Origin of the sequence: Actinomadura alba, from assembly GCF_014323705.1 — a bacterium.
Lineage (GTDB): Bacteria > Actinomycetota > Actinomycetes > Streptosporangiales > Streptosporangiaceae > Actinomadura_C > Actinomadura_C alba.
Genome location: NZ_JABVEC010000012.1, coordinates 1 through 56,530, shown reverse-complemented (window position 1 = coordinate 56,530; position 56,530 = coordinate 1). Strand labels below are relative to the sequence as shown.

The following is a 56,530-nucleotide window of genomic DNA, read 5'->3' as shown; positions in this document are numbered from 1 at the left end:
CCGAGCGATCATCAGCCACGCGAGGTTCGCTCCAAGGCCACAGAGTTCCCCCGAAGAGACCAAGGGGCAGATCGAGCAAGCCGCAGTGGCAGGTATGCCGCCCAAGCCAGTTATCGAGACGATCATTCCGGTGACGGTGGTGGGCTGATCACAGACCGGCCGGTGGGCCGCTCCGAGCGGCTGGCCGACCGCTGTGATCAACTGTTCTCGGACCTGGATCGGGGCCAGCGGCAGCATCAGACTCCCACGGCCCCGTTTCCTATGCAGTCAGGTTTCTTCTCTATGGCGGAACAGCTCACCCGGTTCATCGCCTCGCGCACCGTCAGCATTTTCGGCGATCGAATAGCCGACCTTGCGCTTCCGCTGGCGATCATTTCGGTTACCGGATCGGCATCCAAGGCAGGGGTGGTGGCCGCCACCCTGCAAGCGCCACGGGTTCTTGCGGCTTTGCATGCGGGAGCGCTGGTGGATCGGGTGCCGCGTCGCAAACTTATGATCGGCGCCGATCTCATACAGGGACTGGCGTACATAGTGATCGGCTTGGAAATCAGCGTAGGAGGCGCCCGCTGGATTCCTCTGGTGATGGTGGCGCTGATCGCTGGCATGGCGGAGACGGTCTTCAGCCTCGCGGCCGCGAGTTATCTGCCACAAATCGTCGCCAAGGAACGTCTAGTTCGAGCGAACGGCTGGCTGGAGGCCGCGGACGCAGGAGCGACTCTGACCGGTCCCGCGGTGGGAGGGATGCTCCTGCAGCGGCTCGGGACTATGCCAGCGCTGGCGTTCAATTCCTGCTCCTTCCTGGTGTCTGCCATTTTGCTGAGGAGGCTGCCCGACACTCGACCGCGCGGCCCGCGGCACGAGGCCGGGCTGCTGCTGGGAGCCCGTCTGCTTCTGAGCAGGACAGATCAGCTAGCGCTGTTGGTCGGCTCCGTCTACATGCAGTTGTTGGCCTCCTGTGCCTTGCTGGTCTTCTTCGTCCGAGCCAAGGATGACCTGGACCTTGCCTCCGGGGTGATCGGCCTCGTCGCCTCCGCCGCGGGAGTCGGTGGCCTGGCCAGCAGCTTGATCATCGCCCGGTTGGTCGAACGACGACCATGGTGGATGGTGCTCGCCATCGCTTTGACGGTCAATGCGGTAGGGGTGGGCCTACTGGGAGTCTTCACTCACATCGTGTTGCTGGCTGCGGCAGTGGCCGTCCTCGACGGCGCCTCCGCCCTGTGCTTCATCATCGCCTCGGCGACCAGACAGCGCATCACGCCAGGCGAGGCCATCGGCCGGCTCACCGCCGCATCAGGTGCGATCACTTCCACTGTGCGTGTGCTGGCTGTGGCCGGTATTGGCGTCCTTGTCGACGCCTTCAGCGCATCCACCACTCTGTTCGGCTTGGCCCTCATTGGTGCACCGTTCATCCTCGCAGTCACCGCTTACGGATCCATCGTGTCGCGACAGCGGACACACGCCACTGCCACCGCGGCGAAGGAGAGTCAATGACCAGGTTCATGCCTGATGAAGCACTGCTGGCCTCTCCCCGCGGCCGCGCTTTCCCCTTCTACGCCGACCAGGACACCGCTATGCGCCGCGATGCGGTTCCCCCTACCGTAGACCTGGTGATCGTGGGAGGAGGTCTTGCGGGTCTGGCCGTCTACTCGGCGTGCTGGCATGCGGGCCTGCGCAATGTTGTCCTGCTGGAACGAACCGGGGTGATTGGCGGGCAGTTCTTCCAGCGTGTTGACCGGCTGAAGCAACGCGTCTTGCGCTCACCATACGATCATCATCCAGGAGCCGAGGGCCACCGCGACTGTGAGTTGCTCGATTTCGCCCGGTTGCACTGGGCCCACCTTACCGATATCGAGCGCCGTGAGGTTCGCATGGCCCAGGCTGGGCACCGCTCTGTGGTGCCACTGGATGTCTTCGAAGGCTTCTGCCGTCATGTGGCAGCCATTCATCAAGTCTACGCACGCTCCTGGCAAGCGCATGTGTCCCAACTCGAATCGTCGGAGGACTCGGTGTGCGTCAAGACCAGCAACGGAGAAATTCGCGCAAGATCGGTCGTCATGTGTACTGGCGAACGACGCGTTCAGGCACCGGACTCGTGGCGGGAGAACGGAAAAGACTGGAAAAGAGTCTTCTACTGGGACGAGCCCGTCCCCGAACACGCTTCGGCCGCAGTGGTGGTCGGTGCCGGTCTCAGCGCCGCACACGTCATCGCCAATTTCTTGGACAAAGGTTCACAGGTCGATTGGATCCTGCGGAAGACCGAGCGCTACCAGTGCGCCGACGTCAATGCCTCGTTTTTCCGAGCAGAGGGCCGAGCCCGGTTCTTGGATACAGACCGGCACCAGCGATTGGAACTAATGAGGCGCGAGCGCCGTGCGTCGATCATGTTCGAGTTCGAGCCTCGAATCCGCCGGGCCGAGTTCGCCGGCCAACTGCGCGTCCACCGGAACTCGCACGTCGCTTGCATTGGCGACACTGGGGAGGGTGTCCGGCTGGCCATAGAGGGCGGGCGAAGCATTGAAGCCGACATCGCCGTCCTCGCCCTGGGCACACAAGCCAACGTCGGCGCCGGTCTGCTACCCGATGAGATCATCGCGCCACGCGATGGCTGGCCCGACATTGAACAAGCCACCCTCGCCTACACACACGCTCCGAGGATCCATGTGGTCGGTGCGGCGGCGGCCATGGCCCTTGGGCCGGCGGCCAGGAACATCGACGGGCACCGCGTGGCCACCGCCAGAGTACTCAAAGCCATCACACGCACCTGCCTGCCCGCTAAGGACGGAAGGGACCGCCCCTCCTCTAGGAGCGTGGGGACCAATGCTTGATGTTCACGACGGCTCATTCAGTATGCCCCATCTCGATATTTCGCCGGATACGGAGGTAGGCGTTGTCCTGCTCGGGCTTGACGCACGGACACTACTGACCGGGCTGGGCATCAGCGAGATCATCGACGACCCCTCTCTCATGGTCCTTGCTGTCGATCACCTTAACCACCAAGGCGAACTAAGGATCAAAGCCGAAATTGCTTATGAAATCGGCGCGCAACGCTGGACCATCCTTCGCAATCGATTGGCTGACGCACCCGCCCATGCTCTCCGATCCGGTGGACCCCGGGAGGCGTGGACTCGGTCGCTGGCCACCGTCAATGAAACATTCGGCCACTCATTGGGAACGGCTGCGCGGCACTTCGCTGCCGCCTGCTGGTTCAGGCGGGAAGAGATCGATGGGAGCATCGCATGAACGTCAGCACGCAGGGCGCCGCCGAGGACTCGGTGACGACATTCAATGAATGGGGACTGCCTCACGATTTTATGCGGAAATACTGGAGAAAGGGAGCGGTCTCGCACACATCATCACACAAGCGGAATGTGAAATCTTTCTTGGTGCTCGCGTGCCCGACATCCTCAACACGAACCTGCGGGCTGACCAGGTCAGTATCTCCACTGCGGGCAGGCTGCACCACGCAAACGAGTACACCACCAGCAGGGTGCACGGTAACCAGGCCGTCAACGACATCGTCGACCCCGCGCGAGCGCTGGAGCTGGTCGACGCTGGAGCGACCCTGATCCTCGCCAATGTGGAATCCTGGCTCCCGTCCGTGATCAAGCTCGGCGACGCCCTGCGACAAGAACTGGGCAGCGACGTCCAGGCGCACGTATTCCTTACCGGTTCCGACCGGCGGGGTATACCACCGCACGCAGATGGTGAAGACAACTTCCTTATCCAGCTCGAGGGTGTGAAAGAATGGCGCATATGGGAGTCAACGAACACCTCAGTCCGCTACGTGACTGAGGCCGAGTTGGGGGAACCAACCTGCACCGTACGGCTGGAGCCCGGCGACATCCTGTACTTTCCCGTTGGATGGATCCATTCCGCCACCGCTGGCTCACCAGGCTCCACACACGTCACATTCCAGGTTGTCCCGACTCCGCTTGCCGAGGCAATCGCAGACCAGCTCTACGACGCTCTTAGCACTCGTCTAGGGGATCGCTTCGCCCCTGTTCCGGTGACAGAACCGCTTTCAAGAGAAATGCTGGACGACCTCGTCCAGCGCTTGATCGAGCACACCGATCGCCGAGATCAATGAGCGCATTTATCCTGGTCTTGCTGATCACAGGCCGGTTGCGACACCCGCGGCATGATCGAGAACTGGGGAGCTCCTGGTAAGTCGAGGTTTGTGACCATTGAGCTGATTCCATCCTCTGGCGTGATGGTGGAGGGTGAGGATGGCTTGAACAACGACGGTCAGACGGCCGGAACTCTGACCGGCCAGCGTCAGGGACGAGGGGCCTTGCGTGGAGTCGGGAGCAGTTGCGGTGGTGTCCAGCGGAGCTCGTCCTGTTCGATATGACGCAGCATCCATGCGCGCCCTTCCGGGCCGGTGGTGTTCCAGGTTCAGCTCATCGGCCGTTTCGCCATCGCCTTCTGAAGGCTGCTGCCCGAGGCTCCCTTGCGGGACGGCCGCCAGGGGCGTGGCCGGGCGATCCCCGGCATGTTGTGGCACAGATCGGCCAGAAACCTGATGCGGTCCAGATCCTGGTCAGGGGAACTGTCCTCCGACATCCGCCGGACATCCCCGGCCAGGTAACGGATCTCGGCGAACGCCCTGGCCGCCAAGAGCGCGGCCACGTCCCGATCGAGCCTGGCATCGCGGCGCCTCATGCTGCCCCGCTCGCACGACCGTGGCCGGCGCGTTCGAGGACCCGGTAGACCGTCGCTCTGCCGACGGAGAACATCTCCATCAGGTCGGCGATGGAGTCCTCGCCGCTGGCGCGCATCCGGACCAGCTCGGCCTGCTGGCGGGTGGTCAGCTTGGGCTTCTTGCCCTTGGAGCGGGCGACAGCCATCCCCTCGTGGGTCCGCATCCTGAGCAGGTCGCCCTCGAACTCGGCGAAGGTGGCCAGGATGTTGAAGAACATCTTGCCCATCGGGTCGGCTGGATCGTAGAGCGTCCCGTCCAGCGACAGCTTCACGCCGCGCTCGACCAGGGAGTCCCCGATCTGCCGGGCATCGGGCATCGACCGAGCAAGCCGGTCGAGCTTGGGAACGACCAGGGTGTCGCCGACGCGGACGGCCGCCAGCGCCTGATCCAGGCCCGGGCGGGCCCGGTTGGTACCGGTGAGCCCTTTGTTGAGATAGATCCGGTCGCCTGCCACGCCGAGCGCGGTGAGCGCTTCGCGCTGGGAGGTGAGGTCTTGCAGGACGGTCGAGCATCTGGCGTAGCCGATCAGCTCACCCACCCGAGCAGCGTACCGTTTAGCCCCCCATCACCGGACAGATATGCGGACCGGTCTATTGAGACGACGTTTCCGCATGTCGTGATCTCGCGTCTCTGTCGCTTTCAGAAGTCCTCTGCACAGATGTCAGAAGACCTCTTCACGTTGGCGGTTGACCGTCAACCCGTGAGGCCCGTGGCGGGTGTAGCGGTCCTACGTGGCGCCGAACAGATCCATGAGCTTGGGGTAGCCGCAATTGCGGGAGTAAAAGTCGGGGCGTTGCTTGGTGATGATGTTGCCGACGTCCGCCGGGCGGGCCCAACCGTCGTCGTCGGAGGCGGCCTCCACGGCCCGGAGTCCTGAAGCTACGGCGAGCCGCAGAACGCGCAGCCGCGCTCATGCACGCCTCCCTGACGGGCTTGCGGTCGGTCGGGAACGCGGGCGGACCTTCGAGGAACTGGACGAGGCGACCGCCTCGGAGATCCTCACCGACCTGGAGACCCTTGCGAACGACGCAAATCGGGATGCGTGGTCGTTTGTCGGGGTGTGTCACTACGGTGAGAGCCCATGACCGATCATCGAACCGCGGCGGACGAGGACGTCCTGCTGCTCCCGTCCAGCCTGCGCCGCCAGCTCCATCCCCGCCGCGGCGGCCACCCCGGCACCCGCATCCAGACGCTGCCTGCCGCCCCGACATGGATCCCGGAAAAGATCGCCAAGGAGCTGGGGAAGGACCCCGGCCTGGTGAACCGCCTGGCGGACCCGGACTGGTGCGACCGCGTCCGGCGGCACCTGGAGGGCGAGCCCGACCCGATGGGGGCCGCGGCGCTCAGGCTGTTGCTGGAGGTCGCGCCGAGCGAGCGGCGCGGCAAGGATCTGAGGAACTGGCGGCCGGTGGTCTGGAACATCGACGTGGACGGCTGGGTGCACGCGCACGGGGTGGCGTTCGCCGCGTGCGCGCTGGTCGAGACGGGCACCCTCGACTTCGAGGTAGAGGCTGCCGGGCGGGACTGGAAGCTGAGGCTCGACCGCGACGGCGCGATCCACTGGGACCTGGAGGTGGCCCAGCGCATGCGGATCCTGCTCGCCGCCGCGTCCGACGAGGAGTTCCAGGACGCGGTCGACCGGCTGGCGGAGCACCGCACGAACCCGGCCAGGAAGGTGCTCGTCTCCTACCTCGTGCCGACCCGCCTCGACTGGCTGGAGGAGTGCGGCGCCGACGACACCTGGGGGATCGCCTGGACGCTGCTGTGCCATACGTTCAGCACGCCGGGGCAACTGGCCCAGGAAGACGTGTTCAACAGGGAGAGCTGCTCGACGGGCCTGTTCGTCACGCTCGCGGACGCCGCCGGTGAGGACGCCCTGCCGCTCTTCCTCGACGCCCTCGACCGTGACCGCGTCTACGGCAAGGAGAAGCAGCTGGTCGAAGTGATCGGCCTGATGCCGTACGACGTGGCCTTCCAGGCGCTGCTCGATCGCAGGAGCCGCCCCGAGGTCCCGACGGTCCTGGCGAAGGCGATGACGCGGTTCCCGGCGCGGGCGCTGCGGCTGCTGGCCGCCGGGCGGAGCGACCTGCTCGCCGAGCACGTCCGGGCGCATCCGGAGGTGACCGCCGCGCTGCTGCCGGACCTTCCCGACGCGGAACGCGCCGCGGTCGAGGAGGTCATCGCCGCCGACCCGCGTGTTCCGGACGCGGCGCCGGACGAGCTTCCGCCGCTGCTGGCCGACCCGCCCTGGACACGGAAGCGCAAGAAGGCCAAGCCCGTCGTCATCACCGGCCTGACGCCGCCGGAGGGGCGGGAGCTGGCCTGGCTCGACGGCGAACGCGATGCCTGGGCGGCTTCCAACCCCGTCCGCAACCAGTTCTGGCGGATCCCGGCGGACACCGACTGGGGCCTCAAGGTGAAGGAGTGCCGGACCAGTGGCCGGCACTGGGACGACCTCTTCCCGCAGGGCCCCGAGGAGGTCGTCCGTCCTCTGCTCGCCGACTGGAAAGAACCGGAATACCACTACTGGTCCGAGGCGGACGTGCCGTGGGTGCGGTCCGTGCTGGGCCGGTACGGCACGGACGCGATCCCGTTGGCGCTGTCCGCCGCCCGGGTGGCCCCCGCGGCGTGCGGCAAGCTCCTCGGCCCCTGCCTCAGCGCCGACGTCGCGGCGTTGGCGGCCGCCCTGCTGGCGAAGAAGGCGGGCCGCCGCCCTGCCGTCGCCTGGCTCGGCCGGCACGGCGTGGCGGCCGCCCGCTACCTGTTCGCGCCCGCGCTGGGCAAGGCCGGGAAGGACCGCCGGAACGCCGAGGCAGCGCTGCACGTCATCGCGTCCGACACCGGCATCGGGCCGGTCGTCGCGGAGGCCCGGGCAGCCGGTGACGAGGTGGGCGACGCGATCGAGGCGCTGCTGAACGCCGACCCGCTGGAAAAGCTCCCGTCCAAGATCCCCGTCCCGGGGGAATGGGCCGCGGTGGGCGCGCTGCCGCAGATCCTCTTGCGCGGCAGGGAGCGGGCCCTCCCGGCGGAGGCGGCCGGTCACGTGGTGACGATGCTGGCGATATCGAAGCAGGGCGAGGTGTACGCGGGTGTCGAAGCGGTCCGGGAGATGTGCGATCCGCGCTCGCTGGAGGACTTCGCCTGGGAGCTCTTCGAACGTTGGGAGCTGCACGGTTCACCGGTCCCGGACGGCTGGGCGCTGGCGCAGCTCGGCTGGCTCGGCGGAGACGAGACGGTACGGCGGCTCACCCCGCTGATCAGGACCTGGCCCACCGCGGGCGGCATCCACAAGGCCACCGTCGGGCTGGACGCGCTCGGCACGATCGGCACCGAGATCGCCCTGATGCACCTGCACGGCATCTCGCGGAACGCCCCGTCCAAGAGCCTCAAGCGGCGCGCCCAGGACAAGATCCAGGAGATCGCGGACGGGCTGGGCCTGGACGCCGAGCGTCTCGCCGATCGGCTGGTCCCGGACTTCGGCCTGGACGCCGACGGCACGATGGTGCTCGACTACGGGCCGCGCTCGTTCACCGTCGGGTTCGACCACACCCTCACCCCCTTCGTTCTCGACGGGGACGGCAAGCGCCTCAAGTCGCTCCCGAAACCGTCCGCAAAGGACGACCAGGAGCTCGCCCCGGCCGCCCACCAGCGCTTCACCGCGGTCAAGAAGGAGGCGCGGAGCGCGGCGACCGAGCAGATCCGGCGGCTGGAGAGGGCCATGGCCACCCGGCGCCGCTGGACCGCCGCCGAATTCCAGGACCACTTCGTCTCCCACCCCCTGATCTGGAACGTGGCGCGCCGCCTGGTCTGGCTGGCAGACGGCCGCGGGTTCCGGATCGCCGAGGACCGCTCGTTCGCCAACGTGAACGACGACGCGCTCACACTCGCGGACAGCGCGGAGATCGGCATCGCGCACCCGCTTGACCTCGGTGACGAGGTCAAGCTCTGGCGGGAAGTGTTCGAGGACTACGAGCTGTCCCAGCCGTTCCCCCAGATCGACCGGCCCACCTATGCGCTCACCGACGAGGAGCGGCAGGCCGGCCGCCTCATCCGCTTCGAGGGCACCACGGTCCGGTCGGTGTGGCTCTTCGGGCTGTCCTGGCGCGGATGGCTGCGCGAAAGCCCGCGCCTGCTCTCGCGCCCGCTGCCCGGCACCGGCCGCGCACTGGTCGAGCTGCATCCCGGCCTGGCGCCGCACGATCCGGAGGAGGTGCCCGAGCAGCGGCTCGCCGCCATCCGGCTGAACGGGACCGGGGACCTGGACCCGGTCGCCGTGTCCGAGATCATCGGCGATCTCGCGAGGATGCAATGACCGGTCGCACGGACGAGGAGACCCTCGTCCTTGCCGCCGAGCTGCGCCGCCACCTGCCGCAGCTCAGGACCATATCCGGCGAAAATTTCTCGATCACTACCGGAACCCCTTGAGATGCGCGGCCAGCTGGACGTACATCGCCAGCGCGGCCGGACGTAGCCCTGCCACCGCCACGAACGGCACGACCCGGCGGACGCCACCTCGATCCCGTCCTCGGCGCCCTCGGCTGTGTCGTCGACGACGTCCTGGTCCTCGTCCTGGCTCTCGATGTGGTCGGCATGTTCCACCTGCCGTCTCCTTCGCCCTGCAGGCCGGGCCGGGTGCCCAGCGGGCAGCCGGAACGCCCTATCCGAGTAGACGCAGCTCGGGGGCGAGGCCAGTTCGAGCCGACATGGAGAGTGCCCGGTTTGGAGCGGAGCTACGGCCAGGTCACCGTTGCTCGGGTGGTACGGACCCACGCTGCGAGCTTCGCAGTCGGGTGCGCCAGCGAGTAGCACCTTGACCGCGACCGGGCAGTCCAACCGTTGGTCACGAGCCGCCCACACCTCGCCCATCCCGCCCCCGCCAAGACGCCGGACGAGTCGGTACCGACCCGCCAGTTCCTGCCCCGGCCTCATCCGGTGGCCTCGGCGGCCGTGAGGTAGCGGTGCAGGGAGGTTTTGGGGATGCCGGTCTTGGTGGCGATCACGCCGAGTGAGTCGCCCTGGGCTTTGAGGAGCCGGGCGTATTCGATCTTGTCTTCGGGGTGGGCCACGGGGCGACCGATCCGGCGGCCGGAAGCCTCGGCGACGGTGCGGGCGTGGGCGGCGCGCTCGGCGGTGAAGGTGCGTTCCATCTCGGCGAACAGGGCCAGCAGCAGAAAGGCGATGCGGGCCATGCCCTCGTCGGCGGTGTTGATGGGCAGCGGGTCGGCCAGCGACCGCACGCCGATGCCCTTCTCGGCCAGGTCGTGGACGAGGTTGAGGACCTCGCGCAGGTTACGGCCGATCCGGTCCAGGGTGTGCACGACGATGGTGTCGCCGGGGCGGGCGTAGGCCAGCAGCCGGCTCAGGCCGTCGCGGTCGATGGTGGTGCCGGTCTTCTTGTCGACGTAGATCCGCTCGTCGCCGATCCCGGTGGCGGCCAGGGCGTCGAGTTGGCGGTCGAGGGACTGTTTGGTGGTGGATACGCGGGCGTACCCGAGTTCGAGCCCGCCTTGGGGATGATCGCTTCCGGCGCTCATGATCCGATCGTACCGATATCCGGTTCCGTACGGTCTTTCTGGAACAGGTCTTGTGGAACGAGTTCCGGAACGAACGCCATCCCGGAGTGTCCGTTTCGCGGTACCCAATGACGGAGTCGGTGAGTCGTTCCGGTTCCAAGGAAGTGGAACGGGCCTCATGCCAGGTCGTCCAGGCCGAGGGCGGAGGCGGCCGGGAGGAATCCGGCGGGGACGCCGAGGCCGAACAGGAAGGCGCGTTCCTCCTCGTAGCGACGCTGCGTCCGGTGCCCCAGGGTGAAGATGGCCAGGAGCTGGCGGGCGGCGGCGGGGTCCTCCCGGGCCTGGTTGAGCGCCCGCTCCATCTCCTCCATCAGTTCCCGCCAGACGTCGTTGCGTGGGGCTGGGGGCGGGACCGGAGGGTCGCCGTCGTAGACGGGCCGATGGACGGGAGTGGCCAGGAGCGGCCCGAGCGTGCCACGGGGGGTGATCGTTCCGGTCTGGGCCAGGCGGAGCGCGGTGGCGGCGGCGGCGGGCATCGCGTCTTGCTGGTAATCGCGCAGTTGTTCGTACGGGCGCCATAGCGTGATGCCGCCGCGCGGCGGGCAGCCGCTGGCCTCCCAGATTTGGTCCAGGATGCGCGCGGAGGCGGCGCGGAGGCGGCGCGGAGGCGGGAGGTGGAGATGCTCACCTCGTCGATGAGGGTGCGCAGGAGTCGCAGCCAGACCCCGAGGTGAACGGGCCGGGCGGGCAGGGTAACCGTGCCGGTGGTCAGGCCCTCCCAGGTGAGCCGGTCGACGGCGGCCACGGGCTCGGGGGCTGGCCTGGCGGGCGTCGGCTCGCCCAGGACCAGCCCGATGCGGACGGAGCCCTCGGGTTCCAGCAGGCACCCGTGGTCGGGGCAGCTGAGCATGAGCAGCAGCCCGGCCGTCAGCGCGACGCCGCGGGCAGGATCGGTCGCGCACACCGGGCACACGCGGGGAGGCGCTCGGCGGGGTTCTCGATCCACCGGCAGCCAGGGCAGCCACCGCCCGACGGTGTTGGTGCCGGCCTCCCCGCGGCGCAACAGGACCGAGTCCTGGCGGGTGTAGATGTGGAAGGCATCGGGGGCTTGGTCGGGGTCGAGCGTGTCGGCCAGCCAGGGCACCCACCCGGCGACGGTCATCAGCCGCAGTTCGGCCGTCTCGGTGCCCGTCCGCTCGGCCAAGGCCTCCAGGATCTCCGGTGGCGGGTCCCAGTCCACAGCGTCCTGCTCCACCGTCGCGGCTGGCGTCGAGGCGGGGCCGAGATTGTGGTCCAGCAGTTCCCGGACCGATAGGTCGTAGGGCGCGGCGAGCCGGGCGAGCCAGGATGACAGGGCCTCCCCCGGAGCGGGCGGCGGGTGCAGCGGCCACCGCCGGGACCTGCCGGATCTCATGCCAGTTCGCGTTCGAACAGGCGTCGTCGTTCGGTCGGCCCGGCGTAGTCCGCCATGAGCAGGGTGCGCTGGTTGATCGCCTCTTCGCCGGACTCGATCGCCGCGACGGCGGCGTCGGTGAGCAGCGCGGCCAGTTCCCCGATGGTGCCCTCGCTGCGGGCCAGCAAGTACTCGGCCGTCTCCGGGGTGGCCAGGTGGGAGCGGCGACGCAGCGGGAACGCCGCGGCGAAACTGGCCAGCAGCGCGCCGGCCTCGGTGCCGGGCTCCCAGCGCGGCAGCACGAAGGGAGCAAACCGGTTCTCCAGCTGGTCGTCGGAGCGGACGGCCAGGTAGGCCTCCCGGGTGCCGACGCCCACCAGCGGGATGCGCAGCTCGTTGCCCAGGAACCGCAGCAAGTTGAGGAACTCGCGGCGGGCCTCACCGCGTCCGGCCAGCGCATTGTGCAGCTCATCGATCACCAGCGCCCGCACGCCCGTCTCGCGCAACAGCCGCAGCGTCAGCTGCTCCAGCACCGGCAGTGCTTGCCGCGGCCGCAGCGGCGCCCCGAGCGCGGTCAGCAGCGCGGTGTAGAAGCGCGCCACCCTCGGATCCGACGGCATCTGGACGACCAGGACCGGGATCTCCTCCCGATCAGGGTGCGAGATCGGCGGGTGAGTGCGGCGGAACTTCTCCACGATCATCGACTTGCCGTTGTTGGTCGGGCCGATCAGCAGCAGGTTCGGCATCCGCTGCTTTTCCGGCCAGGCCAGCAGCTCCTCCAGCCGGGTGATGGCGCGAGTGGCGCGGGTGTAACCGATCCACCGGTCCGCCCGCACGTAGGCCAGCCGCTCGGCCGCGGGCAGCCGCGCCACGTTCCGGACCCCCTCGTGCAGGTGCGACAGATCCTCCGGGTCGCCGACCTCCAGCTCTCCGGTCACCACTGCTCGATCACCTCGAACGGCTGTGCCGCTGCTCCGGCCGCCCGGTCCTCCTGGCAGGGCGGCGGTGGTGGTGGTGTCGGCGCTGATGCCGCGCGGTCCCGGGTCGTCGATCGGCGCTGGACCTGACGCCGCGCCTTGCGGGTGGTGGCGGCCGCGGTGTCGGTGATCTGCCGCATCTGCTCCACCATCGCGAACAGCGCGTGCTCATCGACCTGGTCGCGGCCCTGCTCACGCAACCGGGCGACCGCGGCGCGCTGCTCCCACACACTGATCGGCGGCCGCGACAGTGTTCGGTACGGCACCTGCACGTAGGCGTCCCCATCCGGATCCAGAGCCCAGATCCGGGAGATGTCGCGCGGGTCGCGGCGCAGCACAAACTTCTCCAGCCGGTCGCGGCGGGCGATCCACGGTTTGAGCGCGTCGCTGAAGTACTGGACATGGTCGATCGTGAACCCGGTCCGGGTCAGGGTGCGGCGAATCACCGGCAGGAAGTCGACCAGGAACGCCGTCTCGCCGGCCACCGTGGCCGGACGGCCGGACTCGGCGACGCCCTGCTCCCACCGCCCGGCCGGGGTCTGCTTCAACGTGCCGTGCACCTGCCCGTGGTAGGACGCCACCGCCAAGGCCAGCCACTTGTTCAACTCGGCGACGGTCAGCACCGCGGACGCCTGGCTGTCGTAATCGCCGCGCTCGGCCGGGTTGGAGAAGGTAGTGCCGGGCAGCTCATGTACCATCTCCATCATCGTGCCGATCAACCGCTCGATGATCCCGCCGAAGTGCGGCAGCCCCAAGGGCCGGTACTCCAGCGCGATCCCGTGCTGGTCACAGCCCCGCCGCAACGCCTCGCTCTTGAACTCCGCCGCGTTGTCCACGTGGATCATGCGCGGCTTGCCGCTCATCGGCCAGACCGCCTGCACCCCGAGGCGTTCCAACCAGGCCCGCTTGTCGGTCGCCGTGTGCACCAGGCACAGCCCCACCGACAACGCCGAGGGCGGCTCCAGCGTGACGACCAGCCCGACCACGCACCGCGACGCGACGTCGATCGCTGCGGTGACATAGGGCCGTCCGATCGGCCGGCGGAACCGATCGTCCACCACCTCCAGATCGACCACCGTGTGATCCATCTGCACCTGTTCCAGCAGGCCCTCGATCACCGGCGGCTGCCCGCCCGCCGACCGCAGTGCACGAACCCGGTCCGCGCCCTCCCGCGCCGAGACGACCGCCGCCGGGTCCAGCCCTTCAATCCGCCGTACAAGCGTGTTCCGGGCCGGGACAGCCAGCCCCCGCATGCGGCACTGCCGCACCACCTCGCGGTAGACCGCCGCCACCGACCGGCGCTGCCTGCTCAGATAGCGCAACCCGACGACCTCGGCCAGCAGTGCCTCCACCTCATCCGGCAACCGGCTCCAGCCGCGCCCGCCGCTGGAGGTCCCGGGCAGCAGGTCCGTAACCACGCCCTCGCCCTGTCGCCACCGGCGCAGCAGCGCATACACCTGCCGCCGAGAAATACCCAGCTGAGCGGCGGCGGCATCCGCCGCGTCCACACCGACCCGCGCCCGCAGCGCCAACGGTCCGATCACCTCGGCCCGCCGCACCGCGACCGCCCATGCCTCTCCCGATGCTGTCAGCACACCCCGCTCAACGACCTCCGTCAGCCCCTCGTCCAACCACGACCTCACCGTTGCGCACACGAGTACGGACGAAGAGTGACCGTAGTGCACACGACTACGGACAGCAGGAGGATCCGAAGTTCTCTGCAAACCAACCCCATAAACCCAGGACAAACGCGCAGAGGAGTTCGGACATCGACAGTCTCGCCGGATCGCGCTTGTCCGCTTGAGGATCCTCAAACGGACACTGGCCGTCACGGTTCCTGCCCCTAGTTCTGCTGCCCGGTCGGCAGGCCGTCGAGGCAAAGCCACGAAGGCCCGTAATAAGTTCCAATTCATCAAACGATCACGCCTACTGGGGAAATTAGACCAACTGTATTTGGTAAATGAGCTTTCCCTGGGTTCACGGATACTCCGTTTGACGTGGCCATGTGGTCGTCACAATGAGATGCCCGCCCCGTCCGTCCCGCGCTCCCTGCGCTGGCTGGCGGGACCCCTGATCCCGTAGATCCGCATGCCATTTTGCAGAGTGGGCCAAGTAAGTGGTTGCTGATTGAACTTCGGTTTCTGGATCGTAGTCACTGTGGGTGTGGATCAGGCCGTTGACCTGCGTTGATTGTGATGAAGGCCTGGCCTGAAGACATGGTTGACGGTCAGGTGACGGTCAAACGATCAAGGTGATGGTGACCATGGGTTACGTACGAACACGGTTGCGTAAGGACGGGAGTCCGAGGTACACCGCGTATTTCTGGGACGTGCGCGGCCGGGAGCGCTCGGCGGGCACGTTCGCGACGAGGAAAGAGGCCGTCCGGGCGTGGCGGCGTGCGGAAGCCGGTGCGGGGGAGGGGCGGTTTGCTGATCTTCGCAGTGGTCGGCAGCCCTTCGCTCGCTACGTCTCACTAGTGTGGCTGGCCAATCATCGGATGGAGGCCAACACACGTCAGGGCTACATCTCGGTGATTGAGAAGTACCTGTTGCCGGAGTTCGGGGCGATCCGGATGATCGAGATCCTGCCCTCGCACGTGCGGGACTTCCTGCGCCGGCTCACCGATGCCGGTAAGTCAGCGATGATGGTGCAGCGGTGCAAGACGGTGCTGAGTTCGATTTTCACTACCGCGCTCAACGATCAAGTGATCGCCCTGCATCCCTGCCGTGGGGTGGCGGTACCTCCGGTGGTGGCCAAACCGCTGACCATCGTGAGCCCGGCGGAGTTCGAGGCAATCGTTGAGGCGTTGCCGGATGAGCAGTCACGGCTGCTGGCCGAGACCGCCCTCGAAGGCGGGCTGCGCTGGGGCGAGCTGACCGAGCTCCGCCTGGGTGATCTCGATCCGGTGACGCGGATGCTCACCGTGGCGCGCACGGTCGTGGAGCTGCGGCCGGGCTACCACCCGTCCGGGGCGCGGTTCCTGGTCAAGGGCTATCCGAAGAGCCGGGAGTTCCGCCGGATCAAACTCAGCAGCACTCTTGTCGCCCGCATCAGAGCCTATGCCGCGGAACGTGGGCTCGGTAGCGATGATCTGCTGTTCACAGCGCCCCAATCCCGGCGGCCGACGGAGCGGCGGTTGCTGGAGCTGCCCGATCCTGCCGGAGCCACGGCTCCCAATGCGGCAGGGCGCCGGTACCGCCATGGAACCCTGTCCGGGTATTCGATGGGCCGCTGCCGCTGCTCGTGGTGCCGGGCCGCGTACGCCCGCTATCGGGCCGTGCGCCGCGCAGCCGGCAAGGACCAGCCGCGGGCCGGGCGGAGGTTGGACACCGACGGGCACATCCCCCGCGACTGGTTCCGCCAGCGCATCTGGGACCCCGCAGTCCAGGCCGCTGGGATCGGACGGCGTGTGCGGGTACGGGATCTGCGGCACGCGCACGCCTCCTGGCTGCTGGCCGGGGGAGCGGACCTGCAGACCGTAAGAGAACGCCTCGGCCACGCCGGGCTGCGGGCCACCGAACGCTACCTGCACACCCTGCCCGACGCCGACGACACCGCCCTGACCGCCTTCCACCGCACCCGAGCCGGCATCCGGATACTCCGTGATGTCGGGACATCGGCCACGGTCAAATAACGGTCAAACGATCAAAACCCGGCCGCCCTTCATGGCGGGCCGGGTTCTGACCTGGGGAAACGTGTGGGCGATACTGGGATTGAACCAGTGGCCTCTACCGTGTCAAGGTAGCGCTCTCCCACTGAGCTAATCGCCCGAGACTGACAGCGGTCGAGGTGGAGACGGGATTTGAACCCGTGTACACGGCTTTGCAGGCCGTTGCCTCGCCTCTCGGCCACTCCACCAGCGCGAGGCCGCACTGCTCGGCCTCTCCGAGCGGACGACGGGATTCGAACCCGCGACCCTCACCTTGGCAAGGTGATGCTCTACCAGCTGAGCCACGTCCGCCTGCGCCCCACCCGGCGAGCGGGGGCGACGGAGAAAACCATAGCCAATCCGGGCCGTTTCCCCAAACCGATTAGCCCAGCCGGCCACGCGGGTGTCAGGTCAGCCTGCCCATCTGGCGGGCGTACCAGGTCACCCCGGAGACGTGGTCGGCGATCTCGCGCAGCGTCCAGCTGGGCGTACGTGGGATGTCCCATTCCGCTGGGCAGGCCGCGTACCGCAGCTCGTGCCACTGGCCCAGCCGTGTCTGCCGTTGTCTCGTCTCGGCCAGGTCGGTCTCGGTGAAGCGGGCCCAGTCGCTGTCGAAGGTCACCGTCCGCCCGTGCCATTCGTCAGGGATCGTGGGTGCCCCGGCGAGAAGCGCCTCGACCTCCGCCAGGTGGTCGATCAGATGGTCGGTGATCCGGCGCAGGGCCTTGTGCGGGGTCCACAGGCTCCCACCCTCGCCGATCCGTGGCCGACCGTCCCAGGCCAGCCAGCTCGAGGCGATCTCCAGGCACTCGCGGACGGAGTCGGACACGGCTGCTCCGGGGTTCTCGTTCGATGTCATGCTTCGATGCTGGGACAACAATGGTTCGTCTACCGTCGAAGCATGTCCGCATACGACTCCGACATCGCACCGGTCGCCGCCCTGCTCGCGGACCGGACTCGCGCGGCCATGCTGACCGCGATGCTCGGCGGGCTTCCGCTGGCGGCCGGGGAACTCGCCAAGGTCGCCGGCGTCACCGCCCAGACGGCGAGCGCGCACCTCGCCAGGCTGCTCGACGGGGGGCTCGTCACCGTGATCAAGCAGGGTCGCCACCGCTACTACGAGCTGACGAGCGCCGACGTGGCCCAGGTCATCGAGGCACTCAGCCAGATCAGCCCGCCGATCGAGCCGCGAAGCCTGCGCCAGAGCAGGCAGGCCGAGGCGCTGCGGCAGGCGCGTACGTGTTACGACCACCTCGCCGGCCGGGCCGGGGTGGAGCTGTTCGCCGGTCTGTGCGACAACATGCTCTTCGATCCGGACGCCTGCGATCTCACGGCTGAGGGGGAGGAGCGGCTGAGCCGGTTCGGTCTCGAGACCGCCGGCCTGCGCAGAGCCCGCCGCAGGTTCGCCGGCCCCTGCCTGGACTGGACCGAGCGGCGCCCGCATCTCAGCGGCGCGCTGGGAGCGGCGATCACCACGCGGCTGATCGAACTGCGCTGGCTGGAGCGAGGCCGGGTGCCGCGGGCGCTCGTCGTGACCGCTGAGGGCGGCCGGGGCCTGCGCGAGACGTTCGGTTGCGTGCTGGACGAGCCGGTGGCAAGAGCGTCCTGAGCACGCGCGACACTGGGTGACATGCACGACGCTTTCGCCCATGTCGGCGGAGTCCTGGCCACCGGCCTGGCCGAGGTCACCTGCGATCTGGCCGTGCTCGATTCGGGCGGCTGGTGGGCCGTGGTGATCACCTATGAGGGCAAGGTCACCTGTGCGCGCTTCGAGACCGTACGGCCGGCTCCGCTGCCATGGGCGCCATGGACCGGCCCGACGGACTGGACCACGTCGATGGACGAGGCCGCCTACGTCGACGGCGTCCGTGCGATCCGCGACGCCATCGCGGACGGCATCGTCTACCAGGCCAATCTCTGCCGCGTCCTGACCGCGCCATTGCCGGCCGGCGCCGAGATCGCCGGCCTCGGCGCCCGGCTGGCGCGGGGCAATCCCGCGCCGTACGCCGCCGTCATAGACGTGCCCGGGGCGCGGGTCGCCAGTGCGTCGCCGGAGCTTTACCTGTCCAGGGACGGAGACGTCGTCGAATCACGGCCGATCAAGGGCACCGGGCGGACGGAGCAGGATCTGCTGCCCAAGGACCAAGCGGAGAACGTCATGATCGTCGATCTGGTCCGCAACGACCTGGGCCGGGTGGCTGAGATCGGCTCGGTGACGGTGCCCGAGCTCTGCGCGGTCGAGGAGCACCCCGGGCTGGTGCACCTGGTTTCGACGGTACGGGCCAGGCTCGCCCCCGGGCGGGGATGGCCGGAACTGATCGAGGCGACCTTTCCCCCCGGATCGGTGACCGGCGCGCCGAAGTCGAGCGCAGTCACCCTGCTCGATGAACTCGAACCCATGCCGCGTGGGCCGTACTGTGGGGCTATCGGCTGGGTGGACGCGGATTCCCGGCGCGGTGCCCTCGCGGTGGGCATCCGTACGTTCTGGGCGGAGGAGGGCCTGCTCAAGTTCGGCACCGGGGCGGGAATCACCTGGGGTTCCGATCCGCATCGCGAATGGCGTGAGACCGAGCTCAAGGCGGCTCGGCTATTGGAGGTTGCAGCACAGTGAAGGTCTGGCTCAACGGGGAACTGCACGCGCCCGAAGACGCGCAGGTGTCGGTCTTCGATCACGGCATGCTCGTCGGCGACGGAGTGTTTGAAACGATCAAGGTGGTGAACGGCGAGCCCTTTGCTCTGACCCGGCACCTTGAGCGGTTGGGCCGCTCGGCGGCCGGCCTCGGGCTGCCCGAGCCGGACAAGGAGGCGCTGCGGCAGGGCACGCTGGACGTCCTCACAGCCGCGCCCCAGTGGCCGCTCGGCCGGGTGCGCATCACCTACACCAGCGGTCCCGGCCCGCTCGGCTCCGACCGGGGCGCCGAGGGCGCGACGGCGGTCATCATCGCCGCCGAGCAGAAGCCGTTCCCGGCCACCGCCAACGTCACCGTCGTGCCCTGGCCGCGCAACGAGAGGGGCGCGCTGACCGGTCTGAAGACGACGTCGTACGCCGACAACGCCCTTGCCCTCGCCTACGCCAAGGAGCGCAACGGGGGAGAGGCGATCTTCGGCAACCTCGCCGGTGACCTGTGCGAGGGCACCGGGAGCAATGTCTTCTTGGTGAGGGACGGGCGGCTCGTCACGCCGCCGCTCTCGTCCGGTTGCCTGGCCGGCGTCACCCGGGCCCTCGTTCTGGAGTGGTGCGGCGGCGAGGAGGAGAACCTGCCTCTCGACGACTTCTACCGCGCCGACGAGGCGTTCCTGGTGTCGACGACGCGGGACGTGCAGCCCATCGGGGCCATCGACGACGTCGTGCTGTCGAACGCGCCCGGACCGGTCACCCGCAAGGCCATGGAGACGTTCGCGGCCCGTTCGGCCGAGGTGACCGATCCCTGATCCATCCCTTGATCGTCCACCTCATGCCATGATCAAGCGCTCGGCCGCCGGCGAACGAGTGCAAGATCATGGCATGGTGGGCGTCAGCCTTCGGTCGCGCGCAGCCCGACGACGCCGATGAGGATCAGGGTCAGGCAGGCGAGCCGTACCGTCGAGGCGCTCTCGCCCAGAGCGACGATCCCGGCGAGCGCGACACCGAGCGCGCCGAGGCCCACCCAGATCGCGTAGGCGGTGCCCACGGGCAGGGAGCGCAAGGCCAGCGACAGCAGGACGAAGCTCAGTATCGCCGTCGTGACGCCGAGGATGCTCGGCCAGGGCTTGGTGAAGCCGTCGGAGACCTTCAGCGCGAGCGCCCACACGATCTCGAGCAGGGCGGCGATGAGTACGAGGATCCACGCCATGATCGTCAGGCCGCGAATCCGCCGTCGACGGCGATCGAGGCGCCGGTGATGAATCCGGCGCCGGCACCCGCCAGATGGGCGACGGTGCCGGCGATCTCGTCGGCTCTGCCGTAGCGGCCCACCGCGCTGAAGGCGATCTCGGCCTCGGCATCGGGGGAGTCGGCCGGGTTCATCTCGGTGTCGGTCGAGCCGGGCTGGACGACGTTGACGGTGATGCCACGTGGCCCGAGATCGCGCGCGAGTCCCTTGGTCAGCCCGGTCAGTGCGGATTTGCTCATCGCGTAGAGACTCACCCCCGGATAGGGGACCCGCTCGGCGAGGCTGCTGCCGATGTTGATGATGCGTCCCCCCGGTTCCATGCGCCGCGACGCCGCCTGGGCGGCGACGAAGGCGCCACGGACATGGACCGCGAGCGTACGGTCCACCTGGTCGACCGTCATGGCCTCGAACGGGCCGTGCTCGTAGATGCCGGCGTTGTTGACCAGGATGTCCAGCCGCCCGAGTTCGGCGGCGGTTCGCTCGACGGCTCCGATGACGGCCTCGGGGTCCGCTGCGTCGGCCTCGATCGCGAGCCCGCGCCGGCCGCCGGCACGGATCTCGGCGACCACGTCCTCGGCCCTGGCCTTCGCCCGCACATAGGTGAGCGCCACGTCGGCACCGTCACGTGCCAGGCGCAGGGCGATCGCTGCGCCGATGCCCCTGCTCCCGCCGGTGACCAGCGCCACCCTGCCCTCGAGTCCTGTCATGTCATGCCCTCCACACGAATAAGCGGAACTTTCTCCGGTTATAACATAACCGGAGTCGGTTCCGCATATGTCCGTCTGCTGGAAGGAAGGTTCCGATAGCCTTGGCGCGAGGGAGAGGGAGCCTCGTGATCAAACAGGGAGCCCGACGCGAGCTGCCCGTCGTCGGCCGACCCCCGGCAGAACGAGCGGATGCCGCGCAGAACCGCCGCAAGATCCTTGAGGCGGCGTCGCGCATCGTCGCCGCCCGCGGTGTCGAGAGCCTGTCGATGGACGAGGTCGCCCGCGAGGCCGGCGTCGGCGTGGGCACGGTCTACCGCCGGTTCGGCGACCGGGCCGGCCTGCTCTACGCCCTGATCGACGATCGCGAACGAGAGTTCCAGGAGACCTTCCTCCACGGTGATCCGCCGCTCGGCCCGGGAGCCGAGCCGCTGCGGCGCATCCGGGCCTTCATCGACGCCCTCGTCGACCGCACCGAGGCGCAGTCGACGCTGTTGGTGATGGCCGAGATGGACTCGCCCGACGCGCGGTTCGCCGATGGGGCGTACGCCGTTTATCACACCCATCTGGCCACGCTGATCTCTCAGGCGAGACCCGGCACGGACGCCCACTACCTCGCGGACGCGCTGCTGGCCCCGCTCGCCGCGAACCTGTTCAGGTACCAGCGCCGCGCCCGCGGGATGGACGTAGACCGCATCAAGACCGGCCTGGATGACCTGATCACCGGCCTGGACACCGATCACTCCGCGCGCTGATCATCACGCTTCGGCCACCGTACGGCCGGTTCGCGGTGGGGCCTTTGTTACATGAAGGGCCTTCAAGACACGCCCCCCGGCGGCCACACTGAGGGGCGTGAAAGACTTCGATCTCATCGTGCTCGGATCCGGTCCCGGCGGTCAGAAGGCGGCCATCGCGGCGGCCAAGCTGGGGCGCCGGGTCGCGGTCGTCGATCGGCGGGACATGATCGGCGGGGTGTGCATCAACACCGGCACGATCCCCTCCAAGACGCTCCGCGAGGCCGTGCTCTACCTCACCGGTCTCAACCAGCGTGACCTGTACGGCCAGAGCTACCGCGTCAAAGACGACATCACGGTCGCCGACCTCGGCATGCGCACGCAGCACGTCATCGGGCGCGAGGTCGACGTGATCCGCAGCCAGCTCGCGCGCAACCACGTGAGCGTTGTCGCCGGTACTGGCCGGTTCCTCGACCCGCACACGATCGGCGTGGTCGACCCCGCCGGCCGCGAGCAGAAGATCACCGCAGACAAGATCGTCATCGCCACGGGAACCTGCCCGGCCCGGCCCGACAGCGTCGAGTTCGACGAGAACACGATCATCGACTCCGACGGCATCCTGCGGATCGAGCGGGTACCCGAGTCCATGGTCGTCGTGGGTGCCGGGGTGATCGGCATCGAGTACGCGTCGATGTTCGCCGCTCTCGGCACCAAGGTCACCGTTGTCGAGCGGCGGGAGCGGATGCTGGAGTTCTGCGACCTCGAGGTGGTCGAGGCGCTGAAGTACCACCTGCGCGACCTCGCGGTGACCTTCCGGTTCGGCGAGACCGTGGCGGCGGTCGAGCGGCGCCCGCGCGGCGCCATCACCATCCTCGAGAGCGGTAAGAAGATCCCTGCGGACATGGTCATGTACTCCGCCGGACGGCACGGGATGACCGCCGGGCTGGGTCTGGAGGCGGCCGGACTGACCGCCGACAGTCGCGGCCGAATCTCCGTCGACGAGTACTTCCGTACGGAGGTGCCCCACGTCTACGCGGTCGGGGACGTCATCGGCTTCCCGTCGCTCGCGGCGACGTCCATGGAGCAGGGCCGGCTGGCGGCGCAGCACGCGTGCGGAGAGGCCGCCAACGCCATGCACGAGCTTCAGCCGATCGGGATCTACACGATTCCGGAGATCAGCTTTGTCGGCCGTACCGAGGACGAACTGACCAAGACGAGCATTCCGTTCGAGGTCGGCGTCTCGCGCTACCGGGAACTCGCCCGCGGCCAGATCATCGGAGACTCCTACGGAATGCTCAAGCTGCTCGTCTCACCCGAGGATCACCGCCTGCTCGGCGTGCATGTGTTCGGCACCGGCGCCACGGAGTTGGTTCACATCGGCCAGGCCGTGATGGGCTGCGGCGGCACTGTGGACTATCTCGTCGACGCCGTGTTCAACTACCCGACGCTCGCGGAGTCGTACAAGGTCGCCGCCCTGGACGCCATGAACAAGATGCGGCACATCGCCCGCCTCAGCGAGTGACGCGCCTCCCGAACGCGGGAGGCTCGGGCTCCTCACGCCACCGGAGACGCCGTCGGTGACGCCGCATCGGCCCGTACGACCATCGCACGAGGTCGCGAGGTCGCGAGGCGGCGTGGCGGTGATCAAGAGGGCCAGAGCAGATCGTCCAGTTCGGTCTCCATATCGATGAACTCCGTCTCACGGCCGGCGGCCACGATCTCGTACGTGCGGTGCAGGAAGTCGGCGAGCGGCAGGAGCGGAACCTCGAAGAGAGCGTTGCCGAAAGGTGAGGACAGCGCGATGTTCAGGGCATGCTCGTTCTGCTGGCTCATGGGCCACACCTGAACGTCGCCTTCGCCGACCTGGCGGACGATTCCGACGGTCAGCAGCTCACGAGCGAAGATCCATTCGACCGGGTCGTCGTTGCCGACGTAGAACGACATGCGGATCGCGTAGGGGTCGTCGGCGGCGTACTCCAGGCAGGCGAGCAGGGGGACGGCCGCACTGTCAGGAACGACGAGCCGAAGGCCAAACTCGGCCGAGACTGTGGTGCTGCTGCTGTTCATGGCCATTTCCTTCAGACGTCGGTCCCGCATGGCGGGGCGCTCCGATGAGTACTCGCTCCCTCCACGGGTCTCCCCGCGATCTATGAGGCGTAACTGAGAACAGTTGGGGGAACATTCCGTCTCCGGCGCCGGATGTGACGTATCTCACGTAAGCTCAAGTGGGTCTTGACCTGGGCAAAGACGGACAATCCAACTCCGGAGATGGTCTTGAACTCCGCCACGGGGCCGGATCTGTAGCCTTTGAGATGAGTAACGTGCGAAGCTGATCCGTTGGTTGCGCAATGGCCCCTTGAAGTTCTGAAGAGCCCGCTTCGTTGACATAGGGTAAAGATCGTGGCGATTAACCATGACAGAAACGTCGATGTCGAATCCGAGTCCCAGGACCCGGAGGGCGACGGTCCACCGCGCGGCTTCAAGCGGTTCCGCGAGTTCGTCCGCCGATACCGCCTCCTGAACACCACCTGGCAGATCGGTGTCTTCACGGTCGGAGCGACCGTGCTGGTGGCCGGTCTGGTCATGATGGTGACCCCCGGGCCGGGCTGGGTTGCGATCTTCGTCGGCCTGGCGATCCTGGCGACCGAGTTCGCCTGGGCCCAGACCGCGCTGCACAAGGCCAAGCAGGCGGCCGCGAAGGCCAAGGAGAAGGCTCTCGACCCCCGGGTTCGAAAGCGCAACCAGATTATCGCCGTGGTCTTCGGCCTGCTCGTCGGCGCCGCGGTGACCGCCTACTTGATCATTTACGGATTCAACCTTCCGTGGAACACCGACCTCATGGCAGTGTGGGAATGATCATCTCCCCTGGTGTTGGAGCCGATCGCACCAGGTGACCGACCCGAGCTCAGAGGCCTGGGGCGGGCACCATCCGCGGCGGCCGGCGGTCACTGCGGCGCGAGAACACCTGCGGATGCGCTAATCTTTGGCGAGCGACGGAACACCGCAGGGTGCACCGTCCGGGGCGATTAGCTCAGTGGGAGAGCGCTTCGTTCACACCGAAGAGGTCACTGGTTCGAACCCAGTATCGCCCACCCTCGTTTCCCCAGCTAAGACCCCTCCTCGGAGGGGTCTTCGTCGTTACTGGGACCCTGATCAGGGGCGGAAGTCAGCGAAAAGTCAGCAAGTACTCCGCGTACGCGGGTGTGCCGGTCGCGTGAGGCGTGGGTGTAGCGGTCGAGGGTGGTCGAGGTCTGCTCGGCAGGCAGGTACCAGCCCGTCCGCCGGAAAGGCTACGAGGCTCCGCCCCCGCGCAAGTCCCGAACCGTCCAGCTCCACCCTGCCGCCCGATCGTTGGGCAAGCAGCTGCGGGCGGTCACGGGAACGGCGGTCCCGCCGCCGACCCGCTACCCATCGGGCTCGCGAGGTTAGGGGCTGTCGCGCCAAGATGTGCGAGTGACTGAGCGCGAATCGGAGTTGCTGGCGTTGCTGTGTGAGCTCGATGATCCGGAGTGGCTGGAGTGGCCGCGAGATTACGATCACAGCGAGACCCGCGTGCTGTTCAGCGGCCTGGTGGCACGGCTTGAGGGCGACTTCGCAGCTCGATGCGCCACCGAACAAGACACCCAGGACTCCAGCGAGTACGGGCGTGTCACCGTACCTGCGGAAGCAACCGTGTGCGGGACCCGGATCGTGGTCTGCGTGAGCAAGTTCGGACCCCTTGCCCTTGTCTCTGCTGACAACCCTGGAGCCTTCTTGGGTACGGATGACGCCCAAGCGGAGGGCGAGTTGGATGCCGCCGATCTCACCAAAATCAATCAAGCGTTGGTCGATCTCGGATATGCGGTAGTTCCTGAAGAACTGCTGGAGCGCGACTACGAAGGGCCGAGCCAACTACCCTGGCACGTCCAGCAGGCCAGTTGGTGGCATCGCTTCTTCGGCACGTTCTGACGATCCACGTGCCCGGACAGTCGGCCTGTGCGGTGCCAGAACTCGTTCAGGGTGGTTGACCTGGGGTTTATCCTCGCCCGTCGTGTGCTTCCGTCTGCTGTATCTGATCTTTGTCCGGGCGCTGGGATGGCTGGTGTTGCTGACCCGCAGTGGTTCTTCCAAGGACGTGGAAATTCTCGTGTTGCGGCATGAGATGGCGATCTTGCGCCGCCACGTTGCTCATCCCAAGCCGGACTGGGCTGATCGGGCGATCCTGGCCGCGCTCACGCGCCACCTTCCGAGACGGCTTCGGGCGTATCGGATCGTGACACCGCGCACGCTGCTGGCCTGGCACCGCAGGCTGGTCAAGCGGCACTGGAGGTATCCGAACCGGTCCGGTCGCCCGCCCATCCCCAAGGAGGTACGTGACCTCGTCGTACGCATGGCGGCGGATATCCGGGACCGCGATGGCAAGTTCTCTGGAGTCTTTGATGAGGTGTTCACCGGTACCGGCATCCGGATCATCAAGACCCCATCCCGGGCGCCTCGGGCGAACTGCTATGCGGAGCGATTCGTCGGGACGCTACGGCGCGAGTGCCTGGACCATCTGCTGATCTACGGCGCACAGCATTTGCGTAAGGTGCTCGCCGATTACGAGCGGCACTATAACGATCATCGTCCGCATCAGTCCCGGGACCAAAGGCCACCGCTGCACGAACCCGGCCGAGTGATCGACACGACCGCCCGGATCCAGCGCCATAAGGTCGCCGGAGGCCTGATCAACCAGTACCGGAGAGCAGCCTAGTATCATCCAAAACCCCAGCTCAGAGCCGATGCGCGGATATTGGCACGGCACAGGGTTTCGAGAAGATTCCGGCTATCGGATGGGTGAGGGTTGGGGTCAGCTGTGTTCGGCGTGCATCCGTGGCCGGGGACCTGGGTGTCGAACCAGGCGAGTCGCGGCCTCAGGTGCGTCGAAGGTCAGCCGAACTCCTTGCCGAAGTCGAACGTGCGCCACCGTTGTGGCCGGATGTGGATGGTGATCCACGATGACAACGCGTCCTTGATCGATGCGAAGAACCGCTCGCCGTTCAGGGGTCCCAGGTATCGGATCGCCCATCGCCGGTATTCTTCCGGGTCAGTCGGCTCGTAGGCGGTCACCGGTCCGTCGATGGAGACGAACTTGTACGGCATCTCTTCCTGTTGCACGGCAAAGCCCACGTAGCCGGCCTCCTGGATCAGGCCCAGCTTGCGGCTGCCGGACGGGGTGCTGATCCGGATCTCACCACCCTCGGTGTAGGCGTACCAGATCGGGATAAGGAGCGAGGCGTGCCTGTCGGGGACACTGAGCATTCCGATGTGCGTGCCGGCCAGGAACGTCTCGCGTTCGGCGATGGTCATGAGCGTGGACATAGTCTCTCCTTCACACCAGGCGGACCAGCATCTTGCCGGTGTTGGCACCGCGCAGCACGCCGAGGAAGGCGCCCGGCGCCTGGTCGAGGCCCTCCACCACGGTCTCCTCAGTGCGCAGGTTGCCGTCGGTGAGCCAGGACGCGGCCTTGGCGAGGTACTCGGGCAAGACGTCGGGGTGGTCGGTCACCAGCACGCCCCGCAGGGTCAGCCGTTTGGTGACCACGTCGTATAGGTTGCTCGGGCCGGGAACCGGCTCCGTGGCGTTGTACTGGCTGATCATCCCGACCAGGGCGGCCTTGCCGTGGACCTTCAGCGCGCTGATGGCGGCCTGCAGGTGGTCGCCGCCGACGTTGTCGACGTACACGTCGATGCCCTCGGGGGCGAGCTCGGTGAGCCGCTCGGCCAGCGAGCCGACGCGGTAGTCGATGGCGGCGTCGAATCCGAAGTCCTCGACGATCTTCTTGGTCTTCTCGGGTCCTCCGGCCGAGCCGATCACCTTGGCCGCGCCCAGCTTGCGGGCGAGCTGGCCGGCGACGCTGCCGACCGCCCCGGCGGCGCCGGAGACGAAGACCACGTCGCCGGGCTCGACCGGCGCGATCCGGGTGACGGCGAGGTAGGCGGTCATGCCGGTCGGGCCGAGCGCGCCCAGGTAGTCCTGGGGGCGGGCGAGCCCCGTGTCGACGACGGTCGCGGCGGCGGCGTCCAGGACGGCGTACTCCCGCCATCCCAGGAAGTGCGAGACCGTCGCCCCGACCGGGACCTGCGCGGCCCGGGAGGCGATCACCTCGCCGATCGCGCTGCCCTCCAGCGCGGCGCCGACCTCGAACGGCGCTATATAAGACTCGCGGTCGTCCATCCGGCCCCGCATGTACGGGTCGACCGACATCCAGGTGTTGCGGACCAGGATCTGGCCCGCGCCGGGCTCCGGCACCGCCACCTCGGCCAGCTCGAAGTTCTCCGGTCCCGGCTCGCCGAAGGGGCGAGAGGCAAGGCGGATCTCACGATGGATACTCATCGTCGGTCCTTTCATCGAAGTGATGTGCTTCAGCCTGGCCCGCGGCGCTTTGGGTTTTCTGCGGGGTCGCTTTAGGCCCGTCCGAAGTCGTCTAACCTGACGGTTGTGCGTTTCGGGGTGCTCGGCCCGCTGGCCGTCTGGACGGCCGACGGCACGCAGGTACGCATCGGCGAGGCGAAGGTGCGCGCGCTGCTGGCCGATCTGCTCGCATCCGAGGGCGATCCCGTCTCGGCCGACCGGTTGATCGACGACCTGTGGGCCGGGCGGCTGCCGCGCAACCCGACCGGCACCTTGCAGACCCGGGTGTCCCAGCTACGCCGCGCCTTGGAGGACGCCGAGCCGGGCGGACGCGGCCTCGTGGTGTCGCAGCCGCCGGGGTACCTGCTGCGGGCAGATCCCGGGCAGGTGGACGCGGACCGGTTCGCATCTCTGGTCGCGCGAGCCCGCAGGACGAGTGACGTACGGGAGCGGGCGGGCCTGCTGGCCGGCGCGCTGGCGTTGTGGCGGGGACCCGCGTACGCCGACTTCGCCGACGAGGACTTCGCTAGGCCGGTCGCGGCGCGGCTGGAGGAGGAGCGCCTAGCCGCGCTGGAGGATCACGCGCAGGCGCGGCTGGAGCTCGGCGAGCATGCCGGGCTGGCGGGCGAGCTGGGCGAGCTGGTGGGCCGTCACCCGCTGCGTGAACGGCTGCGCGTCCTGCACATGCGTGTTCTCTACCGGGCTGGGCGGCAGGGCGAGGCACTGGAGGGCTACGCCGGGCTGCGCACGCGGCTGGCCGACGAACTCGGCCTTGACCCCGGCCCTGAACTCGTGGCCCTGCACCAGGCCATCCTGCGGCACGATCCAGCGCTGGACGGGCCGGCGCCGGACGAGGTCGCCGTCCCGGCACGTCCCCGCACCAATCTGCCTGCGGCCCTGACTGAGCTCATCGGCCGAGGGGAGGCGGTCGCCCAGGTGTGTACGCTGCTGCGGTCGGGCTGGCTGGTCACGCTCACGGGAGCGGGCGGGGTGGGCAAGACCCGACTCGCGCTCACGGTCGCCCGCGAGTCGGCGGACGGTTTCGCCGACGGCGCCTGGCTGGTGGAGCTGGCCGGCCTGGACCGCGCCTCCGGCGATTCCCCGACGTCGGTGGCCGGACTCGCCGCTACCGCCCTCGGGATCCGCGACGACGAGGCAACCCACAGCGATCCGCCGGCGCGGCTGGCCGACGCGCTGCGCGGCAGGAGCCTGCTGCTCGTGCTGGACAACTGCGAGCACGTCGTCGAGTCCGTCGCCGTGCTGGCCGAGACGCTGCTGCAGGCAGCGCCCGGCCTGCGCATCCTCATCACCAGCCAGGAACCCCTTGCCATCCCCGGCGAGGTGCTCTGGACCGTACCTCCCCTGGAGCTTCCCGGACCCGCCGCCGAACCCGCCGGCCTGCGCCGCTTCGCCGCCATCGACCTCTTCGTGACCCGGGCCGCCGCCGCGGCGCCCGGCTTCGCGCTCGACCCCGGCAACATGGCGGCGGTGGCAGCGATCTGCCGGCGCCTGGACGGGATCCCGCTCGCGCTGGAGCTGGCCGCCGCCCGCGTGCGCGCGCTCGGAGTGCACGAGCTTGCCGCCCGCCTCGACGACCGATTCGACGTGCTCGTCGCGGGCCGCCGCGGCGCCCCCGCCCGGCAGCGCACGCTCCGGGGAATGATCGACTGGAGCTGGGAGCTGCTGTCCGAGCCCGAACGCGTGGCCCTGCGCAGGCTCAGCGTCCACCCCGACGGCTGCACGCTGGCCGCGGCCGAGGACGTCGCAGCACTGGACGGGATAGACGTGCTGGCCCGTCTGGTGGACCGCTCGCTGGTGGTCATGACCGACAATCCGGACGGCCCCCGCTACCACCTGCTGGAGTCCGTACGCGAATACTGCCTCCAGCGTCTGCGGGAAGCCGGTGAGCATGACGAGATCGCTGGCCGCCACCTGCGCTATTACACCGAGTTGGCCGAACGCGCCGCGCCGCACCTGTACGGCCGCGACCAGCGGCCGTGGCTGGAACGCCTCGACCGCGAATGGGCCAGCCTGCGCGCCGCCCTCGACACGGCGGTCCGCCTCGCCGACGGCGCGGCCGTCCGACTCGTCAACGCGCTCACCTGGTACTGGCTCCTGCGAGGCCGCATGGCCGAGGCCCGCCGCGCGCTCGACCTGGCACTGGGCGTGCGCGACGACGCCCGAGCCGCCGCCTGGCGGGCCGGTGTGGCGCTCCTGATGAGCGGCGGCGCCGACCCGGACGCCCGCTCGGCGGACGCCGCGTACGAGACGATCGCCGACCCCGGCGAGCGGGCGCGGGCCCGATGGTTCCTGAGCTACGCCCACCGCGGCTTCACCGACCTGACCGCCACCTCCACCTTGCTCGAACAAGCCCTCGACGGCTTTCGCGAACTGGACGACCGCTGGGGCCTGGCCGCCGCGCTGAGCCTGCGGGCCACGATCGCCCGAGCCCGGGGCGACCTCGCCGCCGCCCACCACGACGCCGCAGAGAGCAACGCCCTGTTCCGGGCGCTCGGCGATCGCTGGGGCCAGGTGAAAGCCACCAACACGCTCGCCGAACTGGCCGAGATCGCCGGCGACTATCCCGGGGCGGCCCGGCTGCATCGCGAGGGCCTGCGTATGGCCGAGGAACTGTCCCTGTGGAGCGAGGCGTCGTTCCGGCGCTCCGGGCTCGGCCGGATCGCCCTTCTGACCGGCGACTTCGCCGCCGCCGACGCCCACCACGAGCAGGCGATGCGCCTGGCCGCGGAGCAATCGAACAAGGTCGCCGAGCACTTCGCCGAGATGGGACTGGCGCTGAGCGCGCGCCGCCGGGGCGAACCGGAACTGGCCGAGACGCACCTGACCAAGTGGGTCGATTGGCTGCGCGGAGTGGAAGGAGAGCCCGGCCTGGCCCTGGTCCTGGCCGAGCTGGGCTTCGCCGCCGAACAGCGCGGCGATCCCGAAACCGCTCTGAAGCTACACCTGGACAGCCTGGCCTCGGCCCGCGCGATCGGCGACCCCAGGGCGGTGGCCCTCGCCTTCGAAGGACTGGCGGGGGCACTCACCACCTCAGACGCGCCACACGCGGCCCGCCTGCTGGGCGCCGCCGCGACACTGCGCACCTCGGTCAACGCGCCCCTGCCACCCGCCGAACAAGGCGATGTTAACCGCATCACCGCGACCTTGCGCGACGCGCTGGAAGATACGGCGTTCACCGCCGAGTTCGAGCAGGGCACGCGCCTGAGCACGGACCAGGTGGTCCAGACCTTCGCATAACAACTCGCTCCCGTCCGCGAGAAGGTCAGCATGGCCGAGGAAGACCTGGGGTGAGGAACCGGCGGACAGCCGCTATTGATGAGAACGATCTTGGCTCGGGAGGTCAACAGGGAGCGTTAGACACTATGTCTCCAGTCCGTCACGGATGGTGACGGACTGGTAGACATAGTGACGACTTCCTTAAAGACAGGCCGAGGCGTCAGGCGATCTTGGGGGCGGCGCGCATGCCGATGTAGACCGCGGGGACGCCGCCGGTGAGGGTGGCGAAGATGGCCGATGCGCTCAGGCACACCAGCCGGAAGTCCATCCGCAGCAGGAGGACGCCGACCAAGGGTCCGATCAAGATCCCGGTCTGGTAGAAGATGTTGAACACGGCAAAGGCCTCCACTCGCCGGTCGGCTTCCTCGTGGGCGAGGTAGGCCCGGGCTGCCGGGTTGAACAATGCGCCGGCGAGCCCGAAAGCTCTTGACACATTGAGCGAATGTCGCATCCGTTGGCGTAGGCTGCGAGGGCAAGGCAAATTTCTTCCATTGAAGCTATCTCGGTGACCTTGCCCAGAAGACCGGCGCGGACGAGGGCGGGCCGCCAGACGCGAGCACGGAACAGCGTGCGGCGGACCGGTCCGCCGGTGGTGTTGTGAACACCTCGCCCAGCGGGCCGGGCGGGTAGACGGCGGCGTCCGCCGGCAAGGCTATGAGGCCCCGCCCTCACGCAAGTCCGGAACCGTCCAGCTCCACCCTGCCGCAGGCCCTGGGGCATGACAGGGAGCCCCCGACCGTAGGGGCCTGGCCCCGGTAGCGCTGCACGACTGCTCAGTTGACTCTCTGGCCGCTCAACCCCACCGTCGTGCGACCGGCGTCCAGAGCACTTTCTAGCTTGTTCCTGACCAGCCCTGCTGGCGTGCCCTCTCTGCGAGCGCGGGCGGCCACTGGCTGATGAAGCTTGCCATCTCTGGATCCCATGGCCCGACCTGGTAGACGAAGGACGTCACGATCACCTCTCTAGACCGCTTGTCCCCGACCGTCAGCACGTGTTCGAAGAAAGTCAGGCAGCGCTGCACCAACTCCGACCGCCCCTGTTGATGCGCCTCCATGACGAACGGGGTCAGGTCGACGCCGAACAGCACATGCGTAAGCGGCTCGCCATCGTCGCCCACTTCGTCAAGGTAGATGCTCCAGAACTCGGGCACGGCCTCAAGAAGCGTGGGTATGAGCTGCGCATGGGCAAGTTCACCGACCATCTCGACAGGATGGCGGACGAGCTACAGGCGATCAAAAGGGTTTCTAAGAAATGATCATGTGGCCGAAGTGTTCACTTCTAATCCGACCCACCCTCAGGCCGTGCCCGTTGCGTGCCCGATCCCAGGGGGAACCGCGGGGACTCGCGGTCACTCACGGGCAGACGACCGCTGAACCTGCAGGTCAGCGGATCGCCAGATCAGCGGCCAAGATCAAGCCCGCCCTTCAAGGCGGTAGCACGGGTTCGAATCCGGTTGGGGGCATATCAGACGAAGGCCCAGGCCAGAGACATGATCTCCGCCTGGGCCTTCACGCGTTCCAGGTCGGCGAGGGTCGACACCTGTGAACTGTGACGACGCACCCCACGATCCCCGAGTCGACGCAGGACGTTGTGGCCGCGTGGACTCGGGGATCAACCGGTTCTCACCAGGCGAATGCCTCCGGCGACGGCCCGGGACCCGGGAAGATCTCCTCTAGGCCCGTGAGGAACTCCTCGGACAGCTCCGACTCGACGGCGCGCAGGGCCGAGTCGAGCTGCGCCTGCGTACGCGGTCCGACGATCGGGCCGGTCACCCCAGGCCGGGTGAGCAGCCAGGCCAGGCCCACGTCGCCCGGCTCCATGCCGTGCTTGTCGCAGAGATCCTCGTACGCCTGAATGCGCCCTCGCTGAGCCGCATCGGCCAGGATCTGCGCGCTGCGCTGCCCGCTCGTCGAACGCACGACTCCGCCTTCGCGCTCCTTACGCAACACTCCGCCGAGCAGCCCACCATGCAGCGGCGACCACGGGATCACCCCGAGGCCGTACACCTGTGCGGCCGGGATGACCTCCATCTCGGCGCGCCGCTCGAACAGGTTGTACAGGCACTGCTCGCTGACCAGCCCGAGCGAGCCGCGCCGGGCGGCCGTCTCGTTGGCGCGGGCGATGTCCCAGCCGGGGAAGTTGGAGGACCCGACATAAAGGATCTTGCCCTGCCGGACCAGGACGTCCATCGCCTGCCAGATCTCCTCCCACGGTGTCGCCCGGTCGATGTGGTGGAACTGGTAGACGTCGATGTAATCCGTGTCGAGCCGCCGCAGGGAGGCGTCAACGGCGCGGCGGATGTTGAGCGCGGACAGCTTGTCGTGGTTCGGCCAGACATCGCCGTCCGGACCCATGTTCGCCCACACCTTGGTGGCCAGGACCGTCTTGTCCCGGCGGCCGCCGCCCTTGGCGAACCAGGTGCCGATGATCTCCTCGGTACGACCCTTGCTCTCCCTCCCGCCATAGACATTGGCGGTGTCGAAGAAATTGATCCCCGCGTCGAGCGCCGCGTCCATGATCTCGTGACCAAGCGGCTCGTCGGTATGCTCGCCGAAGTTCATGGTGCCGAGCACCAACCGGCTCACCTTGAGCCCAGTACGACCTAGTTGTACGTATTCCATGAGCAGCAGCCAAGCACCTGGAGCGCACTCAAGGTCAAGTTGAATCAGACGAGGCACTCGCCTCGCCCCCGTCGATGGTGCGGCCTGGGGGATCGCCAAGAAATGGAATGGTGTATGTGGGGTCTGCGACGAAGGCGAACACCATTCACCGTAGAATCCATCGAGCGTTCAGCGATGACAGGCACGCCGTGAAGAGCTCCGGGTACAAGATTTCTCATGTTCGAGAGCTTGACTGGATTGAGGTGCCGGGCGGTAGTGAGAAGCTGATATACCAGCTCGAGCAAGGTCTGATCGATTACTACGGCGGAATTGGTGGGGGGGCGCTGTTGAATCGAATAAACGCCCCAGCTCCGTAGGGGCTGTCGAGGCGGCGGCCGGTTCCGCTCAGACGTTGACGTGATTGGCTAAGGCCGCCGAGGCTGCCCTTGCCGGCTGGTTCGGAGTAATGGGTAGGTGCAGGGTGCCGTCCGTGACGTCACTCGGGTGATGTCACGGACGGCACCCGCAGGCTGGCGGGGTGCGGGCTGCGGGCCCTCTGAGATCACAGGTCGCGGAACCGCACGGTAGGATTTCGTCATGGCTGAAAGACCTTCTCAGTACTGGCGTAGCGAAATAGCGAAAGAGGCCCGTGCGGTCGCTGACGGCACGATGAGTCCTGGTTGTGCATCCTTCCTGGGTGTTTACTCCGAAAGCTTTCTAGAGGCTGTTGATGCCGCCCTGGCGTCCTTCGAAGTCGAAGTGCGGGAACTGGGGGCAGCGTCGGACACGCAGATCCTCGCTGTTGTTGAACGGGTTGTTCTGGCTCTGAACAGAGTGAATCAGGAGGCGAGGGGCGGCAGTATCGACACCGACGAGCGAGAGCAAATCTGCCTGTTCATCGATGAAGTGCTGACTGAGGGCGGGGTTGATGTTGGTGAGCTAGCAGCCCGCCATGGCGTGAGTCGCTATGCGATCACCGATAGATGGCGTCAGTGGTGAACAGGGCAGCCGCTCAACTTTCGTTCTGCGAATCTGAGGCCTCCTCGGCTTGTGCCGAGGAGGCCTCAATGGCGGTGTGCCCAGCATGGGCGATTGCTTGGGGGTGAAAGTCCTCTGGAGGAAGAGGTGATGCTAACGCTCGGCCGGTGGCCGGCGAGGGCTTCGTGGGGCCGGATGTGGTTGAAGATCTGCCGGTAGGCCTCGGCCTCGTGGGCCAGGGTCGGCAGGTCGTCGATCTCGATCCAGTACAAGTGCTCGTACTTCAGGGAGCCGAACGCGCGTTCACGGACGCCGTTTTGTCCGGGTGAGCGCCGTCGGGTGCGGATGTGGACGAACTCGGTCCGGCCGGTGATGAAGCGGGCGAACGCTGCTCCTCTGAACGCGCTGCCGTTGTCTGTGACCAGTTTGATTTTGCGGACCTCACCCGTCTGCGGGTCGGTCAGGGCCTCCTCGAGCGAGCATCCGGCCAGGGCTTCGGCCTGGTCGATCGCGATGCGCACGGCGTTGATGGCGTCGGCTCCAGTGCAGGTCGGCGTGATGCGCGAGCCGTGCTCGTACTTGGTGAAGTGGTCGGTGACCCCCGCCAGCCGCCACACACCGCCGGTGGTGGTCTCGTACTCGGAGAAGTCCAGTTGCCACACCTGATTCGGCCTGGTGGGCGGATCGGCGAACGCGGCCTTGCGCGCCTTGGCCAGCTCACGGCGTTCGCCCTGGTAGTCGATGGGCTGCAGCAGATCGCGGCGGCGCATCGCCCGCTCCACCGACGACGCCGAGCCTGCTATCCCATCGGCGGCCATCAACCAGTGGATCTTCCGATGCCCCCAGGTCGGCCAGTCCGCGGCGTACTTGGCCACCACCGGCTTGAGCTCATCGACGACCGGCGCCGGCCACGGCCACTTGCCGACCGGCCCGGAGCGCCTCTTGGCGAGCTTGCGTGTGTAGGTGCGGCGCGGAATGCCGGTGAGCTGGCAGAACCTCGAGACCGGCATCGCCGCGTCTTGGCGGATCACCTCGAGGTCCGCGAAGGGGCCAGGCGGCCCTCCGCCGACTTCTTCCACACCCGCAGCTGCACATGCGCCTCGCCGAGGGCGGTGTGCAGTCCGGCGATCTCGGCCTCGAGCTGCTCTTCACGGCCAGATGGCCGAGAGGAGCCACCCGCGCCCAGGCCTTGCCTGCCGGCCTCCAGGAACTGGGCCTTCCACTTGCCGATCGAGGTCTCGGAGGTCTTGTAACGCCGAGCGGCCTCGGCAATGGTCAACTCACCGGCCAGAACCGACAACACGATCCGCAGCCTGTCCTCAACAGGGAACTGTGGGGGGCGACTCACGATGCGTCTCTCTTCCAGGCCCAGGAGTCCCAACTAACTCCGGCGCCACTAATTCTGACGCGCGACAGAGTTCCAGGCGGCCCACCATGTCTGGCCTGGGCATCCTCCAAGATCGCGAGGATGTCCGGTCGGCGTTTTGGAGTATTTCCCCGTGGTTGTGCGGATGTCGTGATCTTGTCGTGGCACGGTGTTCCGGGGGATCGTGGCCGTGTGGTCGGAGACCGTTATCCGACTTGTTGATCTTGACTGCAGGCCACGATCAACGCCACAGATCCACAAGTTGGTGTAGCTCGGTTAGGTCAGTTCGGCGGTACGACGGTGATGACGACGTTGCCGATCTTCCGCCCGGTCTCGACATACCGATAGGCGTCGACGATCTGCTCCAACGGGTACCGTCGGTCGATGACCGGCCTGAACTCTCCGGCCTCGATCAGGTCCCGGAAGTACCGCACCATCTCCTGGTCCTGCTTCGGAAAGGGAAACTTCACCTTCCTGCCGCGGAACAGGGGCGTGACGAGCGTCAAGGGCAGGTTTTGCCACCAGGGGCCAAGGTCCGAGGACAGATACACTCCGCCGGGTTTCAACAGCCGCCTGCAGCGGCCGAACGTACTCTTGCCGACCGCGTCGAACACCGCGTCGTAGCTCTGCTCGTCTCTGGTGAAGTCCTGGGCCGTGTAGTCGACGACCCGGTCCGCACCCAGGCCCTTCACCAGCTCCAAGTGCGCCGTCTCACACACTGCGGTCACGGTGGCCCCGTGATGCTTCAGGAGCTGCACCGCCGCCGAACCGATGGCGCCGGTCGCGCCGTAGACGAGGACGTCGTGCCCGGCCCGGACGCCCGCCGCTCTGATGAACGACAGCGCGTAATGCGAGCCCTCGGTACCGGGAGCGACCTCCTCGAAGGTCACGCCTCTCGGCATGGTTGCGATGGCGCCGCCCTGCGGAACCGACAGATACTCGGCATGGGCTCCGAACGCGCCCTCGTTGTACCCGAATACCCGGTCGCCGACCGTGAAGGACATGACGCCGCTGCCGACCGCTTCCACCACTCCCGCGTACTCGGTCCCGAGCACTCTACGCCGCGGCCGGGCAAGACCGGTGAACGTGCGCACGAAGAAAGGCCTGGCCGCCCGGTAGGCACAGTCCGTCCGGTTGACCGTCGTCGCGTGCACCCTCACAAGAACGTCATGGTCCCCGATCGAGGGTTTGTCCACTTGGGCGACCCGGACCACGGTCGGCGGCCCGTACCGGCCGTGCACCGCTGCCTTCATGGGCGAACCCTAACGGCGCTCCTTGCTCCACACCAGCTGGTTCAGGACGCGACGCCACCAGCGACCCCAGCCTTGCCCAGCACCGACAACGGACGTGGGCTGGGGCTGACGGGCAGCCGGTGATCTTGGTCGGCAGTTGGTCTGGCAAGGGGTAGCTTGCGTCCAGCGGTAAGGGGGTCATCGCTTCCGCTGCTGGTCCCGCATCTGCACCCCTCGCTCGACCAGGCGGCCCCGTACCGTCATGTCGTTGACGTCCATCCGTTTCCCAATTCTCGCCAGTGACCAGCCCGCCTGGAACCCAAGCAGTACACCTCCGCCAGAACGTCATCAACCCCGACCGTGCTGAAGTCCGCGGAGACCTCGGCTCCCTGGGTGGCGATGGTGCGCCGGTCAATGAGCCCTTGGAGGCTCGAGCCCGGGCGACCTGCCGCACCGGTTCGGCCGGAGGAAACGATCATGTTTTCGTGCGACTCATCGTGAGTCTTCGCTAGATTGTCGCGCGGCAAGGCTGTAGCGCAGAGGTCGTCGCGCCTTACAGCGGGCTGGAGGACGTCGGTTCGAATCCGACCAGCCTTGCCACCCTTTCTTCGCGGGTCCCAGAGGAGCGTCAGTGCCGTCGACCATCTCGGACCCGGATGGGGCGCGGTCGATCGGGAAAGCGGCCGCTCCTGACCCGGCCGAGGTCGACATCTGCCTGCGAGTCCTGGCACAGGTCCAGGCGACGGACCCGGACGATCCCCGCTGGAGGGCGGTGCACCAAGCGGTCGCGCAGGTCCATCGGGCGGCCAAGAAGTCGCGGAAGGCCGCCCGGCACGCGGACCGCAGACGGCGTGACATCGAGAGCAGCGCGGCCTCCACGCGCTACCGACAGCCGGATCCCGGGCCTGAACCGGCGCCGACACCGGCTCAGGACCCCGATTTCAGTCTTGCTCCCGATCTGACGCCGGCCGGCGCATCCCCCGCCACGGTGGGCGGCCGGGCTCCGGACGAGGCCGGCGACGCGTCCGTGAAGGTCCGGCGCCGACTGGTGGGCGCTCGGCGGTGCTATGTCTGCAAGGCCCCCTACCGCGAGATGCATTCCGAGTATCACCTGCTCTGCGTGGACTGTGCCGAGGAGAACCAGGTCCGTCGGTACGCCCGCTGTGACCTGCGCGGACGTCGCGCCCTCGTTACCGGCGGCCGGGTGAAGATCGGCTTTCAGGTGGCGTTGAAGCTGCTGCGCGACGGTGCCGAGGTCATCGTCACCACGCGTTTCCCGCGCGACGCGGCCCGCCGGTTCGCCGCCGTCCCGGACTCGGCGGACTGGCTGAGGCGACTGCACGTTCACGGCGTCGATCTCCTCGACCTGCCCGGGGTCGCGGAACTCCTGGGCTCCGTCCATCGGCGCTTCGACCACCTCGACATCCTCATCAACAACGCCGCGCAGACGATTCGCCGCCCCGCTGCCTTTCACCGGGAGGTCCGGGCCGCCGAAAAGCTGCCCCTGACGGGCACCGCCGCACGGGTGACGGTCACCGGCGGCGCGTGCATGCTGACCGACCCCGCACCGTCATCTCTGGAAGCGAGCGGCCCCGGTCCCTTCACGCCCGTGCCCCCGCACCTGATGTCCGGGCCGGTGTCCGGGCCAAGCGCGCTGGACGGCGCCACGCCAGAGAAACCGGTCACCGACGGTACGGTGACCTCGGCCAGGGACTCCGCGTGGGAGGTGTTGTTCCCGGCCGGCCGGACCGACGAGACCGGTCAGCCGCTGGATCTGCGGGCCCGCAACAGCTGGAGCCTGCGACTCCACGAGGTGGATCCCGCCGAGTGGCTGGAGGTCCAGATGGTGAACTCCTTCGCGCCCTTCCTGCTCACCTCCAGGCTGCGCGGCCTGCTGGAGGCGTCGCCGTGGCCGGACCGGTACGTGGTGCAGGTCTCGGCGATGGAGGGCAGCTTCTCTCGCGAGAACAAGACCGTCCGGCATCCGCACACGAACATGGCGAAGGCGTCACTGAACATGATGACCCGCACGGCGGCCGCAGACTTCGCGGCCTCCGGCATCCACATGAACAGCGTGGACACCGGCTGGGTGACCGACGAACGGCCCCACCCGGACAAGACGGTGCAGCGGGAGGCGGGCTTCCGCCCGCCGCTGGACGTCATCGACGGGGCCGCCCGCGTCTACGACCCGATCGTGCGGGGCATCGGCGGAGAGCGGATGTCCGGCCTGTTCCTGAAGGACTACCGACCGGTGGAATGGTGATGATGGAGCCGACCCCCGTACGCTGCCCGGCGATCGAGCATCCCGACCTGCCGCTCGCCGATCCAGCGCATCTGGAGCCGCTGCTCGCCCGGCTGGCCCTCCCGGATCCGGTCGAGGCCGATGAGCCCTTCCCCCTCGGCACCGTACGGCCGGACGGGCGGATCGACCTCTGCAAGCAGGGCCTCGGCCCGGCGGGCGTGGCCAGGCTGCTGCCGGTGGCCGCCGCCTCGCCGCACGCCGTCCACCTGCTGCTCGGCACCAACGCCATCGGTGACGCCGGTGCCCGGAGCATCGCCGAGGCATTGGCCCCCGGGCACGGCCTGGAGACGCTGTACCTGGGCTGCAATCGCATCGGGCCGGACGGGGCCACGGCGCTCGCCGGTCGGCTGGCCGGCGACGACACCGTCCACGCCCTCTGGCTCAAGCGCAACCCCGTGGGCGACGCCGGGGTCGGCGCGCTGGCCGCCATGCTGCGCCGCAACCGGGTGATCCGTACGCTCGATCTGGTCAACACCGGGCTCACCGCCGAGGGTCTGCGGGCGCTGCTGACCGTGCTCGCCGAGCGGTCCCGGCCGGTCGAACGGCTCTTCCTCGGCGGCAACGGGCTCGGCGCGGACTCGGCCGGCCTGCTGACCGCGCTGATCCGGGACGCGGGCGTCCGGGAGCTGTACCTTCCCGCCAACCATCTCGGTGACGCCGGCGCGGCGGCGCTCGCCGCGGCGGCCGACCCGGCCCGGCCAGTACGTCTCGGTCTCGGCGGCAACGGCATCGGGCCGGAAGGGGCACGGGCCCTGGCCGAGGCCCTCGACGGCATCGAGGCCCTCGATCTGGGCCGGCCACCGTCCGAGCGCACCCTCGGCGCACCCCCCAACGTCACCGGTGACGCGGGGGCGACCCTGCTGGCCGCCGCACTGCCCGGCAGCCCGCTGCGCCGGCTGGAACTGCGCCACACCGGGCTCACCGGACGCGGCGCGAAGACCCTGCTGGCCGGGGTCACCGCCGACACGCGCCTGGAGTACGTGGGTCTCGGCCCGGGGGTGCCCCGTCGGGTGAAGCGGGCGCTCGCCCCGCGGCTGCGCCCGGCCGCCCGGACCCATCCCGACGTCCACGCGATCGGAAGCCTGTACCGGTGAGCACCGGCACACCGGCCGTTCCGCCGCCCCGTGTCCGGTCCAGATCCTTCCCTCCGGAGGAGGCGTCGAGCTGGCGGCGGATCCGGCGCTACGCCGTGCCCGGATGGATGATCGAGCAGGCCACCGAACGGCGGCTGGCCGGTGACTGGCGGGGCGCCTGCGCTGCGGCCGGCGTCGATGTGGCGTTCGACCTGGCCGACGTGTCCCGCGAGCATGGCGGGGAGGTCACGGCCGCGCTAGAGGACGATCTGCGCCACTTCGCGCCGGATCTGCTGCGCTGGCATCTGCCCCGGGTGGCGGAACGCGGACGCACCACTATCACCCCCAGCCAGCAGGTGGTCCTGGGCCGGCCGGCAGGAGGCCCTTGGCGGAAGGGTGCTCCGCAGCTGTCCGTCGCCACGCCCGCGTGGATGGTCAACGGCCCTCAGCGACTGAGGCTGAACTTTGCCCCGATCGATCGCAGTTGGGTCTCCCTCGAGACCGACTGGTCGTTCTGCGCGTTCTGGCGCAATGTCGTGCAGACCTGGGCCGCGTCTCGGCATCTGTGGGATGCACGACACGCTTCCGAGCTGCTCGAACGCTGCGGCGGCAACAAGACCCGAGCACCGTTCTACAACTCCGACGGCACCCCGCGCACCGTCGATCAGCTCCCCGGCACCGACCCGGGTCCGGGCGATCCCGCGACGCACACCGAATGGGTCACCACCCTGCACGAGAGGGGCGAGGTCGAAGCGGCCTTCGCCGCCGCAGGCATCGAACTGGACGCGTCGCCGTTCGACCTCGACCCCTGGTACAGCGTGAAGAGGGTGGAGCCGCTCGAATTCCTCAGCCGGATGCCATTGGCCCTGACCCGGCTCGAACCGGAGATCCGGCGACTCGCCGACGAGAACATCTGGGACCGATTCTGGATCCCCTGCACTCAGTACACGGCCGTCGTACTCGAAAGCGCCGGGTCCGATGCGGGTCTGCGGGTCGAGGTCGTCAAGTACGAGATGGGCTCGGATCCGGAGAACGCGGAGGTGCTGCCCGAGGCCTGCTGGCGGCGGCTGCCCGACCTCGATCTGCTGCGCGACGGCCGTACGCCTCCAGAGCATTTGCACCCGCTGGTTCGCGACGCCCTGTTCCCCGGCCGTCCGGCCGCCGAAGGCCCGGTCGGGCCGCCCGACGTCGAGCCCCCCTCTTCCGTACGCGTCCGCTGCCGAGGCGAATGGCACGAGGTGTCCTCCCGCGACGGCGCCCTCCACCTGCCGCACACCGACGAGGAACAACAACGCGAACACGCGATGCGGGCCCTCGGCGGCGCCGTCGCCGGATGCTTCGCCGTGCAGCAGGCATGGACGTCCGGGACCGGCCGGCTGCCGAAGTCACTGCGCCACCAGCGACGGGAGCTGTTCGACCGGATCCAGCACGGCGACACCCCGGGGGTCCTGCGGCTCCTGGACGCGGGCATCGACCCTCACGTACGCGGCGGCCGGCAGCGCACCCTGCTCCACGCACTGCATCTGCTCGACCACGAGCCACTGCTGCCACGACTCCTCGCGGCGGGCCTCGACATCGACGCCGGAGACCAGGAACAGCGCACCCCGCTGTTCGTGGCCATCTGTGAGCGCGGTTCCGTTGCCCTCGTCCGGGCACTGCTCGCCGCCGGAGCGCGCATCGACGTGACCGGTGAGATCCACGGCGAGGGCATGTCCCTCTACCGGCTGATCGACTGGAGCCAACGCACAGATCTGGACTGCCTCACGGAACGGATCGAGCGCGAACACCCCGAACTCGCTGAAGAGGAATGACCGCCATCAGCGCCCCAGCGGCCGCCGCACCGCCGCTCCAGGCTCCCTCCACGTCGTTTCCGCCGGATGAGGCGTCGCGCTGGCGGAGGATCCGGCGTTATGCCGTGCCTCAGTGGATGATCGAGCAGGCCGCCGAACGACGGCTGGCCGGCGACTGGCGGGGCGCCTGTGGAGCGGCCGGCATCGACATCGCCTTCGACCTGGCCGACGTGGCCAGAGAACACGGTAGGAAGATCGTCACCGTACTCGAAGACGACCTCCGCCATTTCGCACCGGATCTGCTGCGCTGGCACCTGCCCCGGTTGGGAGACGGACGCACGACGATCAATCCCAACCAGGTGGTGGTCTTGGGCGGATACGGCGGCGGGAGGCGAAGTCGTCGGCCGGACACTCCACGGCTCTACGTCACCACGCCGGGCTGGATGCCGGACGGACCGCAACGGCTGACCCTGCGGTTCGGCCGGGTCGCCCGTGTCGATGAGTCCCGCCGCTTCTGGCCAGGCACCGTGGAGAACTGGACCGCGGCGCGGCATCTGTGGGACGTGCGCCACACGATCGAACTGCGCGAGCGTTGCGGCGGCGGCGCGGACCGTGCGCCCTTCCTCAACCCCGACGGCACCCCGCGCGCAACCGACGAACTCCCCACCACCGCCCCTGGTCTCACCGACCCCGCAGCACGAACCGAATGGGTCACCGCACTGCACGAGCGGGGCGAAGTCGAGGCCGCCTTCGCCGCCGCCGGCATCGACCTGAACCCACTGGCTCCCGACCTCGAATACGGGTCCGTGCAGGTGCTCGAACCTCTCGAGAGGATGCCGCTGGCCCTGACCCGACTCGGACCGGAGATCCAACGGCTCGCCGACGAAGGCCACGGAGACCGCTTCCTCCTCCATCCGTTCGAGCGCTGGCGCATCGCCATGCTGTTCGAACGCAAGAGACGAAATGGAGGCCTGCGGGCTCAGTGCATCGAGCTCGACGAGGTCCCCGACGTCGTTTTGCCCGAGGCCTGCTGGCGCCGGTCGCCGGACCTCGATCTGCTGCGGATCGGCCAGATCTCACCAGATCATCTGCACCCGCTGGTGCGGGACGCCCTGTTCCCAGACCGGCCGGCCACAGGCGGTCCGGTCGGACCACCCGAGGCCGAACCGCCCTCTCCTGTGCGCGTCCGCTGCCGCGGCGAGTGGCACGAAATGTCCTTCCGCGACGGCACCCTGCACACCCAGCACGGCGACGAAGAAGAGCAACGCGAACGTGCGATGTCGGCGTTCGGCGGCACGATCAGCGGATGCTTCGCCGTCCAGCGAACCTGGACCTCCGGCATCGGGCGGCTCCCGAGAGCATTGCGTGACCAGTGGCGGGAGCTGTTCGCCCGCATCCAGCACGGCGACACCCCGGGCGTCATCCGGCTGCTTGACGCGGGCGTCGACCCCCACGCACGCGACGGCCGGCGACGCACCCTGCTTCATCTCTTGCATCTGCTCGACCATGAACCGCTGCTGCCCCGGCTCCTGGCGGCGGGGCTCGACATCGAGGCCACCGACAAGGACCACCGCACCCCGTTGCACGTGGCCGTCGGCGAAAACGGCTCAGCGGAACTCATCCGGGCACTGCTCACCGCCGGAGCCCGCATCGACGTCGTCGACCCTGACAGTGGCCTGTCGGTGCATTACCTGAGCGTCCGGGGCAAGCGCCGTGACCTGCGCTTCCTTGAAGAAAGGCTCGAGCGGGACCACCCCGATCTCTGCACGGCCTCTGCCTTCCTGAAAGAGCACGCGTGAACGCCACCAATGACCTTTCGCGATCCCAGGACCCGCTGGCCGCCGCCGACGATCTCAATCTGCGGCTCCGGGCCTGGCGGACCGAGCCCGGCGGCAATCCGCAGCTCGAGGCGCTGGCGCTCGCGGTGGCCGCGAACCTGCCCGTACTGCTGTGGGGCGAGCCCGGCATCGGCAAGTCCGCGGGCATGGAGCAGTTGGCCGCCGGGCTCGGCGTCCCCCTGGAGACGGTCATCGCCAGCGTTCACGAGCCGTCCGACTTCGCCGGTCTGCCGATCCTCGGTGACGACCCGGCGGCCCAGGGTGTGCCGATGGCCCCGCCGGACTGGGCGGTCCGGCTGGCCGGGGCCGGGCGCGGCCTGGTGTTCTTCGACGAGTTGTCCTCCGCACCGCCCGCCGTGCAGGCGGCCCTGCTCCGCGTGGTCCTCGAACGCCGGGTCGGCAGCCTGGCCCTGCCCGAGCCGGTACGGGTGGTCGCCGCCGCCAATCCGCCGTCGAGCGCCGCGGACGGCTGGCACCTGAGCCCGCCCCTGGCGAACAGGTTCGTCCATCTGCACTGGACCCACGATCCGCGTACGGTCGCGCGCGGCATGGCCGGCACCTGGCCGTCGGTGCCGGTTCCCCCGGTCGATCCCGCCAAGGTGCCCAGTGCGGTGGCCCGGGCACGCGGGGTGGTCTCCGGCTTCCTCACCGCGCGGCCCGGTCTGGCGCACCACCTGCCCGAGGACGCCGAGAGCCGCGGCCGGGCCTGGCCGTCGCCACGGACCTGGGAGATGGCGCTGCGGCTGCTCGCCGCCGGATACGCCACCGGCACCGGTCTCGAGGCGATCGCGACCGCGGTGATCGGCGCGATCGGGGACGGCGCGGGAATCGAGCTGCTGTCCTACCTCGAACAGCTCGATCTGCCCGACCCGGACCGGGTGCTGGCCGATCCGAACGCCTTCGCGCTGCCCGAGCGCGGCGACCGGCAACTCGCCTTTCTGACCGCGGTGGTCGCCGCCGTCCAGGGCGATCTCACCCGGCGGCGCTGGGAGGCCGGCTGGGTCGTGCTGGGGAAGGCGGCCGACGCGGGAGTGCCCGACGTGGCGGCTCGGGCGGCCGCCGACCTGGCGGCGCTGCGGAACACCGACTGGCCGGTGCCGAGCGGCATCGACGCCTTCCTCGACCTGCTCCGGCTGTCCGGTGCGCTGCCCGGCGGCGGCTGAGGCATGACCGGGCGGCGGAGCGGACGCGAACGGACGAGCGCCACCTCGGAGGCCGCGGCCGGGCCGGACGGGGGGACCGCCCTGGACCGGGTCAAGCTGCTCGCCGCCCGGTATCGTGCCGCGGCCGATCGGCCCTACCTGGCGTCGGCGCTGTACTCGCTGTCGATCGTGCCGAGCACCGGCGTGTCGACGATGGGCGTCGACCGGCACTGGCGCTGCTACGTGTCAGCCGCATTCGTCGACGCGACCCCCGTACCCGAACTCGCGGGAGTGTGGATTCACGAGGTGGCGCACCTGCTGCGCGACCACCACCGACGCGCGGACCGGCTTCCCGCCTCCGCGCAGGGCGACCGCCTGCGCGTCAACATCGCCCAGGACTGCGAGATCAACGACGACCTGCTCGCCGACGGACTGGCACTGCCCGAAGGCCGCGTCGAGCCCGGCACCTTCGGACAGCCAGCGGGCCGGCTGTTCGAGGAGTATCTGCCGCTGCTGCCGCCCCAGGCCACCGACGTCGACTGCGGCTCCGGCGCCCACGGGCGGCCGGCGCCCTGGGAGGCCGACGGCGCCGGACCGGCGGCCCGGCTCAGCCCGGTCGAGGCCGAGGCACTGCGCAGGCACACCGCCGAGGGGATGCGCGCCCATCAGCGCACGCGCGGTGATCTGCCGGCCGGGTGGCGGCGCTGGGCGGACCAGGTCCTCGAACCGACCGTCGACTGGCGGCGGGTGCTCGCGGGCGCAGTCCGGGAGGCGGTCGCCTGGGCCGGGGGCGCGGTCGACTACACCTACCGTCGCCCATCGCGCCGCACCTCGGCGCTGAACGGTGTCGTGCTGCCGAGCCTGCGCCGCCCACTTCCCCGGGTCGCGATCGTCATCGACACGTCCGCGTCGATGGGCGAGGACGATCTGGCGGCCGTCCTTGCCGAGGTCACCGGCGTGCTGCGGGAGGTGGGCGTACGGGGGAACCGGGTCGCGGTCCTGGCCTGCGACGCCGACGTGCAGACGGTGTCCCGGGTGACCTCCACCGAGCAGATCTCACTCGCGGGCGGCGGCGGAACCGACCTGCGGGTCGGCATCCGGGAGGCACTTGCCGGTCCGGAGCGGCCCGGTGTCGTGATCGTCCTCACCGACGGCTTCACTCCGTGGCCAGAGGAGCCTTCGTCCAGCCGCCTCATCGCCGTACTGGTCGGGACGGATCCGCCGGCCCCACCGTCCTGGATCGAGACCGTACGCCTCGGGTGAGCGACCTTGCCGCTCCTCGAGCCTCGCCAGGCATCGGTCCTGAGGTCAATGCAACAAGTAGTCGATGAGCGTGCGTTGTCGATAGTGAACCGATCATGACGCTTTGGCGCTGTCGGCGTCCTTGGGTGTCCTCAGCTTGATAGTGGCAGCGGCGAGTTGGCCGAGTCGAGGTGCTCGACAGTGGTGAAGACGAGGACGTCGTCGCCGACATTCTCGATGTCGTGCAGGAGAAACTCCCCATCGCTGAAGGTGAAGTGCCGGGTCTCGCCGGCGTCGTAGGACACCTCGCGGGTAGTGCCGTCAGCGGTGTGCTGGCGGCTGCGGCCTGCGTTGACGGCGGTCCAGAAGTAGTCGAGGACGTGCCGGTGCGCGTGCCACCGCTCCCCGGGTTCGAGGCGGATCTCCCACACGCGGACGCGGTCGTTCTCGCTGAGTAGCCGCGAGCCGACGTGTGGGTTGTAGGCGTGGGTCTCGAACTCCTCGCGAAGCGCGTCGGACCAACCCTCGAAGTCCGTGGCGACGACGGTGCCCGCCAAGGGGGCGTCGGTCAGGAATGCCGGCGTGGTGGTCATTGGGTGTTCCTCTCGTACGTCGTGGTCACTGGCCCGGGCCGTAGAGGCCGAATCGCAGGTCGGGGTCGCCGGGCGCCCAGGTGCAGTCGACCTGCGAGCGGGTGCCCATCTCCTTGACCCGGCGCAGCAGGCGCTGGCCGAGCTCGAGCTGTCCCGGCTCCCATTTCGCCAGGGCGGCGGGGATGGCGCCGTCGGCCTCGCTCAGGGCGTCGTACAGGGCCCAGGCGTTCGCGGCGGCCTTCGCCGTGCCGGCCGCGGCGTGCGGGCGCGCGGCGCTGGCCGCGTCGCCGATCAACGCTGCCCGGCCGACGGCCATGTGCTCGGCGTCGACGTCGTAGACCGCCTGGAGGTAGGGCTGCTCGGTGCGCTGCACCACCTCGGCCGCGGCGGGTGCCAGGACCGTGTTGGCCACCTCACGCATCTCTTGGACGAACCGGTCCTGCACCTGGCCCGGGTGCACCGACACCTTGCCGAGGAAGCCGCGCTTGTCGGTCATCAGCTCCTCGAGGTCGGCGCCCTCGGCGACGTTGCGGTACCAGACGTAGTTGAGCAGTCGGTTCCCCACCGTCAGCCCGCCCTCGTCCGAGGGGATCGGGTAGATGTTGATGTGGGTGTACGGCGCCACGTTGAAGCTGATCGAGTCGCGCAAGAGCTCGAAGGTCTCGGGCGAGACCTCGGACTCGTGCACGGTGCCGCGCCAGCCGACGTAGCCGGAGTACTCGAGGACGCTGCCGGGTGAGATCCGGCTGCGGCTCGCAGAACCGATCCCGTCCGCGAACACCACGAGCTCCGCCCGCTCACGGCGCCCGGACACGAAGCGGACCTCGACGCTGTCGCCGTCCTGGTCGAAGCCGGCGGCGTACTCCCCGAGGTGGTACTGCTCAGTGCCGAAGTCAGCCAGCAGGGCCCGGTAGAACGTGCCCCAGGACGTGTACCGCCACGGCGTGGGGTCGCGATGCAGGACCTCGTTGTCGGCGCCGAGGTACTGGACGTACTGGGTCGTGGTGCTGACCTGCTCGGGGTGCTGCTCGCTGCACTCGGCGAACCAGCGAAGCGTGTCGGGCTGCAGCACGATGCCCCCGCCCCGGCCGTCCAGGCTGGTCGGCGTGCGCTCGAAGACGGTCACGTCGAATCCCAGGCGACGCAGCAGCAGCGCGGACGTGAGGCCGCCGATCGAGCCGCCGATGACCAGGGCCCGCTGGCCGGAGTAGTGGCCCTGGCCGTTCGTTTCATGCATCGTTGTCGCTCCCGAGCACGGGCAGGTCGAGGAAGCGGCGGGCGCCGGCCTCCATGGCCTCGGCGCCGATACCTTCCGAGACCGGCAGGTCCTGTGGGCGGTCCACGCCCATGTCGAAGGGGTAGTCGCTGCCGCACAGCAGGCGGTCCGGGTCCGCCTTGGAACGCAGCAGCTGCAGCGCCGGGCCGTCGTGGGTGAGCGTGTCGAACCACAGGTCGCGGAAGCCCTCGTGCGGCGTTCGGCCGGTGCCGGCGCCGGCGTCCGCGCGTTGCTCCCAGCCGTGTCGCCACCGGCCTAGGAGCGCGGGTGCGCATCCTCCGCCGTGGACGAAGCAGATGCGCAGCGACGGAAGCGTCTCCGTGACTCCGCCGAGCACACAGGAAGCGATGGCCGTCGCTGTCTCGGTGGGGTTCCCGATCAGATTGGCGAGGTAGTACGACCTCCACTCCGGCCGCGGCAGCTGCATGGGGTGTACCAGCATGGCCAGGTCCAGCTCGGCGGCGATGCGGGCGACCTCGTGGAGCGGGCCTTCGTCGAAGGAGGTGGCGCCGACCAGCGGGGGAACTGCGACGCCACGGACGACCGCCGACGCGGCGATCGCCTTCATCTCGGCCCGGGCCGCGGTCGGGTCGTGCAGGGAGACCAGGCCAAGGCCGAGCAGCCGGCCGTGGCTGTCGTGGCACAGGCGGGTCAGGGCCTCGTTGAAGCGACCGACGTATTCGCCCACTCCGGGGTCCGCGACCACGGGGAATGCGAACGGCGGGGCAGACAGCACCCGGGCGCCCAGCCCGGCACGGTCGGTCTCGGCGAGCACCCGGTCGGGGTCGCTCATCGCCGACGCCGCGATGGACAGCGGGATGTCGCCGAGGTGCAGCTCTTCGCCCCGCGCGTTCAGCGGCGGGACCGGCGAGCCCGGCGGAAGGCCGAACAGCTCTTGGGGCAGCCAGTGGGCGTGGACGTCGATGACGCCCCGCCTCGCCGCGGGGGCCGCAGCGAGGGATCGGTCGGTGTCGAGGGTCGTCACGCCGCCGCCTCCATTACTTCGAAGCGGGCGAGCACCTCGGCTTGGAGCATGGCGACGGCCGGGTCGGAGGCGCGGCGTGGACGCGGGAGGTCCACCTCGATGGTCTCGTGGATCCGGCCGCCCGGCGCCAGCACGACGATCCGGTCGGAGAGCTGGACCGCTTCGGTGACGTCGTGGGTGACGAACATGACCGTGCGCCGTGACTCGAGCCAGATGCGCTCCAGGTGTTCACGCAGGGAGCGTGAGGTCATCGCGTCGAGGTGGCTGAACGGCTCGTCCATGAGCAGGATGTCCGGCTCGACCGAGAAGGCCCGGGCGATGCCGATCCGCTGCTGCTGGCCGCCGGAGAGCTGGGCCGGGTAGCGGTCGCCGAGGTGGCCGAGGCCGACCAGGTCGAGGTAGTGCTGGGCGCGCTGCTCCCAGCCGGAGCGGTCGTGCTGGACGAACCTGAGGTTCTGCGTGACGGTGCGCCAGGGCAGCAGCCGCGGGTCCTGGAACACGTAGCCGACCTTGGCGTCCCGGTCACCGGCGCGTAGGCGGACCGAGCCGTTGCTGAGGCTCTCAATTCCGGAGACGATATTGAGCAGCGTCGTCTTGCCGCTGCCGGAGGGGCCGACGATGGAGACGAAGGTCTCGCCGCTGATGGACAGGTCGATCCCGTCGAGCACGCGCGTCTGCTTGCCCTGGCGGTTCTGGTAGTCCTTCACCAGGCCGTCGATTTCGATGGAGGCCATGAGTTTCCTTTTCGAGGAGGGATGCGCTGCTCAGGCGGTGCGCCAGCGGGTGACGAAGTGCTCGACCGGGCCGAGAATGATCTGGTCGGCGAGGACCAGGAAGGCGATGAAGATGACGAGCCAGGCAAGGAAGCCGTCGAGCTGGTTGGCGTCGTACCAGTAGCGGGAGCGCCAGCCGACGCCGGACGTCGAGCCGAACCACTCCGCAAGGAGCAGGCCGTTCCAGGCGCTCATGATCGCGAAGCGCACCGCCGCGACCGTCGAGCCGGCGACCGCCGGAGCCACGATGTGACGAAGGACGTGGGTCCGGCTGACACCGAACGAGCGGGCCATGAGCACGAGGTCGGGGGGCACGGCCCGGACCGCCTTGGCGATGTTCACGACGACGAAGGGCAGGGCCGAGAGGAAGACCGTCGTGACCGGGGTGAGCCAGCCGAAGCCGAACCACATCGTGGTCAGGAGCGCCCAGATCACAGCCGGGGCGGCGAGCGCGGCCATGGTCAGGTCGGCCAGGGCGTAATCGACGAACCGGGACAGACCCATCAGCACGCCCACGGCCGTTCCGACGACGAGCGCCGCGACGAGGCCCAAGGTGAAGCGGTTCATGCTCACGGCCAGGTTGGTCGACAGGTGACCGCCGGCCGCCTCGTCGACCAGCCGGCCGATCGTCTCGCCGATCGAGGGTACGCGGTGTCCGTACTCGGCCGCGAGCTGCCAGACGGCGAGCATGGAGAGCAGCGAGGCGGCGAGCGCGATCAGGGAGGACGACGTTGAGCGTCCGCGTCGCGACCACAGGGACGCCGCCCGGTCGGCCGGCAAGGGACGGGGTGTCGCCTCCGGCGCGGTTGCGGTGGTCATGCGAGTTCCTTCCTCCACGCGAACACCCGGGTCTCGATCCGGGCAAGGCCGCGCTCGATCAGCACCATCGCGATGACGAACAACATGGTCCAGGCGAGCATGTCGGCGACCTTGAACTCCTGGTAGGCGCGCCGGATCATGAAGCCGACTCCGTTGTCGGCGCCGAAGACCTCGGTGAGGGCCTCGACCTTCCAGGCCATGGCGAAGGCGTAGCGGACGCCCACGAACACGAAGGCCGTGATGGCGGGCAGGTAAACGTGGCGCATCACGTCGACGGGCCGTCGGTCGAAGGCCCGGCACATGCGCAGCAGCCCGCCATCGACCGAACGGACGCCCTCAGCGACGTTGATCGCGATGAACGGGACGGCCACCAGGGCCGACACCACGATCGGCCCGGTGGCACCCACGCCGAAGATGGCCAGCCCGAAGACGGCGTAGGCGAGGCCGGGGACGTTGCCGAGCACGAACAGCGGCATCGAGAAGTAGGTCGACATGAACCGGCTGCGGCCCATGACGAACCCGATCGGCAGGCCGGCGGCCAGCGCCAGCGCGAAGCCGATCCCGATCTTCACGATGCTCGCGGCGAAGTTGCTGAACGCCGCACCGGACACGATGAAGTCGGCGACGCGTCCGAAGACCTCGAACGGCGTGGGGAGGATGTTGTCATCGATGATCCACGCGACCACGGCCCAGGTGGCGAGTGCCGCCAGCAGTGAGACCAGCGAGACGAGCCACCGCGAGGGGCCTCTGGCTCCGTCGGGTCGTGGACGCCGGCCGCGGAGCCGCGCGTTCAGCGAACTCTGGCCAGGCGGGGTGACGGGCGGTTCGGTGGTAGCGGTCGGCGAAGTCACCGGTCGTCTCCTACCGTGGGGAGGAACTGCGGGTCCTGCACGTCGCCGTCGATGACGCCGGTCTCGCGCATGAGGTCGAAGATCTTGCTCTCGTCGTCGGCCCACTGCCTGTCGAAACGGACGTCCTGGACCACCCAGTCGTGCTCGGCCACGTAGCCCTTCATGAACTGCACGTCACGGGGGGACTCGACGGCGAAGTGCTGCGGGTAGCGCTCGATGATCTCGTCGCGGTGCGCACGCCACTCCTCGAGGCCGCGCGACCACAGGTCCAAGAACGCGTCGACCTCCTTGGGGTGCTCCTCGACCCAGTCCTTGCGGGCGACGAACACGTTGCCCATGGGACCGTCGTGGCCGGGTGCCTTCAGGTCGGCGAACAGCTGGGCGGACGACTTGCCGTCGTACAGCGCGCGGACGCTGCCCTCGCGAAGCTCGCGTGCGGAGAGGTCCGGATAGCAGATGCAGGCATCGATCTCGCCGCGGGCGAGCAGGTTGGAGAGGTTCTGGATGTCGGCGACGACGATCTTGAAGTCGGAGTTCTTTCCGGTGACGGAGAGCCCGTGCATCTTCTCCACCAGCGCGTGCCACACCAGCGTCCCGGAGACCGAAGTGAACACGCCGAGCCGCTTGCCCTTGAGGTCTTCGAGGGACTCGGCCGGGTTGCCGGCGCGCACCATCAGCCGGCTCCGCTCGGAGTTGTAGCGCCCGATGATCACGGTGTCCTGCTCGGTCTCCTCCTCGAGTCCCGGCACTTCGAAGGACGCCGAGGAGATGATGTCGGCGTGGCCGCCGGCGAAGAGCCCGAACTCGTCCCAGGTCGCCGAGGTCTCGATGGAGATGCCGGTCCCCTTCTCGAAGTCCTCGATGATCCCCTCGTCGTGCATGTAGTCCCAGATCGGGTCGGGGGCGAAGGTGAACCGAATGACACCATCGCGTGCCGCCCGGGAGGAGGCGGGACCGCCCAGACCCGCGCTGCAGGCCGTCGACACGAATATGGCGCCGACCATCAGGAGAGCCGCCAGTGCTCGGGTTCTGCATCTGTTCAACCGCACGGCCTTTCCAACTCTGCTGTCGTGGGGCCGTGTGACGGCGTTCACCGGCCAGAAACAACCATGCTCCGGTGAAAGCGCCCTCCTCAATGTTTCAAAAGACACACCTTTGGCCTTGATAGTGTGCGCTCGAACATGAGGGAGGCGCCTCGATCGTGGGACCACATCAGGATGGACTGCAGCGCTGGCTGGCCGGGATCGCCGACATCGGCGCCGCCGTCAGCCGTCAGGAGCCACTCGGCGACCTCCTGAACCGGGTGGCCCGGACTGCGTGCTCACTCATGGCCTACGACTTCTGCGGCGTCTTCCTGCCGAGCCCTGAGGGCACCGCGCTCGTCATCCGCGGTTACCACGGGCTTTCCCCCGAGTACGTCGACCAGGTCAACGCCGAACGCCCGATCCTGCTCAGCGCCGGCCGGGAGGGCGAAGCACCCACCAGCCGGGCGTTCCGCACCGGCGACATCGTTGCCGTGGAGGACATCGGCCGCGAACCACAGTTCGGCCCATGGGGCGGCGTCGCCCAGGAACAGGGCTACCGAGCACTGGTGTCCGTGCCGCTGCGCCGCGCCGGCGCGGTCGTCGGCACCTTGAACTGCTACCGCCGGCAGCCCCACCACTTCGACGGCGCCGAACGCGAGCTCGTGGGCACTCTCGCGACCCAGGTCGCCATCGCACTGGTGACCGCCCAACTGCAGGCCCGGGAGCGGGCGACCATCGGCGAACTGCGCGAGCTCAACAGCTCCCTCTCCGAGCAGCACGCCATGCTGCGCCGAGCGGAGGAGATCCACGCTGAGCTCACCGCGATCGCCCTGCGCGGCGAGGGAATCGGCGGTGTCGTCACCGCGCTCGCGGACCTGCTCGGCTCCGACGTCCTCGCCGACGACGCCCACGGATGGGTGCTGGCACGTAGCGACGGCCGACCGCTTGAGACCGACGCACCGCCACCAACATCTCTGGACCTCACCGACGGGCCGTTGGTGGAAACGGTGCTGGAGGGCGAGACCTTTGTCGTATCGGCGGTCCTGCTCGACGGCGAGGTCGTGGGACGGATCTGGATTCGCCGGCCGCTGACCTCCTTTACCGGACTCGACGTCCGCGCCACCGAGCACGCATCGGTCGTCGCGGCCCTCGAGCTGCTCCGGGAGCGCACCGCCGCGGACGTCGAGGGACGCCTGCGCGGCTCCCTGGTCGCAGATCTGCTCTCCGACGAGTCTCTCGACGTCGCCGCCGTCATCGAACGGGCACGCCGCATGGGCCACGACCTCACCGGCCCGCACACCCTCAGCGCCATCGCGGTACGCGAGACCGACGGCGCCGCCGGACTCCCGGCCGCTGAACGCGCGCTCGCGACCACCACCCGCTTCCTCGCAGGTATGAACCCGCTCCCGCTCGCCGCCGCGCACCGGGGCCTGGTCGTCGTGCTCTGGCCTACTCAGATCGCATGGCGAGACGGCACGACAGGTACGCCGCGCGAGGCGACTGAGCGGCTGGCCGACGCGCTCACCAAAGCCCGCTCGGTGAAACAGGTGACCGCCGCCGTGGCGGCTCCGGCGCCGACCCTGCCGGGGCTCCGGACCGCCTTTCGGACGGCGCGAGGGGCACTGGAGCTGGCCGCTGGGTCGTCGGACCCGGTCGTCCTCCATCTCGCCGAGCTGACCGTCGACAACCTGCTGCTCCAGGTCAGCGACACCGATGGGCTACGCCAGTTCGCCCAGCGAGTGCTCGGACCGGTACTCGACTACGACCGCGAGCGCTCGACCGACCTGCTCACCACCCTGCACGTCCTCTGGGAGAACGACATGAACCGGAGAGCGGCGGCCGGGGCATTGCACGTTCACCCGAACACTGTGCTCCAGCGTATGCACCGAATCGAGGAGCTGACCGCTCTGAAGCTCTCACGTCCGCGCGACCTTCTCGAGATCATGACCTCGTTGGCGGTCGCTCGAATCGCCGGCATGCGAGATTCGCGGTCGGTTGGCCGGCCACCTCGAAACGAGCCTGGCCCGGCGACACCGACCCGGTGATCCCTGCCGCGGTACTCCTCTCCTTCCGAGAGCCGATCGCTGAAGCGCGCCCCGGCGGCGCGGACCTCGGCCGGGTATCGCGGCAGTCGTCGTGAAGATCGCGCTGCTGAGCTGCGCCACCAAGCCGCGCAGTGGCGTCGCCCACACGCTGGCGCTCTCGCCGCCTACTGCCGAGCCGTCGTCACCATCGAGAGCATTCTTCTGTGGGCCAACCAAGATCCACTAAGCAACGCTCGCGTTCCCCGACAAGGGGAACGCGTTCCCCGTACGCATGAGGCCGGCCCACGGAGTCGTGGGCCGGCCTCCGACGTGAGAATCCCCTCGATTCCGTCGATTCCCTCGATCGCTCTGCTTCCGCGTGAGCACAGCCGGGACGTGCTCCATCACGTCAGGGTGCGACGGACGGCTCTCGGTCGCCTTGTCGCCAGCGCCAAGCACGAGCCGGTCGGTCGCACGCCGGTCCGAGGAGCGCGCCGCTCAGCGCTCGGCCCGGTCACCGGTATCTGCGAGGCTCGTACCGGTAGGCCGGCTCGTCAAAGCGGTTCTCCCGGTAGTCCTGATGCCGGTGGTAACGCACGGCAGTACGGGAGACACCGAACAGTGAGGAGATGATCGCGACGCCGATCAGCAGGTACAGCACTGCCGTCCGTACCTCGGCCATCAGGTCGGCCCCGACCACGAATACTTGCAGGATGACCAGGGCCATCACCAGCGCGGCGATCCAGCCGAAGAACTGCGAGGCTTGGGGAGTAGTCGCCATCAGCAGGTGCAGAAGACCGGTCGCGAGCAGCGTGGCGACCGCCGCCGAGATCGGCAACACGATCATCGCATCGCTGGCCGCCTGCGTTCGTCCGCTCGGGGTCAGCACGGCGACGTGCAGCAACTTGTGCAGCACCAGCACTCCGACCAGTGCCACTCCTGCCGCGACCAGCGCCGTCGCTACGCCTCCCGCCCACAGCCGACCGGCATCCGCGCGCGCTTGCTCGTCCCACGAAGGGTCCGTCGAACGCATTGTCTCTCCTCGGGTCGAGGGTTCGGCCCAGAGGCTCCCCCAAGCCTCTATCGGGTTCGGCAACCCCGCCAGGTTGTCGAAGCGCTACCGTACGTGTCAACACTAAAGTCGCTTTTTGTAACATCCGTCCCACACGCCACGCCAGTGACCCATGGGCAACTTCACCGGATTGCCATGACTCCACAGGGCTCTCCGGTGTAGGGGCCGCACAGGACCACGGTCCCGGGTGTCCTCGCGCCAGAGCTGAGTAGGCCCGGGGCGCGGTGCCGGGATTGCTCCCGGTCCGTTTCCCCGGGCCTCTCGCCGAACCCGCCGTGCGCCTTTCAACGCAACGGGCTCTCCACGGGATCTGCCGTTCAGGCGTGGTCATGGGG

52 protein-coding genes and 5 tRNA genes (1 of these 57 cut by a window edge) are annotated in these 56,530 nt (G+C 68.6%); 26 read left to right on the top strand and 31 right to left on the bottom strand.

The features are described from left to right. The 5 genes from HKK74_RS17430 to HKK74_RS17410 all read left to right on the top strand — a co-directional run. A protein-coding gene (locus HKK74_RS17430) for a DUF6423 family protein (RefSeq protein ID WP_222722384.1) crosses the window boundary here: on the top strand, positions 1–148 show its end. The gene continues 404 nt to the left of window position 1, outside the view; 148 of the gene's 552 nt are visible here — the last part of the coding sequence; its start codon lies beyond the left edge, outside the window; its stop codon occupies positions 146–148. A gap of 134 nt (positions 149–282) precedes the next feature. After that, positions 283–1,491 carry an MFS transporter gene (locus HKK74_RS17425; protein WP_187244288.1) on the top strand — a complete coding sequence of 403 codons (1,209 nt, stop codon included), beginning with the start codon at positions 283–285 and terminating at the stop codon, positions 1,489–1,491. Then, positions 1,488–2,825, top strand: a complete 1,338-nt coding sequence (locus HKK74_RS17420; protein WP_187244287.1) for an NAD(P)-binding domain-containing protein — start codon at positions 1,488–1,490, stop codon at positions 2,823–2,825. The genes HKK74_RS17425 and HKK74_RS17420 overlap by 4 nt, the downstream gene beginning before the upstream one ends. Then, the gene (locus HKK74_RS17415) at positions 2,818–3,240 is read left to right on the top strand and encodes a DUF6187 family protein (RefSeq protein ID WP_187244286.1); all 423 of its coding nucleotides are present in this window, start codon (positions 2,818–2,820) and stop codon (positions 3,238–3,240) included. The genes HKK74_RS17420 and HKK74_RS17415 overlap by 8 nt, the downstream gene beginning before the upstream one ends. Before the next feature lie 49 nt (positions 3,241–3,289). Beyond that, a complete protein-coding gene (locus HKK74_RS17410; protein WP_187244285.1) occupies positions 3,290–4,087 on the top strand; it encodes a JmjC domain-containing protein in 798 nt (265 codons plus the stop codon). Between the two features lie 308 nt (positions 4,088–4,395). Here the strand turns inward: HKK74_RS17410 and HKK74_RS17405 are convergent, their stop codons facing one another. The 3 genes from HKK74_RS17405 to HKK74_RS17395 all read right to left on the bottom strand — a co-directional run bounded on the left by HKK74_RS17405 (position 4,396) and on the right by HKK74_RS17395 (position 5,564). After that, a complete protein-coding gene (locus HKK74_RS17405; RefSeq protein WP_187244284.1) occupies positions 4,396–4,662 on the bottom strand; it encodes a hypothetical protein in 267 nt (88 codons plus the stop codon). Next, positions 4,659–5,240: a recombinase family protein gene (locus HKK74_RS17400; RefSeq protein WP_187244283.1), complete on the bottom strand. Its 582-nt coding sequence runs from the start codon at positions 5,238–5,240 to the stop codon at positions 4,659–4,661. The genes HKK74_RS17405 and HKK74_RS17400 overlap by 4 nt, the downstream gene beginning before the upstream one ends. Before the next feature lie 189 nt (positions 5,241–5,429). Beyond that, complete coding sequence (locus HKK74_RS17395; protein ID WP_312881570.1) at positions 5,430–5,564, bottom strand: OST-HTH/LOTUS domain-containing protein; 135 nt, start codon at positions 5,562–5,564, stop codon at positions 5,430–5,432. Positions 5,565–5,783: 219 nt separating this feature from the next. On the opposite strand from HKK74_RS17395, the gene HKK74_RS17390 reads away from it, so the two are divergent. Further along, positions 5,784–9,014 (top strand): DUF4132 domain-containing protein, encoded by a 3,231-nt coding sequence (locus tag HKK74_RS17390; protein ID WP_187244282.1) that lies wholly within the window; start codon positions 5,784–5,786, stop codon positions 9,012–9,014. 613 nt (positions 9,015–9,627) lie between these two features. Here HKK74_RS17390 and HKK74_RS17385 read toward each other — a convergent pair. The 5 genes from HKK74_RS17385 to HKK74_RS17365 all read right to left on the bottom strand — a co-directional run bounded on the left by HKK74_RS17385 (position 9,628) and on the right by HKK74_RS17365 (position 14,180). Further along, a complete protein-coding gene (locus HKK74_RS17385) occupies positions 9,628–10,236 on the bottom strand; it encodes a recombinase family protein (protein WP_187244281.1) in 609 nt (202 codons plus the stop codon). A gap of 155 nt (positions 10,237–10,391) precedes the next feature. Beyond that, positions 10,392–10,586, bottom strand: coding sequence for a hypothetical protein (locus tag HKK74_RS17380; RefSeq protein WP_187244280.1), 195 nt, complete (start codon positions 10,584–10,586; stop codon positions 10,392–10,394). Beyond that, positions 10,586–11,629: a TniQ family protein gene (locus tag HKK74_RS17375; RefSeq protein ID WP_187244279.1), complete on the bottom strand. Its 1,044-nt coding sequence runs from the start codon at positions 11,627–11,629 to the stop codon at positions 10,586–10,588. Before HKK74_RS17375 ends, HKK74_RS17380 begins: the two co-directional genes overlap by 1 nt. Continuing rightward, entirely contained in the window at positions 11,626–12,546 is a 921-nt protein-coding gene (locus HKK74_RS17370) for a TniB family NTP-binding protein (protein WP_312881569.1), read from the bottom strand. The genes HKK74_RS17375 and HKK74_RS17370 overlap by 4 nt, the downstream gene beginning before the upstream one ends. Beyond that, positions 12,543–14,180 (bottom strand): TnsB C-terminal domain-containing protein, encoded by a 1,638-nt coding sequence (locus HKK74_RS17365; protein ID WP_222722383.1) that lies wholly within the window; start codon positions 14,178–14,180, stop codon positions 12,543–12,545. The genes HKK74_RS17370 and HKK74_RS17365 overlap by 4 nt, the downstream gene beginning before the upstream one ends. 659 nt (positions 14,181–14,839) lie before the next feature. Here HKK74_RS17365 and HKK74_RS17360 point away from each other — a divergent pair. Beyond that, the gene (locus tag HKK74_RS17360; RefSeq protein WP_222722382.1) at positions 14,840–16,219 is read left to right on the top strand and encodes a tyrosine-type recombinase/integrase; all 1,380 of its coding nucleotides are present in this window, start codon (positions 14,840–14,842) and stop codon (positions 16,217–16,219) included. A gap of 64 nt (positions 16,220–16,283) precedes the next feature. Here the strand turns inward: HKK74_RS17360 and HKK74_RS17355 are convergent. The 4 genes from HKK74_RS17355 to HKK74_RS17340 all read right to left on the bottom strand — a co-directional run bounded on the left by HKK74_RS17355 (position 16,284) and on the right by HKK74_RS17340 (position 17,093). Further along, positions 16,284–16,355: transfer RNA gene (locus HKK74_RS17355), tRNA-Val, on the bottom strand. Positions 16,356–16,372: 17 nt separating this feature from the next. Continuing rightward, positions 16,373–16,443 (bottom strand) — tRNA-Cys (locus tag HKK74_RS17350). 30 nt (positions 16,444–16,473) lie between these two features. Beyond that, positions 16,474–16,546 (bottom strand) — tRNA-Gly (locus HKK74_RS17345). Positions 16,547–16,640: 94 nt separating this feature from the next. Further along, entirely contained in the window at positions 16,641–17,093 is a 453-nt protein-coding gene (locus tag HKK74_RS17340) for a hypothetical protein (protein WP_187244276.1), read from the bottom strand. Between the two features lie 42 nt (positions 17,094–17,135). Between HKK74_RS17340 and HKK74_RS17335 the strand changes: the two genes are divergently transcribed. The 3 genes from HKK74_RS17335 to HKK74_RS17325 are packed head-to-tail and all read left to right on the top strand — an operon-like array spanning position 17,136 to position 19,666. Then, positions 17,136–17,843: an ArsR/SmtB family transcription factor gene (locus HKK74_RS17335; protein ID WP_187244275.1), complete on the top strand. Its 708-nt coding sequence runs from the start codon at positions 17,136–17,138 to the stop codon at positions 17,841–17,843. A gap of 21 nt (positions 17,844–17,864) precedes the next feature. Next, positions 17,865–18,845 (top strand): chorismate-binding protein, encoded by a 981-nt coding sequence (locus tag HKK74_RS17330; RefSeq protein WP_187244274.1) that lies wholly within the window; start codon positions 17,865–17,867, stop codon positions 18,843–18,845. Beyond that, the gene (locus HKK74_RS17325; protein WP_187244273.1) at positions 18,842–19,666 is read left to right on the top strand and encodes an aminotransferase class IV; all 825 of its coding nucleotides are present in this window, start codon (positions 18,842–18,844) and stop codon (positions 19,664–19,666) included. The genes HKK74_RS17330 and HKK74_RS17325 overlap by 4 nt, the downstream gene beginning before the upstream one ends. Before the next feature lie 83 nt (positions 19,667–19,749). Here HKK74_RS17325 and HKK74_RS17320 read toward each other — a convergent pair whose 3' ends face one another. After that, entirely contained in the window at positions 19,750–20,067 is a 318-nt protein-coding gene (locus HKK74_RS17320) for a DMT family transporter (RefSeq protein ID WP_187244272.1), read from the bottom strand. A 5-nt stretch (positions 20,068–20,072) separates the two neighbouring features. Beyond that, positions 20,073–20,813, bottom strand: coding sequence for a 3-oxoacyl-ACP reductase family protein (locus HKK74_RS17315; RefSeq protein WP_187244271.1), 741 nt, complete (start codon positions 20,811–20,813; stop codon positions 20,073–20,075). A 125-nt stretch (positions 20,814–20,938) separates the two neighbouring features. Between HKK74_RS17315 and HKK74_RS17310 the strand changes: the two genes are divergently transcribed. Beyond that, on the top strand, positions 20,939–21,565 hold the full coding sequence (locus tag HKK74_RS17310; protein WP_312881566.1) for a TetR/AcrR family transcriptional regulator: 627 nt from the start codon (positions 20,939–20,941) through the stop codon (positions 21,563–21,565). Between the two features lie 97 nt (positions 21,566–21,662). Further along, the gene (gene sthA / locus HKK74_RS17305) at positions 21,663–23,066 is read left to right on the top strand and encodes a Si-specific NAD(P)(+) transhydrogenase (protein ID WP_187244270.1); all 1,404 of its coding nucleotides are present in this window, start codon (positions 21,663–21,665) and stop codon (positions 23,064–23,066) included. Positions 23,067–23,188: 122 nt separating this feature from the next. Here the strand turns inward: sthA and HKK74_RS17300 are convergent, their stop codons facing one another. After that, entirely contained in the window at positions 23,189–23,611 is a 423-nt protein-coding gene (locus HKK74_RS17300) for an SsgA family sporulation/cell division regulator (protein WP_187244269.1), read from the bottom strand. Between the two features lie 333 nt (positions 23,612–23,944). On the opposite strand from HKK74_RS17300, the gene HKK74_RS17295 reads away from it, so the two are divergent. The 4 genes from HKK74_RS17295 (at position 23,945) to HKK74_RS41460 (ending at position 26,276) form a co-directional block, all read left to right on the top strand. Next, entirely contained in the window at positions 23,945–24,400 is a 456-nt protein-coding gene (locus tag HKK74_RS17295; RefSeq protein WP_312881565.1) for a TIGR02611 family protein, read from the top strand. A 164-nt stretch (positions 24,401–24,564) separates the two neighbouring features. Then, positions 24,565–24,636 (top strand) — tRNA-Val (locus HKK74_RS17290). A gap of 361 nt (positions 24,637–24,997) precedes the next feature. After that, complete coding sequence (locus tag HKK74_RS17285) at positions 24,998–25,492, top strand: hypothetical protein (RefSeq protein WP_187244268.1); 495 nt, start codon at positions 24,998–25,000, stop codon at positions 25,490–25,492. Between the two features lie 82 nt (positions 25,493–25,574). Continuing rightward, positions 25,575–26,276 (top strand): integrase core domain-containing protein, encoded by a 702-nt coding sequence (locus HKK74_RS41460; protein ID WP_187244267.1) that lies wholly within the window; start codon positions 25,575–25,577, stop codon positions 26,274–26,276. Positions 26,277–26,452: 176 nt separating this feature from the next. Here the strand turns inward: HKK74_RS41460 and HKK74_RS17275 are convergent, their stop codons facing one another. Beyond that, on the bottom strand, positions 26,453–26,884 hold the full coding sequence (locus HKK74_RS17275) for a pyridoxamine 5'-phosphate oxidase family protein (RefSeq protein WP_187244266.1): 432 nt from the start codon (positions 26,882–26,884) through the stop codon (positions 26,453–26,455). A gap of 10 nt (positions 26,885–26,894) precedes the next feature. Beyond that, positions 26,895–27,899 (bottom strand): NADP-dependent oxidoreductase, encoded by a 1,005-nt coding sequence (locus HKK74_RS17270; protein ID WP_187244265.1) that lies wholly within the window; start codon positions 27,897–27,899, stop codon positions 26,895–26,897. 105 nt (positions 27,900–28,004) lie between these two features. Between HKK74_RS17270 and HKK74_RS17265 the strand changes: the two genes are divergently transcribed. Next, positions 28,005–31,175, top strand: coding sequence for an ATP-binding protein (locus tag HKK74_RS17265; RefSeq protein ID WP_187244264.1), 3,171 nt, complete (start codon positions 28,005–28,007; stop codon positions 31,173–31,175). A 199-nt stretch (positions 31,176–31,374) separates the two neighbouring features. On the opposite strand, the gene HKK74_RS17260 is transcribed toward HKK74_RS17265, so the two are convergent. The 3 genes from HKK74_RS17260 to HKK74_RS17250 form a co-directional block, all read right to left on the bottom strand. Beyond that, positions 31,375–31,647 carry a hypothetical protein gene (locus HKK74_RS17260; RefSeq protein ID WP_187244263.1) on the bottom strand — a complete coding sequence of 91 codons (273 nt, stop codon included), beginning with the start codon at positions 31,645–31,647 and terminating at the stop codon, positions 31,375–31,377. Positions 31,648–32,046: 399 nt separating this feature from the next. Continuing rightward, positions 32,047–32,415, bottom strand: a complete 369-nt coding sequence (locus HKK74_RS17255; protein WP_187244262.1) for a DUF7674 family protein — start codon at positions 32,413–32,415, stop codon at positions 32,047–32,049. 421 nt (positions 32,416–32,836) lie between these two features. Further along, the gene (locus HKK74_RS17250) at positions 32,837–33,835 is read right to left on the bottom strand and encodes an aldo/keto reductase (protein WP_187244261.1); all 999 of its coding nucleotides are present in this window, start codon (positions 33,833–33,835) and stop codon (positions 32,837–32,839) included. 576 nt (positions 33,836–34,411) lie between these two features. Here HKK74_RS17250 and HKK74_RS17245 point away from each other — a divergent pair. After that, the gene (locus HKK74_RS17245; protein ID WP_187244260.1) at positions 34,412–34,813 is read left to right on the top strand and encodes a hypothetical protein; all 402 of its coding nucleotides are present in this window, start codon (positions 34,412–34,414) and stop codon (positions 34,811–34,813) included. Between the two features lie 65 nt (positions 34,814–34,878). Here HKK74_RS17245 and HKK74_RS17240 read toward each other — a convergent pair whose 3' ends face one another. The 3 genes from HKK74_RS17240 to HKK74_RS17230 form a co-directional block, all read right to left on the bottom strand. Then, the gene (locus HKK74_RS17240) at positions 34,879–35,823 is read right to left on the bottom strand and encodes an integrase core domain-containing protein (RefSeq protein WP_222722381.1); all 945 of its coding nucleotides are present in this window, start codon (positions 35,821–35,823) and stop codon (positions 34,879–34,881) included. Next, a complete protein-coding gene (locus tag HKK74_RS17235; RefSeq protein WP_187244259.1) occupies positions 35,820–36,140 on the bottom strand; it encodes a helix-turn-helix domain-containing protein in 321 nt (106 codons plus the stop codon). Before HKK74_RS17235 ends, HKK74_RS17240 begins: the two co-directional genes overlap by 4 nt. Before the next feature lie 299 nt (positions 36,141–36,439). Continuing rightward, on the bottom strand, positions 36,440–37,411 hold the full coding sequence (locus HKK74_RS17230; protein ID WP_187244258.1) for an NAD(P)-dependent alcohol dehydrogenase: 972 nt from the start codon (positions 37,409–37,411) through the stop codon (positions 36,440–36,442). 504 nt (positions 37,412–37,915) lie between these two features. On the opposite strand from HKK74_RS17230, the gene HKK74_RS17225 reads away from it, so the two are divergent. From HKK74_RS17225 to HKK74_RS17195, 7 genes are all read left to right on the top strand, one after another. Beyond that, positions 37,916–37,990: transfer RNA gene (locus HKK74_RS17225), tRNA-OTHER, on the top strand. Positions 37,991–38,021: 31 nt separating this feature from the next. Further along, a complete protein-coding gene (locus tag HKK74_RS17220) occupies positions 38,022–39,653 on the top strand; it encodes an SDR family oxidoreductase (RefSeq protein ID WP_312881562.1) in 1,632 nt (543 codons plus the stop codon). Next, positions 39,653–40,786: a leucine-rich repeat domain-containing protein gene (locus HKK74_RS17215; protein ID WP_187244257.1), complete on the top strand. Its 1,134-nt coding sequence runs from the start codon at positions 39,653–39,655 to the stop codon at positions 40,784–40,786. The genes HKK74_RS17220 and HKK74_RS17215 overlap by 1 nt, the downstream gene beginning before the upstream one ends. Next, a complete protein-coding gene (locus tag HKK74_RS17210) occupies positions 40,783–42,576 on the top strand; it encodes an ankyrin repeat domain-containing protein (protein WP_187244256.1) in 1,794 nt (597 codons plus the stop codon). Before HKK74_RS17215 ends, HKK74_RS17210 begins: the two co-directional genes overlap by 4 nt. A gap of 104 nt (positions 42,577–42,680) precedes the next feature. Next, on the top strand, positions 42,681–44,354 hold the full coding sequence (locus tag HKK74_RS41455) for an ankyrin repeat domain-containing protein (protein ID WP_222722380.1): 1,674 nt from the start codon (positions 42,681–42,683) through the stop codon (positions 44,352–44,354). Continuing rightward, entirely contained in the window at positions 44,351–45,556 is a 1,206-nt protein-coding gene (locus HKK74_RS17200; RefSeq protein ID WP_187244254.1) for an AAA family ATPase, read from the top strand. The genes HKK74_RS41455 and HKK74_RS17200 overlap by 4 nt, the downstream gene beginning before the upstream one ends. A gap of 3 nt (positions 45,557–45,559) precedes the next feature. Then, the gene (locus tag HKK74_RS17195) at positions 45,560–46,798 is read left to right on the top strand and encodes a vWA domain-containing protein (RefSeq protein WP_187244253.1); all 1,239 of its coding nucleotides are present in this window, start codon (positions 45,560–45,562) and stop codon (positions 46,796–46,798) included. Between the two features lie 131 nt (positions 46,799–46,929). On the opposite strand, the gene HKK74_RS17190 is transcribed toward HKK74_RS17195, so the two are convergent. Genes HKK74_RS17190 through HKK74_RS17160 form a run of 7 tightly spaced genes read right to left on the bottom strand, consistent with a single transcriptional unit; the run spans position 46,930 to position 53,078 of the window. Continuing rightward, a complete protein-coding gene (locus HKK74_RS17190; RefSeq protein ID WP_187244252.1) occupies positions 46,930–47,370 on the bottom strand; it encodes a cupin domain-containing protein in 441 nt (146 codons plus the stop codon). 25 nt (positions 47,371–47,395) lie between these two features. After that, the gene (locus HKK74_RS17185) at positions 47,396–48,607 is read right to left on the bottom strand and encodes an FAD binding domain-containing protein (RefSeq protein ID WP_187244251.1); all 1,212 of its coding nucleotides are present in this window, start codon (positions 48,605–48,607) and stop codon (positions 47,396–47,398) included. Then, a complete protein-coding gene (locus HKK74_RS17180; protein ID WP_187244250.1) occupies positions 48,600–49,631 on the bottom strand; it encodes an amidohydrolase family protein in 1,032 nt (343 codons plus the stop codon). The genes HKK74_RS17185 and HKK74_RS17180 overlap by 8 nt, the downstream gene beginning before the upstream one ends. Beyond that, complete coding sequence (locus tag HKK74_RS17175; RefSeq protein ID WP_187244249.1) at positions 49,628–50,365, bottom strand: ABC transporter ATP-binding protein; 738 nt, start codon at positions 50,363–50,365, stop codon at positions 49,628–49,630. Before HKK74_RS17175 ends, HKK74_RS17180 begins: the two co-directional genes overlap by 4 nt. A gap of 30 nt (positions 50,366–50,395) precedes the next feature. Continuing rightward, positions 50,396–51,223 carry an ABC transporter permease gene (locus HKK74_RS17170; RefSeq protein WP_187244248.1) on the bottom strand — a complete coding sequence of 276 codons (828 nt, stop codon included), beginning with the start codon at positions 51,221–51,223 and terminating at the stop codon, positions 50,396–50,398. After that, positions 51,220–52,074: an ABC transporter permease gene (locus HKK74_RS41450; RefSeq protein ID WP_222722379.1), complete on the bottom strand. Its 855-nt coding sequence runs from the start codon at positions 52,072–52,074 to the stop codon at positions 51,220–51,222. Before HKK74_RS41450 ends, HKK74_RS17170 begins: the two co-directional genes overlap by 4 nt. Beyond that, positions 52,071–53,078: an ABC transporter substrate-binding protein gene (locus HKK74_RS17160; protein WP_187244247.1), complete on the bottom strand. Its 1,008-nt coding sequence runs from the start codon at positions 53,076–53,078 to the stop codon at positions 52,071–52,073. The genes HKK74_RS41450 and HKK74_RS17160 overlap by 4 nt, the downstream gene beginning before the upstream one ends. A gap of 197 nt (positions 53,079–53,275) precedes the next feature. On the opposite strand from HKK74_RS17160, the gene HKK74_RS17155 reads away from it, so the two are divergent. Further along, positions 53,276–55,144: a helix-turn-helix domain-containing protein gene (locus HKK74_RS17155; protein ID WP_187244246.1), complete on the top strand. Its 1,869-nt coding sequence runs from the start codon at positions 53,276–53,278 to the stop codon at positions 55,142–55,144. Positions 55,145–55,637: 493 nt separating this feature from the next. On the opposite strand, the gene HKK74_RS17150 is transcribed toward HKK74_RS17155, so the two are convergent. Further along, positions 55,638–56,156: a DUF6069 family protein gene (locus tag HKK74_RS17150; protein ID WP_187244245.1), complete on the bottom strand. Its 519-nt coding sequence runs from the start codon at positions 56,154–56,156 to the stop codon at positions 55,638–55,640. Between the last annotated feature and the right edge of the window lie 374 nt (positions 56,157–56,530).

Excerpts from the sequence above, each read along its gene's own strand:
- HKK74_RS17330 (WP_187244274.1), top strand. The coding sequence starts at position 17,865 with ATGCACGACGCTTTCGCCCATGTCGGCGGAGTCCTGGCCACCGGCCTG.
- HKK74_RS17375 (WP_187244279.1), bottom strand. The coding sequence starts at position 11,629 with ATGAGATCCGGCAGGTCCCGGCGGTGGCCGCTGCACCCGCCGCCCGCT.
- HKK74_RS17215 (WP_187244257.1), top strand. The coding sequence starts at position 39,653 with ATGATGGAGCCGACCCCCGTACGCTGCCCGGCGATCGAGCATCCCGAC.
- HKK74_RS17150 (WP_187244245.1), bottom strand. The coding sequence starts at position 56,156 with ATGCGTTCGACGGACCCTTCGTGGGACGAGCAAGCGCGCGCGGATGCC.
- HKK74_RS17175 (WP_187244249.1), bottom strand. The coding sequence starts at position 50,365 with ATGGCCTCCATCGAAATCGACGGCCTGGTGAAGGACTACCAGAACCGC.
- HKK74_RS17405 (WP_187244284.1), bottom strand. The coding sequence starts at position 4,662 with ATGAGGCGCCGCGATGCCAGGCTCGATCGGGACGTGGCCGCGCTCTTG.
- HKK74_RS17385 (WP_187244281.1), bottom strand. The coding sequence starts at position 10,236 with ATGAGCGCCGGAAGCGATCATCCCCAAGGCGGGCTCGAACTCGGGTAC.
- HKK74_RS17275 (WP_187244266.1), bottom strand. The coding sequence starts at position 26,884 with ATGTCCACGCTCATGACCATCGCCGAACGCGAGACGTTCCTGGCCGGC.
- HKK74_RS17245 (WP_187244260.1), top strand. The coding sequence starts at position 34,412 with ATGGCTGAAAGACCTTCTCAGTACTGGCGTAGCGAAATAGCGAAAGAG.
- HKK74_RS17390 (WP_187244282.1), top strand. The coding sequence starts at position 5,784 with ATGACCGATCATCGAACCGCGGCGGACGAGGACGTCCTGCTGCTCCCG.
- HKK74_RS17360 (WP_222722382.1), top strand. The coding sequence starts at position 14,840 with ATGGTGACCATGGGTTACGTACGAACACGGTTGCGTAAGGACGGGAGT.
- HKK74_RS17420 (WP_187244287.1), top strand. The coding sequence starts at position 1,488 with ATGACCAGGTTCATGCCTGATGAAGCACTGCTGGCCTCTCCCCGCGGC.
- HKK74_RS17230 (WP_187244258.1), bottom strand. The coding sequence starts at position 37,411 with ATGAAGGCAGCGGTGCACGGCCGGTACGGGCCGCCGACCGTGGTCCGG.
- HKK74_RS17340 (WP_187244276.1), bottom strand. The coding sequence starts at position 17,093 with ATGACATCGAACGAGAACCCCGGAGCAGCCGTGTCCGACTCCGTCCGC.
- HKK74_RS17255 (WP_187244262.1), bottom strand. The coding sequence starts at position 32,415 with ATGGTCGGTGAACTTGCCCATGCGCAGCTCATACCCACGCTTCTTGAG.
- HKK74_RS17270 (WP_187244265.1), bottom strand. The coding sequence starts at position 27,899 with ATGAGTATCCATCGTGAGATCCGCCTTGCCTCTCGCCCCTTCGGCGAG.
- HKK74_RS17300 (WP_187244269.1), bottom strand. The coding sequence starts at position 23,611 with ATGAACAGCAGCAGCACCACAGTCTCGGCCGAGTTTGGCCTTCGGCTC.
- HKK74_RS17410 (WP_187244285.1), top strand. The coding sequence starts at position 3,290 with ATGGGGACTGCCTCACGATTTTATGCGGAAATACTGGAGAAAGGGAGC.
- HKK74_RS17320 (WP_187244272.1), bottom strand. The coding sequence starts at position 20,067 with ATGGCGTGGATCCTCGTACTCATCGCCGCCCTGCTCGAGATCGTGTGG.
- HKK74_RS17190 (WP_187244252.1), bottom strand. The coding sequence starts at position 47,370 with ATGACCACCACGCCGGCATTCCTGACCGACGCCCCCTTGGCGGGCACC.
- HKK74_RS17315 (WP_187244271.1), bottom strand. The coding sequence starts at position 20,813 with ATGACAGGACTCGAGGGCAGGGTGGCGCTGGTCACCGGCGGGAGCAGG.
- HKK74_RS17335 (WP_187244275.1), top strand. The coding sequence starts at position 17,136 with ATGTCCGCATACGACTCCGACATCGCACCGGTCGCCGCCCTGCTCGCG.
- HKK74_RS17195 (WP_187244253.1), top strand. The coding sequence starts at position 45,560 with ATGACCGGGCGGCGGAGCGGACGCGAACGGACGAGCGCCACCTCGGAG.
- HKK74_RS17380 (WP_187244280.1), bottom strand. The coding sequence starts at position 10,586 with ATGGAGGAGATGGAGCGGGCGCTCAACCAGGCCCGGGAGGACCCCGCC.
- HKK74_RS17185 (WP_187244251.1), bottom strand. The coding sequence starts at position 48,607 with ATGCATGAAACGAACGGCCAGGGCCACTACTCCGGCCAGCGGGCCCTG.
- HKK74_RS17425 (WP_187244288.1), top strand. The coding sequence starts at position 283 with ATGGCGGAACAGCTCACCCGGTTCATCGCCTCGCGCACCGTCAGCATT.
- HKK74_RS17415 (WP_187244286.1), top strand. The coding sequence starts at position 2,818 with ATGCTTGATGTTCACGACGGCTCATTCAGTATGCCCCATCTCGATATT.
- HKK74_RS17170 (WP_187244248.1), bottom strand. The coding sequence starts at position 51,223 with ATGACCACCGCAACCGCGCCGGAGGCGACACCCCGTCCCTTGCCGGCC.
- HKK74_RS17160 (WP_187244247.1), bottom strand. The coding sequence starts at position 53,078 with ATGGTCGGCGCCATATTCGTGTCGACGGCCTGCAGCGCGGGTCTGGGC.
- HKK74_RS17250 (WP_187244261.1), bottom strand. The coding sequence starts at position 33,835 with ATGGAATACGTACAACTAGGTCGTACTGGGCTCAAGGTGAGCCGGTTG.